At 74.1% G+C, this 55390-nt stretch carries 52 protein-coding genes and 2 pseudogenes (1 of these 54 cut by a window edge); 19 read left to right on the forward strand and 35 right to left on the reverse strand.

From position 1 onward, the window contains the following. From ACZ6EM_RS22545 to ACZ6EM_RS22580, 8 genes and pseudogenes are all read right to left on the reverse strand, one after another. A pseudogene (locus ACZ6EM_RS22545) lies at positions 1-341 on the reverse strand (hypothetical protein); the annotation flags it as partial. A gap of 344 nt (positions 342-685) precedes the next feature. Beyond that, positions 686-1015, reverse strand: coding sequence for a TcmI family type II polyketide cyclase (locus ACZ6EM_RS22550; protein ID WP_401046649.1), 330 nt, complete (start codon positions 1013-1015; stop codon positions 686-688). Then, entirely contained in the window at positions 1012-1467 is a 456-nt protein-coding gene (locus ACZ6EM_RS22555) for an SRPBCC family protein (RefSeq protein WP_401046647.1), read from the reverse strand. Before ACZ6EM_RS22555 ends, ACZ6EM_RS22550 begins: the two co-directional genes overlap by 4 nt. Before the next feature lies 1 nt (position 1468). Beyond that, entirely contained in the window at positions 1469-1729 is a 261-nt protein-coding gene (locus tag ACZ6EM_RS22560; RefSeq protein ID WP_401046645.1) for an acyl carrier protein, read from the reverse strand. Between the two features lie 28 nt (positions 1730-1757). Further along, positions 1758-2996 carry a beta-ketoacyl synthase N-terminal-like domain-containing protein gene (locus ACZ6EM_RS22565; protein WP_465773091.1) on the reverse strand — a complete coding sequence of 413 codons (1239 nt, stop codon included), beginning with the start codon at positions 2994-2996 and terminating at the stop codon, positions 1758-1760. A 5-nt stretch (positions 2997-3001) separates the two neighbouring features. After that, a complete protein-coding gene (locus ACZ6EM_RS22570) occupies positions 3002-4258 on the reverse strand; it encodes a beta-ketoacyl-[acyl-carrier-protein] synthase family protein (RefSeq protein WP_401046641.1) in 1257 nt (418 codons plus the stop codon). Continuing rightward, on the reverse strand, positions 4255-4680 hold the full coding sequence (locus ACZ6EM_RS22575; RefSeq protein WP_401046639.1) for a cupin domain-containing protein: 426 nt from the start codon (positions 4678-4680) through the stop codon (positions 4255-4257). The genes ACZ6EM_RS22570 and ACZ6EM_RS22575 overlap by 4 nt, the downstream gene beginning before the upstream one ends. A 27-nt stretch (positions 4681-4707) precedes the next feature. Then, positions 4708-5883, reverse strand: a complete 1176-nt coding sequence (locus ACZ6EM_RS22580) for a SchA/CurD-like domain-containing protein (protein WP_401046637.1) — start codon at positions 5881-5883, stop codon at positions 4708-4710. Positions 5884-6186: 303 nt separating this feature from the next. Here ACZ6EM_RS22580 and ACZ6EM_RS22585 point away from each other — a divergent pair, with 303 nt between their 5' ends. After that, the gene (locus ACZ6EM_RS22585) at positions 6187-7812 is read left to right on the forward strand and encodes an FAD-dependent oxidoreductase (RefSeq protein WP_465773092.1); all 1626 of its coding nucleotides are present in this window, start codon (positions 6187-6189) and stop codon (positions 7810-7812) included. A 60-nt stretch (positions 7813-7872) separates the two neighbouring features. Here ACZ6EM_RS22585 and ACZ6EM_RS22590 read toward each other — a convergent pair whose 3' ends face one another. Both ACZ6EM_RS22590 and ACZ6EM_RS22595 read right to left on the reverse strand, forming a co-directional pair. Beyond that, complete coding sequence (locus tag ACZ6EM_RS22590) at positions 7873-9534, reverse strand: APC family permease (protein WP_401046632.1); 1662 nt, start codon at positions 9532-9534, stop codon at positions 7873-7875. Between the two features lie 268 nt (positions 9535-9802). After that, positions 9803-10723, reverse strand: a complete 921-nt coding sequence (locus ACZ6EM_RS22595) for a serine/threonine dehydratase (RefSeq protein WP_465773093.1) — start codon at positions 10721-10723, stop codon at positions 9803-9805. A 277-nt stretch (positions 10724-11000) separates the two neighbouring features. On the opposite strand from ACZ6EM_RS22595, the gene ACZ6EM_RS22600 reads away from it, so the two are divergent. Both ACZ6EM_RS22600 and ACZ6EM_RS22605 read left to right on the forward strand, forming a co-directional pair. Further along, the gene (locus ACZ6EM_RS22600; protein WP_465773094.1) at positions 11001-11882 is read left to right on the forward strand and encodes a DMT family transporter; all 882 of its coding nucleotides are present in this window, start codon (positions 11001-11003) and stop codon (positions 11880-11882) included. 71 nt (positions 11883-11953) lie between these two features. Beyond that, complete coding sequence (locus tag ACZ6EM_RS22605; protein WP_387688066.1) at positions 11954-12214, forward strand: hypothetical protein; 261 nt, start codon at positions 11954-11956, stop codon at positions 12212-12214. 82 nt (positions 12215-12296) lie between these two features. Here the strand turns inward: ACZ6EM_RS22605 and ACZ6EM_RS22610 are convergent, their stop codons facing one another. Then, on the reverse strand, positions 12297-12623 hold the full coding sequence (locus ACZ6EM_RS22610; protein ID WP_359898446.1) for a hypothetical protein: 327 nt from the start codon (positions 12621-12623) through the stop codon (positions 12297-12299). Beyond that, complete coding sequence (locus tag ACZ6EM_RS22615) at positions 12620-12949, reverse strand: SAV_915 family protein (protein WP_465773095.1); 330 nt, start codon at positions 12947-12949, stop codon at positions 12620-12622. The genes ACZ6EM_RS22610 and ACZ6EM_RS22615 overlap by 4 nt, the downstream gene beginning before the upstream one ends. A gap of 437 nt (positions 12950-13386) precedes the next feature. Between ACZ6EM_RS22615 and ACZ6EM_RS22620 the strand changes: the two genes are divergently transcribed. Beyond that, positions 13387-15609, forward strand: coding sequence for an NADP-dependent isocitrate dehydrogenase (locus ACZ6EM_RS22620; protein WP_359898448.1), 2223 nt, complete (start codon positions 13387-13389; stop codon positions 15607-15609). 155 nt (positions 15610-15764) lie between these two features. Here ACZ6EM_RS22620 and ACZ6EM_RS22625 read toward each other — a convergent pair whose 3' ends face one another. After that, positions 15765-16352, reverse strand: a complete 588-nt coding sequence (locus ACZ6EM_RS22625) for a YdcF family protein (protein WP_380540686.1) — start codon at positions 16350-16352, stop codon at positions 15765-15767. Between the two features lie 171 nt (positions 16353-16523). Further along, on the reverse strand, positions 16524-17531 hold the full coding sequence (locus tag ACZ6EM_RS22630; protein ID WP_401052255.1) for a cytochrome c oxidase assembly protein: 1008 nt from the start codon (positions 17529-17531) through the stop codon (positions 16524-16526). A 202-nt stretch (positions 17532-17733) separates the two neighbouring features. On the opposite strand from ACZ6EM_RS22630, the gene ACZ6EM_RS22635 reads away from it, so the two are divergent. Continuing rightward, positions 17734-18699, forward strand: a complete 966-nt coding sequence (locus tag ACZ6EM_RS22635) for an NAD-dependent epimerase/dehydratase family protein (protein WP_401056681.1) — start codon at positions 17734-17736, stop codon at positions 18697-18699. 166 nt (positions 18700-18865) lie between these two features. Here the strand turns inward: ACZ6EM_RS22635 and ACZ6EM_RS22640 are convergent, their stop codons facing one another. The 7 genes from ACZ6EM_RS22640 to ACZ6EM_RS22670 form a co-directional block, all read right to left on the reverse strand. Continuing rightward, positions 18866-19915 (reverse strand): CU044_5270 family protein, encoded by a 1050-nt coding sequence (locus ACZ6EM_RS22640; protein ID WP_465773096.1) that lies wholly within the window; start codon positions 19913-19915, stop codon positions 18866-18868. Then, positions 19912-20547, reverse strand: coding sequence for an RNA polymerase sigma factor (locus ACZ6EM_RS22645; RefSeq protein ID WP_452180305.1), 636 nt, complete (start codon positions 20545-20547; stop codon positions 19912-19914). The genes ACZ6EM_RS22640 and ACZ6EM_RS22645 overlap by 4 nt, the downstream gene beginning before the upstream one ends. Before the next feature lie 112 nt (positions 20548-20659). Then, entirely contained in the window at positions 20660-21655 is a 996-nt protein-coding gene (locus ACZ6EM_RS22650) for a 2-hydroxyacid dehydrogenase (RefSeq protein ID WP_452180304.1), read from the reverse strand. A gap of 119 nt (positions 21656-21774) precedes the next feature. Continuing rightward, complete coding sequence (locus tag ACZ6EM_RS22655; protein ID WP_359898455.1) at positions 21775-22800, reverse strand: 6-phosphofructokinase; 1026 nt, start codon at positions 22798-22800, stop codon at positions 21775-21777. 352 nt (positions 22801-23152) lie between these two features. After that, a complete protein-coding gene (locus tag ACZ6EM_RS22660; RefSeq protein WP_359898456.1) occupies positions 23153-23881 on the reverse strand; it encodes a type 1 glutamine amidotransferase in 729 nt (242 codons plus the stop codon). A gap of 46 nt (positions 23882-23927) precedes the next feature. Next, the gene (locus tag ACZ6EM_RS22665) at positions 23928-25190 is read right to left on the reverse strand and encodes a MurT ligase domain-containing protein (protein ID WP_359898457.1); all 1263 of its coding nucleotides are present in this window, start codon (positions 25188-25190) and stop codon (positions 23928-23930) included. Between the two features lie 286 nt (positions 25191-25476). Further along, entirely contained in the window at positions 25477-26172 is a 696-nt protein-coding gene (locus tag ACZ6EM_RS22670; RefSeq protein WP_452180303.1) for a GNAT family N-acetyltransferase, read from the reverse strand. Positions 26173-26434: 262 nt separating this feature from the next. Here ACZ6EM_RS22670 and ACZ6EM_RS22675 point away from each other — a divergent pair, with 262 nt between their 5' ends. The 3 genes from ACZ6EM_RS22675 (at position 26435) to ACZ6EM_RS22685 (ending at position 31274) form a co-directional block, all read left to right on the forward strand. Further along, a complete protein-coding gene (locus tag ACZ6EM_RS22675) occupies positions 26435-30361 on the forward strand; it encodes a non-ribosomal peptide synthetase family protein (RefSeq protein WP_465773097.1) in 3927 nt (1308 codons plus the stop codon). Between the two features lie 194 nt (positions 30362-30555). Continuing rightward, on the forward strand, positions 30556-30771 hold the full coding sequence (locus ACZ6EM_RS22680) for a hypothetical protein (RefSeq protein ID WP_401045508.1): 216 nt from the start codon (positions 30556-30558) through the stop codon (positions 30769-30771). A gap of 212 nt (positions 30772-30983) precedes the next feature. Beyond that, complete coding sequence (locus tag ACZ6EM_RS22685; protein ID WP_401045506.1) at positions 30984-31274, forward strand: muconolactone Delta-isomerase family protein; 291 nt, start codon at positions 30984-30986, stop codon at positions 31272-31274. Positions 31275-31283: 9 nt separating this feature from the next. Here the strand turns inward: ACZ6EM_RS22685 and ACZ6EM_RS22690 are convergent, their stop codons facing one another. The 4 genes from ACZ6EM_RS22690 to asnB all read right to left on the reverse strand — a co-directional run bounded on the left by ACZ6EM_RS22690 (position 31284) and on the right by asnB (position 36877). Further along, on the reverse strand, positions 31284-31751 hold the full coding sequence (locus tag ACZ6EM_RS22690; RefSeq protein ID WP_452180301.1) for a hypothetical protein: 468 nt from the start codon (positions 31749-31751) through the stop codon (positions 31284-31286). A gap of 129 nt (positions 31752-31880) precedes the next feature. Next, on the reverse strand, positions 31881-33350 hold the full coding sequence (locus tag ACZ6EM_RS22695) for a pyridoxal phosphate-dependent decarboxylase family protein (RefSeq protein WP_465773098.1): 1470 nt from the start codon (positions 33348-33350) through the stop codon (positions 31881-31883). Between the two features lie 159 nt (positions 33351-33509). Continuing rightward, positions 33510-34628, reverse strand: a complete 1119-nt coding sequence (locus tag ACZ6EM_RS22700; RefSeq protein WP_452180300.1) for a hypothetical protein — start codon at positions 34626-34628, stop codon at positions 33510-33512. 398 nt (positions 34629-35026) lie between these two features. Further along, positions 35027-36877, reverse strand: coding sequence for an asparagine synthase (glutamine-hydrolyzing) (gene asnB, locus ACZ6EM_RS22705; RefSeq protein ID WP_387728025.1), 1851 nt, complete (start codon positions 36875-36877; stop codon positions 35027-35029). Between the two features lie 216 nt (positions 36878-37093). Here asnB and ACZ6EM_RS22710 point away from each other — a divergent pair, with 216 nt between their 5' ends. Beyond that, complete coding sequence (locus tag ACZ6EM_RS22710; RefSeq protein WP_359898466.1) at positions 37094-37369, forward strand: hypothetical protein; 276 nt, start codon at positions 37094-37096, stop codon at positions 37367-37369. 45 nt (positions 37370-37414) lie between these two features. Next, positions 37415-39241, forward strand: a complete 1827-nt coding sequence (gene glmS / locus ACZ6EM_RS22715; protein ID WP_359898467.1) for a glutamine--fructose-6-phosphate transaminase (isomerizing) — start codon at positions 37415-37417, stop codon at positions 39239-39241. Between the two features lie 104 nt (positions 39242-39345). On the opposite strand, the gene ACZ6EM_RS22720 is transcribed toward glmS, so the two are convergent. The 3 genes from ACZ6EM_RS22720 to ACZ6EM_RS22730 all read right to left on the reverse strand — a co-directional run bounded on the left by ACZ6EM_RS22720 (position 39346) and on the right by ACZ6EM_RS22730 (position 41268). After that, positions 39346-40257, reverse strand: coding sequence for a glutaminase (locus tag ACZ6EM_RS22720; protein WP_380540712.1), 912 nt, complete (start codon positions 40255-40257; stop codon positions 39346-39348). Between the two features lie 178 nt (positions 40258-40435). After that, positions 40436-41134 carry a DUF3152 domain-containing protein gene (locus ACZ6EM_RS22725; protein WP_465773099.1) on the reverse strand — a complete coding sequence of 233 codons (699 nt, stop codon included), beginning with the start codon at positions 41132-41134 and terminating at the stop codon, positions 40436-40438. Then, positions 41131-41268 (reverse strand): hypothetical protein, encoded by a 138-nt coding sequence (locus tag ACZ6EM_RS22730; protein ID WP_401050538.1) that lies wholly within the window; start codon positions 41266-41268, stop codon positions 41131-41133. The genes ACZ6EM_RS22725 and ACZ6EM_RS22730 overlap by 4 nt, the downstream gene beginning before the upstream one ends. Before the next feature lie 353 nt (positions 41269-41621). Between ACZ6EM_RS22730 and ACZ6EM_RS22735 the strand changes: the two genes are divergently transcribed. Next, positions 41622-41837, forward strand: a complete 216-nt coding sequence (locus ACZ6EM_RS22735; protein WP_359898470.1) for a heavy-metal-associated domain-containing protein — start codon at positions 41622-41624, stop codon at positions 41835-41837. Positions 41838-41905: 68 nt separating this feature from the next. Here the strand turns inward: ACZ6EM_RS22735 and ACZ6EM_RS22740 are convergent, their stop codons facing one another. After that, positions 41906-42442, reverse strand: coding sequence for a DinB family protein (locus ACZ6EM_RS22740; protein ID WP_401050534.1), 537 nt, complete (start codon positions 42440-42442; stop codon positions 41906-41908). A gap of 98 nt (positions 42443-42540) precedes the next feature. On the opposite strand from ACZ6EM_RS22740, the gene ACZ6EM_RS22745 reads away from it, so the two are divergent. Continuing rightward, entirely contained in the window at positions 42541-43512 is a 972-nt protein-coding gene (locus ACZ6EM_RS22745; RefSeq protein ID WP_401050532.1) for a helix-turn-helix transcriptional regulator, read from the forward strand. A gap of 71 nt (positions 43513-43583) precedes the next feature. On the opposite strand, the gene ACZ6EM_RS22750 is transcribed toward ACZ6EM_RS22745, so the two are convergent. Further along, complete coding sequence (locus ACZ6EM_RS22750; RefSeq protein WP_465773100.1) at positions 43584-44918, reverse strand: aminotransferase-like domain-containing protein; 1335 nt, start codon at positions 44916-44918, stop codon at positions 43584-43586. Between the two features lie 156 nt (positions 44919-45074). Here ACZ6EM_RS22750 and ACZ6EM_RS22755 point away from each other — a divergent pair, with 156 nt between their 5' ends. From ACZ6EM_RS22755 to ACZ6EM_RS22765, 3 genes are all read left to right on the forward strand, one after another. Beyond that, entirely contained in the window at positions 45075-45857 is a 783-nt protein-coding gene (locus tag ACZ6EM_RS22755) for a crotonase/enoyl-CoA hydratase family protein (RefSeq protein ID WP_465773101.1), read from the forward strand. A gap of 75 nt (positions 45858-45932) precedes the next feature. Continuing rightward, positions 45933-46682, forward strand: coding sequence for a GNAT family N-acetyltransferase (locus ACZ6EM_RS22760; protein WP_465773102.1), 750 nt, complete (start codon positions 45933-45935; stop codon positions 46680-46682). Between the two features lie 107 nt (positions 46683-46789). Next, a complete protein-coding gene (locus ACZ6EM_RS22765; RefSeq protein WP_465773103.1) occupies positions 46790-47173 on the forward strand; it encodes a hypothetical protein in 384 nt (127 codons plus the stop codon). An 18-nt stretch (positions 47174-47191) separates the two neighbouring features. On the opposite strand, the gene ACZ6EM_RS22770 is transcribed toward ACZ6EM_RS22765, so the two are convergent. Then, complete coding sequence (locus ACZ6EM_RS22770) at positions 47192-48112, reverse strand: LysR family transcriptional regulator (RefSeq protein WP_452179202.1); 921 nt, start codon at positions 48110-48112, stop codon at positions 47192-47194. Between the two features lie 278 nt (positions 48113-48390). Here ACZ6EM_RS22770 and ACZ6EM_RS22775 point away from each other — a divergent pair, with 278 nt between their 5' ends. Then, positions 48391-48975 (forward strand): SRPBCC family protein, encoded by a 585-nt coding sequence (locus ACZ6EM_RS22775; RefSeq protein WP_380540621.1) that lies wholly within the window; start codon positions 48391-48393, stop codon positions 48973-48975. Between the two features lie 205 nt (positions 48976-49180). Here the strand turns inward: ACZ6EM_RS22775 and ACZ6EM_RS22780 are convergent, their stop codons facing one another. Together ACZ6EM_RS22780 and ACZ6EM_RS22785 are read right to left on the reverse strand one after the other, a co-directional pair. Further along, positions 49181-51652 carry an ABC transporter permease gene (locus ACZ6EM_RS22780; protein WP_465773104.1) on the reverse strand — a complete coding sequence of 824 codons (2472 nt, stop codon included), beginning with the start codon at positions 51650-51652 and terminating at the stop codon, positions 49181-49183. Then, the gene (locus tag ACZ6EM_RS22785) at positions 51646-52392 is read right to left on the reverse strand and encodes an ABC transporter ATP-binding protein (RefSeq protein ID WP_401049341.1); all 747 of its coding nucleotides are present in this window, start codon (positions 52390-52392) and stop codon (positions 51646-51648) included. The genes ACZ6EM_RS22780 and ACZ6EM_RS22785 overlap by 7 nt, the downstream gene beginning before the upstream one ends. Positions 52393-52502: 110 nt before the next feature. Between ACZ6EM_RS22785 and ACZ6EM_RS22790 the strand changes: the two genes are divergently transcribed. Continuing rightward, positions 52503-53795, forward strand: coding sequence for a sensor histidine kinase (locus ACZ6EM_RS22790; RefSeq protein ID WP_465773105.1), 1293 nt, complete (start codon positions 52503-52505; stop codon positions 53793-53795). Next, a complete protein-coding gene (locus ACZ6EM_RS22795; RefSeq protein WP_359898483.1) occupies positions 53777-54430 on the forward strand; it encodes a response regulator transcription factor in 654 nt (217 codons plus the stop codon). Before ACZ6EM_RS22790 ends, ACZ6EM_RS22795 begins: the two co-directional genes overlap by 19 nt. A 224-nt stretch (positions 54431-54654) precedes the next feature. Here the strand turns inward: ACZ6EM_RS22795 and ACZ6EM_RS22800 are convergent. Further along, positions 54655-54915: pseudogene (locus ACZ6EM_RS22800) on the reverse strand (HPP family protein); the annotation flags it as partial. A 30-nt stretch (positions 54916-54945) separates the two neighbouring features. Between ACZ6EM_RS22800 and ACZ6EM_RS22805 the strand changes: the two are divergent. After that, entirely contained in the window at positions 54946-55071 is a 126-nt protein-coding gene (locus tag ACZ6EM_RS22805) for a hypothetical protein (protein ID WP_465773106.1), read from the forward strand. Here ACZ6EM_RS22805 and ACZ6EM_RS22810 read toward each other — a convergent pair. After that, on the reverse strand, positions 55038-55390 hold the final stretch of the coding sequence (locus ACZ6EM_RS22810) for an immunity 49 family protein (RefSeq protein ID WP_465773107.1). Its footprint extends 553 nt past the window's final position; the window shows 353 of its 906 coding nt (coding positions 554-906); the start codon falls outside the window, past its right edge — the gene reads right to left on this strand; the stop codon is at positions 55038-55040. The genes ACZ6EM_RS22805 and ACZ6EM_RS22810 overlap by 34 nt on opposite strands.

Genomic DNA, 55390 nt, shown 5'->3' on the forward strand with positions numbered 1-55390 from the left:
CCCCTGCCTTCGTCGTTGCCCTTGTGCTCGCCGTTGCCCCTGCCTTCGTCGTTGCCCTTGTGCTCGTCGTTGCCCCGGCCTTCGCCGGAGCCCCTGCCTTCGTCGTTGCCCTTGTGCTCGCCGTTGCCCCTGCCTTCGTCGTTGCCCTTGTGCTCGTCGTTGCCCCGGCCTTCGCCGGAGCCCCTGTGGTCCTCGGAGATCTTCTCGGGGTTGTCCTGCTTCTCCTGCCAGGTCAGGTTCTTGGCCTGGTTGGCGGCGCCGTCGGCGAAGGCCATGGGGGTACCGACAGTGAGTACGGCGGCGACGGCCGCCCCGGCGAGCAGTGTGCGTGCAGAACGCATGAGGATGATCCTTCCGGTGCGCACGACCGCGACTGCCGGCACGGTGCCGGGCAAGGGGAGTCGCAGGGGTGCGCCTGATCCACAGTCATCCACGGTGGGGCCGATTGCCATCGGAGCGTGACATTGTAGGTACGGAGAGTGAGCTTTTCGGGTGGAGTCCGCGGGTGTGTTCACTCGTACGGCCGGGTGATCCGGGTGAATCCGAGTCGGGCGAACCCGGGGCGGGGGCTCCGAGCGGAGCGGGGTCCGAGACGGCCGGGTCCGCGGCGGGGCGGTCCCGCCGGGCATGCGTGGGCCCGCCCCCGGCACACGGCCGGGGGCGGGCCCATCGGGGCGGCGCCGGGTCAGCGGTCCCAGCGGTAGAACTCCCGCGCCATCGCGTCCTTCGGCTCCCGCCAGGTGGCCGGGTCGTAGGCCTGCACGTAGGCGGTCAGGCGGTCGCTGACGGTCCGGAAGTCCGGGTGCCCGACGACCTTGGCGACGGCCGGGCCCGGCGGGCGGTCGGCCTCGATGAGGTGCAGGTAGACGTCGCCGAACTGGAAGAGGCTGCGGCCGGTGACGCCGATCAGGTGCGGCAGCTCGCCCCGGTCGGACTCGGCGAACACCTCGGCGATGTCCGGCGCGGCCTCGGGCTTCATCCGGGCGACGATCAGCGCCCGGTGGACGCCGGTCACAGCTCCGCCGCCCGCTTCTCGACCTTCTCCCGGATCAGCTGCATCTGGATCTTCGAGTTGCGGTCGATGTGGCCGGTCATGCCCTCGTCGTCGACCGGGGCGGTGGGCTTCATCGCGAAGTCCTGGATCCAGCGCATCCTGGTGCCCGACGGCACCTCGGCGTACTCCCAGCGGATCTCCATGAACTCGAACGGGCCGGGTTCGACCCGGCGGGCGCGCACCGAGAGCGTGTCCCGGTCGGTCTCCCGCTCGGAGACCCAGCTCCACACCTGGCCGTTCTCGTCGGGGTGCATGGTGAGCCGGAACCGGACGAGGTTGTTCTGCCGGTCCAGGACCTCCACCGAGGCGTACTCGCTGAACAGCTGCGGCCAGTTCTCCAGGTCGTTGGTCATCTCCCAGACCAGGTCGAGCGGAGCGGCGATGACGATCTCGTTGTCGGTGTGTCCGGGCATCTCAGGCACCAGCCTTCGTGGCGAGGGAGGAGTTGACCAGTTCCAGGAACTCGGCCGGGGTCTTGGCCGACTCGGCGCCCGAGGTGACCTTGAGGCCGTGCCGGTTCTCCAGCTCGCCGACCACGCCGAGCAGGCCGAGCGAGTCGACGCCGAAGGTGTCGAACTCCGCGCCCGGCCGCGCCAGGTCGCCCGGGTCGACGGCGACGCCCGCCCGGGCCTGGAGCAGCTCGGCGAGTTCCGGATAACTGAGGGTGTTGCTCACGGGTGTTCCCTTCGAAGGTGTGGGTGGTTCAGGGCCGCACGCGCCGGACCACCAGCGCGGAGTTGGAGCCCATCAGCCCGCGGCTGAGCACCAGAGCGGTGTTCAGTTCGGCCGGGCGGGCGCGGCCGGTCACCAGGGCGAGGTCGTGGCAGACCTCGGTGACGTTGGGGGTGGGCGGCAGCACGCCGTCCTCCATGGCCAGCACGGCGGCGGTCACGTCGAGCACCGGGGCGCCGCAGTAGGCCCGCCCCGTACCGGTCTTGGGCGCGGTGACCGGGACCCGCTCGGCGGCCGGCCCGAGCGCGTCGGCCAGCGCCAGGGCCTCCGCCCGGTCGGCGGCCGGCACGCCCAGGGCGTCCGCGAAGACCACGTCGATCTCCTCGGGCGCGATCCGGGCCTCGTCCAGCGCGATCCGGATGGCGGCCGCCAGCCCCTCCCGGGACTCCGCCCAGCGGGAGGCGCCGGTGAAGGTGGCGCCGTGCCCGGCCAGCACTGCCCGGACCCGGGCGCCGCGCAGGCGGGCCGCCTGTTCGTCCTCCAGCAGCAGCATCGCGCCGCCCTCGGCGGGGGCGAAGCCGCAGGCCTGCGCGGTGAACGGCAGGTACGCCAGCTCGGTCCGCTCGGCCAGGCTGAGTTCGGGGTAGCCGAGCTGGCAGACCATCGAGTACGGCGCCAGCGGGGCCTCGGCGGCGCCGGCCACCACCGCGTCGGTGCCGCGCTGGATCGTGCGGACGGCGTGCGCGAGGGCGTCCAGCCCGCCGGCCTCGTCGCTGGCGACCACTCCGCAGGGGCCCTTGTAGCCGCCGCGGATCGAGATCTGGCCGGTGCTGGCCGCGTAGAACCAGGCGATGGACTGGTAGGGGCCGACGAACTTCGGCCCCTGGCCCCAGAGTTGCTGGAGTTCGCGCTGGCCGAACTCGCCGCCGCCGGAGCCGGCCGCGGTCACCACGCCGATCGCGAAGGGCTGTTCCGGGTCGGGCCGGAACCCGGCGTCCGCCACCGCTAGGTCGGCGGCGGCCATCGCGTAGTGCGTGAAACGGTCGGTCTGCACCAGGAAGCGGTTGTCGATCGCCGACTGCGGATCGAACCCGTTCACCTGGCCCGCGATCCGGAGCGGAAGCCCGGTGCAGCCCTCGCGGGATATCCGGTCGAGGACGCTCACGCCCTGCCTGGTGGCCTTCCAGAAGGCGTCGGCCCCGACCCCGTTCGGTGCCACCACGCCGAGGCCGGTGACCACCGCCCGGCGGCCCTGCTGACGTGACGTCATGGAACTCACCCCGTTCTGTTGAGCACGACGGCGGACTGGAATCCGCCGAATCCGCTGCCGACCGAGAGGATGTGGCTCAGCGGCAGCTCGCGCGCGGTGCGCGGCACGTAGTCGAGGTCGCACTCCGGGTCCGGAGTCTCGTAGTTGGCGGTCGGCGGCACGACGCCGTGGGCGAGCGCCAGGGTGCAGGCGACGACCTCGATGGCGCCGATCGCGCCGAGCGAGTGCCCGACCATCGACTTGATCGAGCTCATCGGCGTCCTGAAGGCGTGCGCGCCCAGCGAGCGCTTGACCGCGGCCGTCTCGTGCCGGTCGTTCTGCTTGGTGCCCGAGCCGTGCGCGTTGACGTAGTCCACCTCGGTGCGGTCCACCCGGGCGTGGACGAGCGCGTGGTCGATCGCCCGGGACATCTCCAGCCCCTCCTTGGTGAGGCCGGTCATGTGGTAGGCGTTGCCGAAGGTGGCGAAGCCGCCGATCTCGCCGTAGATCCGGGCGCCGCGGCGGCGGGCGTGCTCCAGCTCCTCCAGCACCAGGACGGCGCCGCCCTCGCCGAGCACGAAGCCGTCCCGGCCGGCGTCGAAGGGGCGGGAGGCGTGCTCCGGGTCGTCGTTGCGCTCGCTGGTGGCCTTGATGGCGTCGAAGCACGCGACCGTGATCGGCGAGATCGGGGAGTCGGAGGCGCCGGCGACGCAGATGTCGGCGCGTCCCTCCTCGACCGCCTGGAAGCCGTAGCCGATCGCGTCCAGGCCGGAGGTGCAGCCGGTGGAGACGGTCTGCACCGGGCCGTGCGCGCCGGTCCGCTCGGCCACCGCGGAGGCCAGGGTGCTGGGCGCGAAGGCCCGGTGCAGCTGTGGCTCGGCCTGCCGGGGGTCCACGTCCCAGCGGGCTCCGGCCGCGCTCACCAGGGCGTAGTCGTGCTCCAGGCGGGTGGTGCCGCCGACGGCGGTGCCGAGCGAGACGGCGATCCGCCACGGATCCTCGGCGGCCAGGTCCAGGCCGGCGTCGGCTAGCGCCTCGTCGGCCGCGACCATCGCGAACTGCACGTAGCGGTCGGCCCGTTGGACGTCCTCGGGGCTCAGTCCGTGGGCCGCCGGGTCGAAGTCGACCTCGGCGGCGATCCGGGAGCGGAACCCGGTGGGGTCGAAGAGCGTGATGCCCCGGGTCGCGGTGCGGCCGGCCGTCAGCAGGTCCCAGAACGCCGGGACGCCGACCCCGCCGGGAGCGACCACACCGATCCCGGTGACGGCGACGCGCCGGGTCACGAGACCACCTTGGCGTGTTCCGGCGGTCCGGACGCCGCGGTCCCCTCGGTGCTCACGTGGCCGAGGTCGGGACGGGGGGCGAGCGGGCCGAGGTGGAAGACCATCCGGGCCTCGGTGTCGCCGACGTTGCGGAAGCGGTGGCGCATGTTGATCGGGATCATCAGGCCGTGGTCCGGCTTGAGCGGGTGGGCCTCGCCGTCCAGGTCCACCTCCAGGTCGCCGCAGACGACGAACACGAACTCCTCGGAGTACGGGTGGTAGTGCTCGCGGATCCGCTCGCCGGGCTTGACGATCGCCAGGCCCATGAAGCCGCTGGTCGCGCCGCAGCTGGTCGGGGTGAGCATGGTGCGCAGCTCGGCGCCGTGGCGGCGGTTCTCCGGTGCGTCGTGGACGCTGACGATCCGTGGGGACTGGGTGGTCATGGAGTTCTCCCGTGAAGTGACGGAGCGTCAGTTGTTGATCGGGTCGGCGGAACTGCGGTCGGTGACCGGGTTCATGGCGCGGGCGGCGAGGAAGGCGCCGAGCCCGGTGGCGGTGCGCAGGTCGCCCTGCGGTCCGAGGTCCAGAAGCCCGGCGAGCACGGCGGCCTGCCGGTCGTCGGCCACCCCGAGGGCGGCGGCCGGGTCGGCCTCGGCCGGCACCCGCAGGTCGACCAGGCGCACCACCACGTCCTCGCGGTGGAAGACGGTGGCGGCCGCGACCGGCCCGGTCGGGTCGGCGGTGGCCAGGTTGTCGTGCTCGGCCAGCAGCTCGGCCACGTCCTGTCCGCGGCCCGGACGGACCGGGTAGAGCACGGCGTGCCGGTGCAGCCGGGCGGAGGCGGGGGAGCTGGCGATCGCCTGGTGCCGGGCGGGCAGCGCGGCCCTGGCGAAGAACGCCCGGGCGGCCTGCGGGTCGCCCAGCTGCCGGGCCTCCTCCAGGTGCGGGTTCAGCGCCTCCTCGACGGCCCGCACCTCGGGCTGCATCGCCACGTGGCGCAGCGCGTCGCCGAGGTTGCCGATCACCTCGACGGCGCGGACCACCCGGTTGCCGAGCATGAACAGCGAGGTGCGGCGCAGCCGGGTGTGCTCGTCGACCTCGGCCCGGGGGGAGGCGTAGCCGGAGAGGATGCGGGCCACCTCGGGCTCGCTGCCGGGCTTGACGGTGAAGGTCAGCGCGTGGCGGACCACGCCGTCCGGGCCCGGAGGGGCCTTGGGCGGGCCGACGTGCCCGGCCGGGGTGGTGCGCGGCAGTCCGGGCGGCACCTCCATGGGTGCCCGGGTGCCGGTGGAGCCGGCGGCGGAGGTCTCGCGCAGCACGGTGTAGCGCAGCGAGCGGAAGTTGTCGCTGACGCAGCCGTGCATCGGCTTGACCATCTCCCGGTGGGCCGGGCTGTCCACCCACTCCAGGAAGGTCTCCTGGTCCTTCCACTCGCTGGTGATCAGCCACTGGCGCGGGTCGTTGATCGACTGGCACAGCTGGTCGCTGACGTGGCCGGGGACCGAGGCCACCTGGTGGCGCAGCTGCTCGTACACGTCGAGGAAGCGCTGCTGGGCGCCGTCCTGGATCTCCAGCATCAGCACCACTCGCAGCCGGGTGTCGGCCTCGTCCTGCTGCTTCGGCTGGGGTTCGGACAGAGTTGTCATGATCCACTTTCTGCTCTGGGCCGCACGCTGCGGGCCGTGTCGGCCGTGCCTGGCGGGTGCTCCCCGGCCTGGGAGGGCGGTGCGACGGCGGTTCGGCCGGGCGAGTCGGCGCCAGGCCTGAGGTCGATCGTGGGCGGCGCACCGGGCGCGGCGCGAGATTTGCGGGCCATCCGGGCGAAGGGGCGGCACGGGCCGCCTCCGGCGGGGGATGGAAGAGCGGGGCCCCGGCTGAGCGGGCCCGCCGAGGGCGGCGCCGAGCCCAGTGGCCGGGCCGCGGAATCCCCTGACAGGGCGGAGCAATCGATGAATCCGAAGGTTGACGACCGGGTGCCGGTCCTGATCGTGGGCGGCTCGCTGGTCGGGCTGTCGGCCTCACTCTTCCTCGGCAGGCTCGGGGTCCGGCATCTGCTGGTCGAGAAGCACGCCGACACCTCGCACCACCCGCGGGGGCGCGGCAACAACGTGCGGACCATGGAGCTGTTCCGGGTGGCCGGGATCGAGCCGGCGATCCGCGAGGCGGCCTCGATCCTGGCCCCCAACCACGGCATCCTCCAGGCGCCCTCGCTGACCGGGGCCGAGCAGGAGTGGCTGTTCCGGGAGATCGACCCGGGCGGCCGGCTGGCCCGGTTCAGCCCCAGCTCCTGGTGCCTGTGCAGCCAGAACGACCTGGAGCCGGTGCTGCGGCGGGCGGCCCGCGAGCTGGGCGGCGCCCTGCGGTTCGGCACCGAGCTGATCTCCTTCGAGCAGGACGCGGACGGCGTCACCTCGGTGCTGCGCAGCCGGGAGAGCGGCGAGGAGCGGGTGGTGCGCTCGGACTTCCTGATCGCCGCGGACGGCCCGCGCAGCCCGGTCCGGGAGAGCCTGGGCATCGGCCGGTCCGGCAAGGGCGAGCTGTTCCACAACGTCAGCATCACCTTCCGGGCCAAGCGGCTGGCCGAGGTGGTCGGCGACCGGCACTTCATCGCCTGCTACCTGACCAACCCGGAGGCGGACGGCGCGCTGCTGCCGGTGGACAACCAGGAGGAGTGGGTCTTCCACGCGCCCTGGCACCCGGAGGACGGCGAGCCGCTGGAGGCCTTCACCGACGAGCGCTGCGAGCGGCACATCCGCACCGCCGTCGGCCTGCCGGAGCTGGACGTCGAGGTCACCGGCCGGGCTCCCTGGCACGCCGCCGAGCGGGTGGCCGAGCGGTACGGCGCCGGGCGGGTCTTCCTCGCCGGGGACTCCGCCCACGAGATGTCCCCGACCGGGGCGTTCGGTTCCAACACCGGCATCCAGGACGCCCACAACCTGGCCTGGAAGGTCGCCGCCGTGCTGTGCGGCTGGGCCGGGCCGCGGCTGCTGGAGACGTACGGGCAGGAGCGCCTCCCGGTGGCCCGGGTGACCGGCGAGCGGGCCTCGGCCCGGTCCGCCGAGCACAGCCACCCGGGTTACGCGGTGGCGCCGGGCGTGGGCCGGCAGGCCGGGGTGCTGGCGGTGGCGCTCGGCTACCGCTACCCGGTGGGCGCGGTGATCGGCGCGGACCGGACCGGGCCGGTGGTCCCCGAGCAGTTCGATTCGGCGGGCGAACCGGGCAGCCGGGCCCCGCACCAGTGGCTGCGGCGCGCGGGCGTGAAGCTCTCCACGCTGGACCTGTACGAGCAGGCGATGGTGCTGCTCACCGGCCCCGAGGGCGGGGCCTGGCAGGCGGGCGGCAGGCGGGCGGCCGACCGGCTGGCCGTCCCGCTGGACGGCTTCCGGATCGGCGACGGCGCCGAGGACGATCTGGCGCCGGAGCCGGGCGCGGACTTCGCCGCGCTGCACGGCATCGGCCCGCAGGGGGCGGTGCTGGTCCGCCCGGACGGCTTCGTCGCCTGGCGCTCGCCCGGCCCGGCGCAGGACGCGGAGGCCGAGCTCGTCACGGCGCTGCGGACGGTGCTGAGCCTCTGAGGACGTGGAAGGGCCCGCCGGTCGCACGGCCGGCGGGCCCTTCCTGTCGGTCGTCGGCGGTCAGTGGCCGCCCTCGTCGACCACCTCGACGTCGGCGATCTCCTGCTCGATCGCGTCGGTCGGCAGCGCCACCCGGATCGCCCAGTAGTAGATGACCAGCGAGAACACCGACACCAGGGCCATGTCGGCCCACATCGGGATGTTGCCGGTGCCGTCCCCGAAGCTGCCCTGCCAGGAGATCAGGCCGAGGCCCACCAGGTAGGGCGGCAGCCACTGGGCGGACTTCCAGCTCAGCCGGGGCGCGTTCGGCAGACCCTTCTTGATCGCGTACGCGGCGTAGCTGCCGAGCAGGACGTAGCCGAGCACGATCGCGATGCCCAGGCGCGAGAGGGTGTGCCAGCCGGACCAGTAGATGATCAGGCTGGAAACCACGAACGCGGCCGGGGAGATCAGCTCGCCCGCCGGCAGCCGGTAGGGGCGCTCGTGCGCGGGCAGGCGGCGGCGCATCGCACCGAAGGCCAGCGGGGCGCCGGCGTACATCAGCACGCTGGCGGAGGTGATGAAGCCGACCAGCTCCTGCCAGCTCGGGAACGGCAGGAAGCAGATCACTCCGGTGACGAAGGCGATGACCAGGCCGAACCACGGCACGCCGTTCCTGTCGAGCTCCTCGAACCTCTGCGGGGCGTAGCCGTTGCGGCTCAGGCCGTAGGAGATGCGCGAGGTCGAGGTGGTGTAGATCAGGCCGCTGCCGCCGGGGGAGATCACGGCGTCCATGTAGAGCACCCACGCCAGCCAGCCGAGGCCGACCACGGTGGCGAGGCCCGCGAAGGGGCCGTCGATGCCGGGGAAGTCGAGCTTGTCCCAGCCGTTGGCGAAGGCGCTGACGGGCAGCGCGCCGATGAAGACGACCTGGAGCAGGGTGTAGATCAGGCTGCCGATGGCGACCGAGCCGAGCACGGCGCGGGGGATGTCGCGCTTGGGGTTGCGGCTCTCACCTGCGAGCTGGATGGCCTGCTCGAAGCCGAGCAGGGCGAAGATGATGCCGCTGGTGCTGATCGCCGCCAGCACGCCCTGGGCGCCGAACGGCGCGAAGCCGTGCGAGGTGAAGTTGGAGCCGTGGAAGTTGGTCGCGGCCAGCACGAAGATGGTGAGCAGCGGGACGAAGATCTTCAGCCAGGTGGCGATGTTGTTGGTGCGGGCCAGGACGCGCACCCCGAGGAAGTTCACCGCGACGAACACCGCCATGAGCACGGTGGAGACGGCGAAGCCGCTGGCCGTGAGGGTGTTGTTGTCGTTGAGCAGGCCGCCCGCCCAGGACCAGTGCCGGGCGTAGCCGATCATCGCCTCGACCTCGATCGGCGCGACGGTGGCCGCCTGCAGCCAGGAGAACCAGCCGAAGGACATGCCGGCCAGGCCGCCGAAGGCGTAGTGCGGGTACCGCGCGGTGCCGCCCGAGACCGGGAACATGCTGCCGAGCTCGGCGTGCACGAGCGCGAGCAGCACGATCGCGACCGTGCCGATGCCCCAGGACAGGACGGCGGCCGGACCGGCCGCCATCACGCCCTCCTTCGCGCCGAACAGCCAGCCGGAGCCGATGATCGAGCCGACCGAGGCCCACATGAGGCCGATGAGCCCGACGTGGCGGCGCAGTGAGCGGTGGGGAGTCCCGGAGGAGGAGTCGGTGCCCTGGTCGGGCGGCGAGATCTGGTTGAGGGAAGCCATGAACGATCTCTCTGTGGGTGGGGGCTCCGGGGTGGGCGGAGCGATGAGAGTTGCCACACACTAGGACTTTTCAGGGCCCCCTGCACAGATTTCATTACTGAATGTTTACATTCTTTTCTGGACGTCCCTGCAGGTAGGGGGCGTCGTTGTCCCCGATCTCTTACGTATTCGATCGACCCACTCGGAATTCGATCGGCGCCGAGTGGGGCGGCATGATAGACGGTCCTTTCGATGATGGGAATAGTGGTCTCCGTATAGCGGTGCGGTGCTAATCCACCAGATCGGACGGGTCGGTGTTGGCGCCGCAGAGCAGGACGGCGACCCGCTCGCCCTCGGCCAGGCCGGCGGCGGCGAGCGCCGTGGCGGCCGCGTACTCGACGGCGATCCGGCGGTCCTCCCAGAGCTGCCGACGGGCGCGCACGATGGCCTCGTCGTCGACCAGCACCGAGCGGACGCCCGCGTGCGCGGCCGCGTCCACGGCGAGGACGGTGGCGCGGCGGGCCCCGAGCGCGTCCTGGGCGACGGAGTCCACCGGGACGTCCACCGGGTGGCCCGCCTCCAGCGCGGCGCTCAGCGCGCGGCTGCCCGACGGCTCCACGGCGAGCACCCGGACGCCGTGCTCACGGGCCGCCACCGCCACCCCGGCGAACAGCCCGCCGCCACCGACCGACAGCACCACGGTGTCCAGCCCCGGCACCCCGGCGCGCATCTCCGCCAGCACCGTCCCGGCGCCGGCGGCGATCAGCGGGTGGTCGTACGCGTGCGAGGACAGCGCCCCGCTGCCGGCCGCGAACTCCTCGCAGGCGGTCAGCGCCTCCGCGTACTCCCGGCCCGCCAACCGCACCTCGGCGCCGTACGAGCGCAGCCGCGCCAGCTTCACCGGGGAGGCCGTCTCGGGCAGGAACACCGTTGCCCGGACGCCGAGTTCACGGGCCGCCCAGGCGCAGGCCAGCCCGGCGTTGCCGCCCGAGGCGATGGTCACCCCGCTGTCCGGAAGGGTGCCCGCCTCGGCGTGCGCGAGCAGGAAGTTCTGCGCGCCGCGGGCCTTGAAGCTGCCGGTGTGCTGGAGGAACTCCAGGGCCAGCCAGGTCCGCCCGCCGTCGTCCCCCGGCGCCACCGCCACCGGGCGCACCCGCCCGGCGATCCGCTTCCCGGCGGCCTCGACCTCGTCGTACGTCAGCTGGTCCATCGTGTACTGCTCCTTCGTCGAGTGGGGCGTTCCACCGGGAGCCCCCGGCCCGGTCGACCGTACGTCCCGTTCGTGGGCGAGGAAAAGATCGCGAACACCGCGGCCGGGCGGCGTAGGGTGGCCCCGTGCGTCTTGTGATCCTCCCCCCGCCGGCCCGCTAGCGGGCGGCCCACTCCACCCACTCCGGCCCGACGGGACCTGCCCGCGGCCGGGGCGATGACTGCCGCCCGCGTACCCGGCGGACCCGAACCGGCACCTCATCGTGGAGCACCGACGCATGACCCCCTCGTACACCGCCGTGCCCTTCCGGCACGGCCTCCTGTCCATTTCCGCCGCCGCCGTCGCCTGGGGCGTGGGCGGCGCCGTGTCCGCGCTGCTGATGCGCACCGGCGGGCTCGGCCCGGTGGGCGTCTCCTGCTGGCGCTTCGGCGTCGCCGCGCTCTGCCTGGCCCTGCTGCCGAGCCGCGGGCCCCGCGCCGACCGGGGCGCCGCCCGGTGGCACTCCGCGGCGCTGACCGGGCTCGGCCTCGCGGTCAGCCAGTGCGCCTACTTCGGCTCGGTGCACTGGGCGGGCCTCGGGCTGGGCACGCTGATCACCATCGGCGCCGGGCCGGTGTTCACCAGCCTCGGCGCCCACCTGCTGCTCGGCGAGCGGCTGACCCGTCGAGCGGCGGCCGCGGTGGCGTTGGCCCTGGCCGGCCTCGCCCTCCTGGTGGCCGCCCCGGCGGCGGGCCCGCGCCCGGCCCTCGGCGTCGCGCTGGCCGTCCTCGCGGGCGCCGGCCAGAGCGGCCTCACCCTCTGGGCCCGCAGCGGCGGCTCGGCCCGGGCCGGCACCGGCGCCTTCACCACCGGCCTGCTCTGCCTGCTCCCGCTCGCGGCCGTCCAGGGCCTCCACGGCCTCCTGCCGACCGGTGGCGACCCGGTGGTGACCGTGCCCGCGCTGCTCTTCCTCGGCACGGTGCCCACCCTGTTCGCCTACCGCTGGTACTTCACCGGCCTGACCACCGTGCCCAGCACCACGGCCGCGGTGCTGGTCCTGCTGGAGCCCGCGACCGCGGCGGTGATCGGCGTGCTGTTCCTCGGCGAGCCGCTGACGGCGGGCCTGCTGGCGGGCTCCGCGCTGCTGCTCGCGGCCATCGCCGTGCTGGCGCGGGAGTAGCCGGGCGGGCGGCCACCCGGGCGGGCGCCCTGTGGTCGCCGGGGGCCCGGCGGCGTGCTGTCGTGGTCCGCATGAACAGCTCACTCCCGGCCCGGGTGGCCGCCGCGACCGCCTCCGTCCTCCTGCTCACCACCGCCGCCGGGGCCGTGGTCGCCGCCGCCGGTCCGGCGGCGGCGACCGGGCGCCGGGACGTCACCGCGGACCAGTGCCGGAGCGCGGGCGGGCACGTCGAGGGCAGCGGCTACTGCGTCGACGCGGCCGGCGAGGACGGCTGGGGCCAGCCCATCGACGGCCAGGCGATCAACCCGGATCCGCGGCCCGGGGAGGAGTGAGCGCACTCCGGCGCCCCGTTCCCCCGGGCGGGGGAGCGGCGCGCCGGGTCGGCGGCCCGGACCGGCGCCGCTCACGGCACCGCTACGGCACCGGGCGCAGGGTGACCGGGGCCGGGGTGAGGGCGCGCAGGACGAGGTCGATGTGCACCTTGGCGGCGCCCGCGCGGTGCAGGGCGGCGGCGATCGTCCGTAACTCCTCGGGGCCGGTACAGGCGAGGCGCAGTTCGAGGTCGGCCTCGCCGACCAGGGCCAGGCCGCTCTGGACGGCCGGGAACTCCGCCGCGAGGCGGTCGAAGTCGAGCGGGACGGGGCCGTGGCTGATCCGGACGATCGCGTGCAGGGAGCGGGCCGGCTGGGCCCGTACCGCCGGATCCGGACCGTCCGGGACGAGTCGGAGCGGGGCGGTCACCGGCGCTGGAGCCGGGCGGCCGGGGCCGGGGCGGTCGGGGTCGGGGTCGGGGTGAGCGGCGAGGCGGGCGGGGCGGTGACGGAGGGGGCGACCAGCCGCGGGTCCAGCACCAGGGTGTCGATCCCGAGCGGGGCGGTGAGGTCACGGAGGGCGGGCTCGCCGAGTTCGGCGTGGGCCTGGTCGGGCCCGAGGAGGGCGACGAGGGCCTCGGGGCTGGAGAATCCGACCGCGCAGCGGCGGCCGTCGCGCAGGCGGAACAGGCGGAGTGCGGTGGTGCTTCCGGTGCCGGAGGCGGTGACCGGAACGTGCCAGACGACGCGGGCCATGCGGATGCTCCCGAGTGGGGTGGTGGTGCCTGCCGGAACTACTGCCTCGACGCTAGGGCGGCCCGGCCCGGGGATCGCCGGTCCTGACGCGCCGTTGACCGAATGGGGTCGTGCGTTGACGCACTCCTGACGTCCGACTCACCCGAGTGGACCAAACCACTTGTCGAGCGCTCCGCTTGCCGTGCGTGCCGACCCGGACCACCGTGGAGTTCGGCCCCCGGCGCGTCCTTCGCGCGCCCTGCGTCGAGTCCCCGCTCACGACCGCCCGTCGAGCCCCCGCTCACGGCCGCCGGAGCGTCCCGCCGCGAGCGCCGCGGCGCCCGCCGACCGGACCCGCGCGGGACCGGAACGCGACCGGAAACAGGGGGAGGTGGAGCCGGAGGCCCGTGACGAGATATCTTGACGTCAAGACGTTGGAGACGTGAAGCGGAGTACCGATGACTGACTCGACCATCATCTATACGCACACCGACGAGGCTCCGGCCCTGGCGACCTACTCGTTCCTGCCGGTTGTCCAGGCCTACGCCTCGACCGCGGGTGTGCGCGTGGAGACCCGCGACATCTCCCTGGCCGGGCGGATCATCGCGAGCTTCCCGGAGCGTCTGACCGAGGCGCAGCGGATCGGCGACGCGCTGGCCGAGCTGGGTGAGCTGGCCAAGACCCCGAGCGCCAACATCATCAAGCTGCCGAACATCTCGGCCTCGGTGCCGCAGCTCAAGGCCGCCGTCGCCGAGCTGCAGGCCCAGGGCTACGCCCTGCCGGACTACCCGGACGACCCGCAGACCGACGAGGACAAGGACGTCCGCGCCCGCTACGACAAGGTCAAGGGCAGCGCCGTCAACCCGGTCCTGCGCGAGGGCAACTCGGACCGCCGCGCCCCGCAGTCGGTCAAGAACTACGCCAAGACCCACCCGCACCGCATGGGTGCCTGGACGGCCGACTCGAAGACCAACGTCGCCACCATGGGTGAGAACGACTTCCGGTCCACCGAGAAGTCCGCCGTGATCGCCGCCGACGGTGCGCTGCGCATCGAGCTGCTCGGCGAGGACGGCGCCACCACCGTGCTGCGCGAGAAGGTGCCGGTGCTGGCCGGCGAGGTCGTCGACGCCTCGGTGATGCGGGCCGCCGCCCTGAACGAGTTCCTGGCCGCGCAGGTCGCCCGCGCCAAGGCCGAGGGCGTGCTGTTCTCGGTGCACCTCAAGGCCACCATGATGAAGGTCTCCGACCCGATCATCTTCGGCCACGTGGTCCGCGCCTTCTTCCCGAAGACCTTCGCCAAGTACGGCGAGGTGCTGGTCGCCGCCGGTCTGAACCCGAACAACGGCCTCGGCGGCATCCTGGCCGGCCTCGACAACGTGCCGCACCTGGGCGCCGAGATCAAGGCCTCCTTCGAGGCCGAGCTGGCCGAGGGCCCGGCCCTGGCCATGGTCGACTCCGACAAGGGCATCACCAACCTGCACGTGCCGAGCGACGTCATCGTCGACGCCTCGATGCCGGCCATGATCCGCACCTCCGGCCACATGTGGGGCCCGGACGGCAAGGAGGCCGACACCCTCGCCGTGCTGCCGGACAGCAGCTACTCCGGCGTGTACCAGGCCGTCCTCGACGACTGCCGCGCCCACGGCGCCCTGGACCCGGCGACCATCGGCTCGGTGCCGAACGTCGGCCTGATGGCCCAGAAGGCCGAGGAGTACGGCTCGCACGACAAGACCTTCGAGATCGCCGCCGCGGGCACCGTCCGCCTCGTCGACGCCGAGGGCAACGTGGTGCTGGAGCAGGCCGTCCAGCCGGGCGACATCTTCCGCGCCTGCCAGACCAAGGACCTGCCGATCCAGGACTGGGTCAAGCTGGCCGTCACCCGCGCCCGCGCCACCGGCGTCCCGGCGGTGTTCTGGCTGGACGAGAACCGCGCCCACGACGCGGTGCTGATCGAGAAGGTCAAGCAGTACCTGCCGGAGCACGACACCACCGGCCTGCAGATCGAGATCAAGTCCCCGGTCGAGGCCACCACGTTCTCGCTGGAGCGCATCCGCCGCGGCGAGGACACCATCTCGGTGACCGGCAACGTGCTGCGCGACTACCTGACCGACCTGTTCCCGATCCTGGAGCTGGGCACCAGCGCCAAGATGCTGTCGGTCGTCCCGCTGATGGCGGGCGGCGGCCTCTTCGAGACCGGCGCCGGCGGCTCCGCCCCGAAGCACGTCCAGCAGCTGGTCAAGGAGAACTACCTGCGCTGGGACAGCCTGGGCGAGTTCTTCGCGCTGGCCGCCAGCTTCGAGCACCTGGCCACCACCACCGACAACGCCCGCGCCCAGGTGCTGGCCGACACCCTGGACCGCGCCACTGGCACCTTCCTCAACGAGGACAAGTCGCCGAGCCGCCGCCTCGGTGGCATCGACAACCGCGGCAGCCACTTCTACCTGGCCATGTACTGGGCCCAGGAGCTGGCCGGGCAGACCGCCGACGCCGAGCTGGCCGAGGCCTTCGCCGGCCTGGCCGCGACGCTGACCGAGCAGGAGTCGGCCATCGTGGACGAGCTGATCGCCGTCCAGGGCTCGCCGGTCGACCTCGGCGGCTACTACCAGCCGGACGCGGCCAAGGCCGCGGCCGTGATGCGCCCGTCCAAGACCTTCAACGAGGCGCTCGCCAACCTCGGCTGAACCCGGCCGAGCTGAGCTGACGAGAGGCCCCGGGTCCGCATCGGACCCGGGGCCTCTCGGCGTTCACGCCCGGATCGCCGGATCGCCGGATCGCCGGATCGCCGGATCGCCGGACCGTCAGACCGTCGGTTCGGCGTTCACGCCCGGACTGCGGTTCAGGCCCGGCCGAGCAGGGCGAGGGCGGTGCCGACGGCCTCGCGCAGCAGGAGGTACGGGCCGTGGGCCAGCGGGCCGTCCGCGCCGAGCACGGCGGCGGTGGCGCCCGCCCGGCGGGCGGCCAGCGCGGAGCGGACGGTGTGGAAGCCGTTGGTGACCACCGTGCAGCGGTAGCCGGGGCGCTCGGCGGCCATCAGCGCGGCGCTGAACCGCAGGTTCTCGGCGGTGTTCACGGCCCGCTCCTCGCGTCGGATCCGTTCCGCCGGGACGCCCCGGGCGGTCAGGTAGCGGGCCATCGCGGCGGCCTCGGTGCACTCCTCGTGCGGGCCCTTCCCGCCGGTCACCAGGACCAGCGGGGCGTACCCGGCGGCCTCCTCGGCGGCGAAACGTTCCAGCGCGGCGTCCAGCCGGGCCGCCAGCGGGGGACCGGGCTCGCAGCCGTCCAGCGCGGCGCCCAGGACCACCAGGTAGTCGGAGCCGGCCGGCGCGGGCCGACGGCGCTGGTACAGCGCCACGCCGAGGAAGCCGAGCGGCCAGAGCAGGACGGACCCGCAGAGCAGGACGGCGACGAACAGCAGGACGTGCATATCCGTTCGAACGCCCGCGACGGAACGACCGTTCCGGGGCCCGGCGGAACCCCTGTCCCGCGGCCGTTCCGGCCTCCCGTGGGCCGCTGCTCCGCGGGCGGCCGGAAACGGCGGAACCCCCGTTCCGGAGGTGGAACGGGGGTTCCCGGGAACAGGGGTTCCGCGGCGGGCTCAGCCGACGTCGGCCGCCGGGGCGGCGCCGGTGACCGGGGCGGCCGGGGCCGTGCCCGGGCGCCGGTCACGCTTGTGCAAGGAGGCCAGGTAGGCGTTGTACGCCTCCAGCTCGGCGTCGCCGGTGCGCTCCTCGGAGCGGTCGCGGCGGCGGGCCTGCCGCTGCTCGGAGCCCATCCACTGGTAGACCAGCGCGATCAGCACGATCGCGGTCGGGATCTCGCCGAACGCCCAGGTGATGCCGCCGGCCAGCTTCTGGTCCTCCAGCAGGTTCGTCCCCGGTGGCGCGCCCTCCACGGTGAAGGTGGTGACCAGCGGGTGGGCGGCCATCATCACCGCCACGCCGAAGAAGGCGTGGAACGGCATCCCCATGAACAGCTCGATGATCCGCATCACGTGGCCGGGGCGGTGCGGGCCCGGGTCCACGCCCATGATCGGCCAGAAGAACGCCAGACCGGTGAGCAGGAAGTGCACCATCATGAAGATGTGCCCGAGGCGGTACTGCATCAGGAAGTCGAACAACGGGGTGAAGTAGACCCCGTACAGGCTCGCGATGAACATCGGGATGGTGAACGCCGGGTGCGAGACGATCCGGACGTACCGGCTGTGCAGCAGCGCCACCAGCAGCTCGCGCGGCCCGCGCGGACGGCCCTTGCCGGTCGGGCGCAGCGCCCGCAGCGCCAGCGTGATCGGGGCGCCGAGCAGCAGCAGGATCGGCGTCAGCATGGAGAGCACCATGTGCTGGATCATGTGCGCGCTGAACAGCACCATGCCGTAGTCGTTCAGCCCGGTGCAGGTGACCAGCAGCAGGCTGGCGACACCCGCCACCCAGCCCACCATCCGGCCGATCGGCCAGCGGTCGCCGCGCCGGTACAGCCGCACCACGCCCGCCGCGTACAGCCCCAGGAGGACCAGGCCGCCGAGCAGGAACACCCAGTCCGGCGACCAGGTCCAGACGTTGGACAAGGTGAACGGGCCTAGTCGGGTCATCCCGCCGTGGTGGTGCATGCCTGACATTCCGTCGCCCATCGGCGGGTCCCGCTTTCCGTCCTCGTGGTCCCCGGTGGGGGTCCGGTTCGCCCGTTTTGCTTGGTCTACAGCCTAGGTGGGCCTTACCTCGGGCCATCCCCCCACCCCCTCCGTACGGGTGCCTCCCCACGGGGGCGCCCGCTGGCTAGACTGACCGGCCGGTCGGCAGGGAGGCTCGGAGATGGCGACGGAACACGGATCCGCGGCGCGCCCCGCGGTCGCACTGACCGGGGCGACCGGCTTCATCGGCTCCGGCGTGCTGGCGGCCCTCGCGGCGCGCGGCGTCCCGGTGCGGGCACTGGCCCGCACACCGCCCCAGGACGCCGCTGCCGGCACCGCCTGGGTACCGGGCGACCTCGCCGACCCGGCCGCGCTCACGGAGCTCTGCACGGGCGCCGGGGCCCTGGTGCACCTCGCCTCCCGGGTCGACGGCGGCGCCGAGGAGTGCGAGGCGGTGAACGACCGGGGCACCGCCGCCCTGATGGCGGCCGCCACCCGCGCCGGGGTGCGGCGGATCGTCCACCTCTCCACGGCGGCGGTCTACGGCGAGGGCCCGCACGCGGACGTCGAGGTGGACGAGGTGCCGCCCGCCCCGGTGTCCGAGGCCAGCCGCACCCGGCTGCTCGGCGAGGGCCACGCGCTGGCGGCCGGCGGGTACGTGCTGCGCCCCGGGCTGGTGACCGGCACCGGCGACCGCTGGGTGGTGCCCGCGCTGGCCGAGCTGGTCCGCCGGGTGCCGGTCCGCTGGGAGGGCGGCAGCGCCCGGCTCTCCCTGGTGGACCGCACCGACCTGGCCCGGCTGATCACCGCGCTCGCCCTGGACGAGCACGCCGCCCCGCCGGGCGTCCACCACGCCTCGCACCCCGGGCCGGTCCGTGGCGGCGACCTGCTCGCCGCCCTGGCCGCCCTCGGCCTGCTGCCCGCCCCGGACGGCCCGGCCGTCCCGTGGGAGGAGTGCCGCCGACTGCTGGCCGCCGCCCCCGGCCGGGTCTCCGAGCGGCAGTTCGGCCTGATCGCCCGCGACCACTGGTACCGCAGCGAACGGATCTGGCGGCTCGCCGCCTGCCCGCCCGGCCCCGGCCCGCTGGCCCGCCTCCCGGAGGCCGCCGCCTGGTACCGCGAGGCGCTCGGCCTGAGCGGGTCCTGACCGGCCGTCGGCCCGACCCCCCGGGGGGGGTCGGGCCGACGAGGGCGTAGCGTGCGCCGTGTGAACGAACCGATCTTCCGGGGGAAGGACAGGTTCAGTCCGGACCGGGCCGATCTCGCCTGTCGGCCGGCACGCCCGGAAGGCCACCCCGCCCGGTGCGGAACCGTCAGGCCGTGGCCTGCCCGGCGCCGGGACGCTGGTTCTTCGCGTCGACGACGGCCCGGGTGAGGATGGTCGTGCGCTCCACGACGGTGCCGGGCTTGATGCCGTTGACCTCCCGGACCTGCACGCCACGGCTGCCGAGGTACTGGTGGCTGTCCCGGTCGAAGATCCACTCCGATCGCTCGCCGGTCTGGGGGTCGAGTCGCGCCAACGCGATGCCGTCGCGGCCGGAGGCGTCCTGCGCGTGCTCGACCACGACGACGCCCGGGATCTTGCCGGCGGCCTCGTAGAGCGAGGCGGCGAGGCCGGAGGGGACGAGCTGCTCGCGGATGATGGAGCCGATCTCGTTGAACGCCTGCTGGTCGTGGTCCCGGGTGCCGCTCACCGTCGAGTAGACGGACTTCAGGAACGCGTCGGGGTCGGCGGGTTGGGCCGCCAGCCACGTGTAGGACAGCTGCTTGCGGGGCTCGTCGTTGTCCAGCGTGATGCCGCCCTTGTCCTGGTAGCCCGGCTCGTCCAGCCAGCCCTTGGTGCCGTCGGGGGACTTCCACACCTCGCGGTCGTGCAGCGGCTGGACCCAGGTGACGGACTCCCCGGTGTCCGCGTTGTGACGGGTGGCCATGAAGGAGACCTGGCTCTTGATGTAGATGTACTGGCCCGGTCCGGGCTGGGGCGTGGTGCGCGCCGTCGCGGCGGCGGCGATCGCGTGGACCGTCGAGGCGAGCTGGACGGTGCTCCCCTCCTCGATCTGCACGACGGGTGCCTTGACCGGTTGCGGGGAGGCGACGGTGCCGGCCGAGTTGCTCAGGGAGACGACCAGGGCCAGGGCCGCGGCCGCGGCGACAGGGGCCGCGAAGAGGACGGTGCGGCGCAGCGGGCGCCGCCCCGGGGACGCCGCGGGGGCGTGGTCGGGCCGGTGGATCTCGCTCATCAGGTGCTCCTCGAGCAGGTCCTGGCGGTTGGCCGCCAGTTGGGGATCGGCCGGCGCCGGCAGCAGACGGGCCAGTTCCGCGTGGTCGAGCGGTTCGGTGCGCCGCCGCGAGTTGCGGATCATCGGTGCGTCTCCTGGTGCGGCCGGGCCGCAGTGCTGCGGCTGTCCTGTACTTGTCCGGGGATCGGGAGCGGTTCCGTGTTCTTCTTCGTGGCGCGCAGTTCCTCGGCCGCGAGTTTGCGCAGTCGGGTGCGGGCGCGGGAGAGGCGCGAGCGTACGGTGCCGACGGGTATGCCGAGGGTGGCTGCCGCTTCCGCGTAGCCGAGCCCGGACCAGACGCAGAGGGCGAAGACCTCGCGTTCGGAGCGCCGCAGGCGCCCCAAGGCCTTGTGGGCGGCCGCGAGTTGCTCGGAGTCGGCCATGCGGCCGACGAGTTCGTCGGCGAAGTCGGGGACCGGATCGGCCGCGGGCATGCGGGCCATGGCCGCGCCGTGGCGGCGGGCGGCGCGCGTCGTGTTGCGCAGCACGTTGACGGCGATGCCCATGAGCCAGGGGCGTGGACTGTCGCCCTCGTCGCGGAGCTTCCCGCGCAGGCGCCAGGCTTCGAGGAAGGTCAGCGAGACCACGTCCTCGGCGAGTGCCCAGTTTCCGGTCACGCGCACGGCGTGGCGGTACACCAACGAGGCGTGGTCCCGGAAGAGGTCGCGGAACGCTTCGGGGTTCCCGGCCCGGAGCCGGGAGTGCGGATGGTTCACGTCATGCCTTGTCCGAGCGGCGACACCGGTTCCCGTGACACGGGTCACCACCCGCGGCCGACACGAGCGTACGACTGCGGACCGAGGAGCTCGCGTTCCGGATTCCTGTGGGCTACTTCCTGGGGACGAGGGTGTTCTCGTTGGTGCGGCCGGCGGCGTGGTCGTCGATGTTGCGGGCGGTGGCGTCGATGATCTGGCCGACGGCGGTGCGGGTGAAGTAGGCCTGGTGGCTGGTGACGAGGACCTGGGGGAAGGTGACGAGGCGGGCGAGGGTGTCGTCGGTGATGCCCTCGATGGAGCGGTCGGTGAAGAAGACGCCGGTCTCCTCCTCGTAGACGTCGAGGCCGACGCCGGAGAGGCGTCCGGCGCGCAGGGTCTCGACCAGGGCGGCGCTGTCGACCAGGCCGCCGCGGCTGGAGTTGACGAGGATGGCGTCGTCCTTCATCCGGGCGAGGGCGGCGCCGTCGATCAGGTGGTGGGTGGCCGGGAGCAGGGGTACGTGGAGGCTCACCAGGTCGGCGCGGGTGAGGAGTTCGGGCAGTTCGGTGTAGTGCATGCCGAGGTCGAGACAGGCGGGGTTGGGGGCGATGTCCCAGCCGAGGAGTTCGGTGCCGAAGCCGGCGGCGATGCGGGCGAAGCACTCGCCGATCTTGCCAGTGCCGATGACGCCGACGGTCATGCCGTGGATGTCCCGGCCGAGCAGGCCGTCGAGGCGGAAGTCGAACTCGCGGGAGCGGTTGGCGGCCCGGGTGAGGCGGCGGTTGACGGCGAGCGCGAGGGCCCAGGCGTGTTCGGCGACGGAGTACGGGCTGTAGTGGGAGACCCGGGCGACGGTGAGGCCGAGTTCGGCGGCGGCGTCGAGGTCGATGTTGTTGAAGCCGGTGGAGCGCTGGGCGATCAGCTTCGTGCCGCCGGCGGCGAGGACGGCGAGGGTACCGGCGTCCAGGACGTCGTTGACGCTGCTGCTGACGGCGGGGTGGCCGACGGCGAGTGGGGCGGTGTCGCGGTTGAGGAACACGTCCAGGCAGCGCAGCCCGTGCCGGCCGGCGAAGGCCTGCTCCAGCAGCGGCCGCTCGTCGGCCTGTACTCCGTACGCGAGGATCTCCATGCCGGACACGCTAACGGCCGGGGCCCGCGGACGCCCGCCGGATGCGGCGGCCCGTCCCCGGGACGCGCCGAGGCCCCCGGACGGCGCGGTCCGGGGGCCTCGGGAGGGGCGGAGGGCGGTCAGATGACCGTCTCCGCCTCCAGGTAGCGGTCCTGCGGCACGGTCTTCAGTTCGGCGACCGCCTCGGCCAGCGGCACCAGGTTGATGTTGGTGCCCTGCAGCGCGGTGATGTGCCCGAAGGCGCCCTTGTGGACGGCCTCGACGGCGTGCCAGCCGAAGCGGGTGGCGAGCACCCGGTCGTAGGCGGTCGGGGTGCCGCCGCGCTGGGTGTGGCCGAGGATCACCGGGCGGGCCTCCTTGCCGAGGCGGTGCTCCAGCTCGCGGGAGAGCTGGGTGGCGATGCCGGTGAACCGCTCGTGGCCGTAGATGTCCTTGGTGCCCTCCTCCCAGTGCATGGTGCCGGGCTCGGGCTTGGCGCCTTCGGCGCAGACCACGATGGCGAACTTCTTCTGGCGGTCGAAGCGCTCGCGGACGACATCGGTGAGCTTGTCGATGTGGAACGGGCGTTCCGGGACGACGATGGCGTGGGCGCCGGCCGCCATGCCCGCGTTCAGCGCGATCCAGCCGGTGTGCCGGCCCATGACCTCGACGACCATGACCCGCTGGTGGGACTCGGCGGTGGTCTTCAGCCGGTCCAGCGCCTCGGTGGCCACCGAGACGGCGGTGTCGAAGCCGAAGGTCACGTCGGTGGCGGCGATGTCGTTGTCGATGGTCTTCGGCACCCCGACGATCGGCAGGCCCGCGTCGCTCATCAGCTTGGCGGCCTTGAGGGTGCCCTCGCCGCCGATCGGGATGACCGCGTCGAGGCCGAGGTCGGAGCAGTACCGCTTGGCCCGCTCGACGCCGTCCCGCAGGTGGCTCGGCTGGACCCGGGAGGAACCGAGGATGGTGCCGCCCTGGGCCAGGATGCCGCTCACCGAATCCAGGGTCAGGGGGCGGTGGTGGCCCTCCAGGAATCCGCGCCACCCGTCCTCGAACCCGATGATCTCGTCGCCGTGGTCGACCACCCCCCGGTGGACCACGGAGCGGATCACCGCGTTCAGGCCGGGGCAGTCACCGCCGCTGGTCAGCACTCCAATACGCATTAGCTTTGCAACTCCCGAGCAGAACCGAGGAACGGCCGGACTACAGGCTGGGACGACGAGCCGTCACCGTAACGGGGCGCTCCCACGCCGCGATGGCGGGGAGGTGGCCGTGGGGTGAAGGACCGGCCGATCCGGACAGAACGCCCGAAAACGGCCGTGAAGTCGAGCATACGGCCCCTGGTCCGGCCGGGCAGGAGCCGACGCGGGAGCGGCGCCGTCGGCGCCCCCGCGCGGAATTGCAGCCTGCTGCCGAGGAGGGTGTGCAGTAGGCAGCCCCATTGTGGTACTTCCGGGGCCACCCGCGGACCGGGTGACCGCATGGCGGGCACCCGGCCGGGGCGTACCGGACGTACTACTGGGGGCGCGTCGCGGCCGCGATGCGCTCGGCGCGCAGCGCGTCGTACCAGGTGGTGTCGGCCGGCGGCAGGGCGTTGACGTCCAGCGCCAGCTTGAGCAGCATGTCGGCCACGGCGGGGTTGCGGGCCAGCACCGGGCCGTGCAGGTAGGTGCCGAACACGGTGTCCCGCCAGGCGCCCTCGGTGCCGTCCCCGGTGCCGTTGCCCCGGCCGACGGAGACGGTGGCGAAGGGCTGCACGCCCTGGCCGAGGTGGGTGACGCCCTGGTGGTTCTCGAAGCCGGTCAGCTGCGGCAGGCCGAGTCGGGGGTCGACGTCGGCGAGCACGTCGCCGACGCAGCGCTCGCCCTCGCCGCGGGCGGTCCAGACGTCGAGCAGGCCCAGGCCCGGCTCGCGCTCGCCGAGGTCGTTGATGAACTCGTGGCCCATGATCTGGAAGCCGGCGCAGACGCCGAAGATGATCGCGCCGTTCTCGGCGGCCCGCACCAGGCCGCTGTCGGCGCGCAGCCGCTCGGCGGCCAGGCGCTGCGGGCGGTCCTCGCCGCCGCCGATCAGGTAGATGTCACCGCTGGTGGGGATCGCCTGGTCGGAGCGGACGTCGATCCGGGTCACGTTGAGGTGGCGCTGGCGGGCCCGGCGCTCCACGACCAGGGCGTTGCCCCGGTCGCCGTAGGTGCTGAGCAGGTCCGGGTAGACCCAGACCACGCGCAGGCTGCTCTCACTCATCCTCGAAGGCCTTCCGTCACGTCAAGACTGGTGTGCGGGCGCGGCATCAGCCGGCCACGACCTTCCGCAGCTGCTGGAAGGCGGTGTAGTTGGCGATGGCCTCGATCCGGCCGGGCGGGGCCATCCGGACGGCCTGCTCCAGGGTGTCGACCACGTGGAACTGGAGTCCGGCGACCTCCAGGCGGACGGCCAGGTCCAGCTTGCGCTGGCCCATCACGAAGACCGGGTGCCCGGCGAGGCGCTCGTAGTCGACGTCCCACAGCCAGGAGGTGTCGGTGCCGTCGGCGTCGAGGGCGTTGACGGAGAGGATCACCGGGGCGGGCGGGCCGTCGATCAGCGAGAAGGTCTCCAGCCAGCCGGCCGGGTTCTTGGCCAGCAGCAGGCGGATGTCCCGGCCCTGGTACTGGACCACGTCGTAGCGGCCGGCCACGGCGGCCACCGAGCGCATCCGCTCCAGGGCGACCTGCGGGGCGACGCCGAAGACGGCGGCGACGGCGGCCGAGCTGGTGGCGTTGGCCAGGTTGGCCCGGCCGGGCAGCTGGAGCTGGATCGGCCAGGCGCCGCGCTGCGGGTCGATCACGTGGGTGCCCTGGAGCGCCCAGTGCGGGTTGGGCCGGCGGAAGCCGCAGTCCTGGCAGAACCAGTCGTCGCCGGGGCGCTGCATCACACCGCCGCAGGCGGGGCACGACCAGGCGTCCTCCTTCCAGGCCTGTCCGGCGGCCACCCAGACCACCTTCTTGCAGGAGGAGGCGGCCCAGGTCACCAGCGGGTCGTCGGCGTTGGCGATGACCACGGCCTCGGTGTTCTGGAGGCCCTCACGCCACTTCTCGGCCATCATCCGGGTCTCGGCGGCGCGGTCGAGCTGGTCGCGGGAGAGGTTGAGCAGGGCGATCGCCTTGGGGCGGGTGTCGCGGGCGACCATCGCCAGGTACTTCTCGTCGACCTCGATCACGCCGAAGCGGGCGTCCGTGCCGCCGGCGAGGGCGGAGGTGATGCCGGCGGGCATGTTGGCGCCCAGGGCGTTGGAGACCACCGGGCCGGCGGCGCGCAGCGCCTCGGCGATCAGGCGGGTCGTGGTGGTCTTGCCGTTGGTCGCGCTGACCAGGACGACGTCGAGGTGGTCGGCGAGGGTGGCGAGCAGGTCGGGGTCGAGCCTGAGGGCGACCTTGCCGCCGATCACCGAGCCGCTCCCGCGTCCGGCCTTGCGCGACACGGCGGCGGCGACCCGCCCGGCGGTCACCGCGATCTTCGCGCGGGCCGGCAGCGAGGCGTCGCGTGCGCCTGTGGGCTCCGATTCGGTGCCTGCCATGCTCAGTGGTTCCTCCTTGCTGCGGCACCGCTCGCGGCCGGATAACGGGCCGTCGGGCGGCGGGGACGGGGGTCAGCCTACCGACTCCGTCGCCCGGCCGGACGATCCGGACCCCGTGCCGCCTGCTGCGACGCGTTCGCGGGTGCGGCTGAGGGCCCGTCGAGGAGGGCGGTGTACGGAGCGACCCCGGGGCTTCGGCCCCGGCCGAGCCCCTACTCCTTGACGACGTTCCACGGGCACCGCCGGGTTCCCGAGGTGCCCGGGTAAGGATCTGGTGAAGAAATGATCAGCGGCCCGGACGGCGGGCACAGTCGGCCGGATCACCGGCGGCCAACGTGGCGGTGATCACCAGGGTGCCGTCCTCGGCCAGGAAGTCCAGCGGCGCGTCCAGCCGGCGCATCGCGGCGATCAGCCCGGTGTTGGTGCCGTGGGTCACCGCGTACACCGTCCGTACGTCGGCCGACCGGGCCGCCGCCGACAGCCGCCGCAGCAGCGCCAGACCCAGCCCGTGGCGCTGCCAGGCGTCCTCGACCAGGACGGCCAGCTCGGCCTCGCCGTCGTCCCACATCAGGTGCCCGAGCGCGACGAGCCGCCCGTCCGGGGCGGCCACCGCGAAGCTGCGGCCGTGCCGGGGGTCCAGCAGGTGGTCCAGGTAGCGGCCGGCGTCGCGGACCGGGCCGTGGTAGCGCTGCCGCAGCGAGGCGGGGGAGCAGCGGCCGTGCATCGCCAGCGCCGCCGCCCGGTCGGCCGGCCCGGCCGGGCGCAGCAGCAGCCCGGTCCCGTCCGGCAGGGACAGCCGGGACGGGGCCTCCGGTGTCCGGACGGCGCGGGTCGCGGGCGGGTGCGGCCGGACGGTCCGGTACGGCCCGCCGGTGAGCGCGGGCAGCCGGGTGGCCTGGCCCTCGGGCGCCGCGCACCTGCGGTCGGACCTGCGGAAGGGCCGGTGCCAGAGCCGTTCGGGGCGTGTGCGTGATGCCTTCATGCCGCCGACGCTACCGACGGTGCGCTTCCGTTCGGTTACGTGATCGTGAACGCGTGAATGCCCCGGGGCGTGGTCGGCGGGGTGGGACCGGGCGGGCCCCGGCCCGGGACCGCGGGCCGTCCGGCCGGGACGGTGTCGGCGCAGGTCACGGCCGGTGCCTCAGGCGGGTGGGACGGCGGGCGGTCGACGGTGGGTTGCGTCCCGGTGCTCCTGGTGAGCAGGAGGCCGGGCCCCGTACGTCCACGTACCGAAGGCCGTTCCCATGCGTGACACCCCGTCCGTCCCCACCACCACCGACACCACCACCACCGCCGCCCCCGTCGTCCCCGTCGTCCCGCACGCCCGCCGCGCTCCGGCCGGCACCGCACTCACCGGCCTGCTCGACCGGCAGGCGCGCCTGCGGCCCGACGCGCCGGCCGTGCTCGGTGCCGGCGGCGGCCTCACCTTCCAGGAACTCGTCGGGACCGCCCGCCGGCTGGCCGAGCGGCTGCGCAGCCTGGGCGCCGGCCCGGACGGCTGCGTCGGCCTGTACGTCGAGCCGTCCGTCGAGCTGGTCGCCGGAGCCTGGGGCGTGCTGTACGCCGGGGCCGGCTACCTGCCGCTGTCGCCCGAGTACCCCGAGGACCGGCTCCGCTACATGATCGAGGACAGCGGCACCAGGATCGTGCTCACCCAGGCACACCTGCGCGAGCGGCTGGCCGCGCTGGCCCCGGCCGGGACGGCGGTCCTCGCCGTCGAGGACGCTCCGCCGCCGCGGGACGCGGAGGGGCGGGAGGCCGTCGAACCGGAGTCGCTGGCCTATGTGATCTACACCTCGGGCAGCACCGGCCGGCCCAAGGGCGTGATGATCGAGCACCGCTCGGTGGTCTCCCAGCTGCACTGGATGCACTCCGCGGGCCACCTCGACCCCGAGGTCACCGTGCTGCAGAAGACCCCGATGAGCTTCGACGCCGCGCAGTGGGAGATCCTCGCCCCGGCGGTCGGCGCCCGGGTGGTGGCCGGCACCCCCGGCCTCCACCGCGACCCGGAGGCGCTGGTCGCCGCCGTCCGGCGGCACGGGGTGACGGCGCTCCAGTGCGTGCCGACCCTGCTCCGGGCGCTGCTGGACACCGAGGGCTTCGCCGGTTGCACCGGCCTGACCAGGCTGTTCTCCGGCGGCGAGGCGCTCTCCCGGCGGCTCGCCCGCGACCTGGGCCGGGCCCTGCCGCAGGCCGCCCTGGTCAATCTGTACGGCCCGACCGAATGCACCATCAACGCCACCTCGCACCTGGTGGACCCGGCCGATCCGGCCGACGGCGCCGGATCGGTGCCGATCGGGCGCCCGGTGGCCGACACCGAGTGCTACGTCCTCGACGAGGAGCTGGCGCCGGTGGCCGCCGACGGTGTGGGCGAGCTGTACATCGGCGGCGTCCAGCTGGCCCGCGGCTACCTGAACCGGCCGGAGCTGACCGCGGAGCGGTTCGTCCGCTCCCCGTTCGCCCCCGGCGAGCGGCTGTACCGCACCGGCGACCTCGTGCAGTGGAACCCGGACGGCACCCTCCAGTTCGCCGGCCGGGTGGACAACCAGGTCAAGCTGCGCGGGTACCGGGTCGAGCTGGACGAGATCGCCCGCGCGATCGAGGAGCACACGTGGGTGCGCCGTGCGGCCGCCGTCGTCACCGAGGACGGCCGCACCGGGCACCCGAACCTGGTCGCCTGCGTCGAGCTCAACCCGCGCGAGGCCGCCCTGATGGACCAGGGCGTCCACGGCGGCCACCACCAGTCCAAGGCCAGCAAGCTCCAGGTCAAGGCCCAGCTGTCCGACCCGGGCCTGCGCGACCGGGACGGGCTGGCGGGCCGCGAGCGGGTCGAGCTGCCCGGCCGGAGGGAGACCGCGGCCCAGCGCCGGGAGGTCTTCGCCCGCAAGACCTACCGCTTCTACGACGGCGGCGCGGTCACCCGGGACGACCTCACCGCGCTGCTCGCCCCGCGCCCGGCCGGCACCTTCGGCCGTGACCCGGAGCTGCTGAGCCTGCCCGAACTCGGCCGCGTCCTGCGGTGGTTCGGCCAGTTCCACAGTGAGGAGCGGCTGCTGCCCAAGTACGCCTACGCCTCGCCCGGCGCGCTGTACGCGACCCAGCTGTACCTGGAGACCGGCGGCCTGGACGGGCTCGCGGCCGGGCTGTACTACTACCACCCGGTCGAGCACGTCCTGGTCCGGATCGGGCCGGCCGGGACCCGGGCCGAGGCGTACCTGACGCTGCACTTCTCCGGGAAGCACGGCGCCGTCGAACCCGTCTACCGCAACAACATCCGGGAGGTGCTGGAGTTCGAGACCGGCCACATGCTGGGCGTCCTGGAGGAGGTGCTGCCCGAGTACGGGCTGGACGTGCGTCCGCTCGGCCTCGACCCGGCCGTCAAGGACCGGCTGGACGTCGCCGGGGAGGACCACTACCTGGGCGGCTTCGCGGTCGTCCGGGCCGGCGGCCCGGCCCGGGCCGAGCGCACCGAGCTGTACGTCCAGGCCCACCAGGACCGGGTGGACGGCCTGCCGGGCGGCCTCTACCGGTACGCCGAGGGCGAGTTGACGCACGTCTCGGACGAGGTGGTGGAATCCCGGCACGTGATCGCGATCAACCAGGCCGTCTACGCCCGGGCCGCGTTCGGCATCACGGCCGTCGGCCGCGCCGAGGAGGAGTGGCTGGAGTACATCGCGCTCGGCGCGGTGCTGCACCGCCTCCAGCGCAACGGCCTGTCCCTGGGCTTCATGTCCTCCGGCTACAGCTCCAAGTCCGGCCACCCGCTGCCCGCTTCGCGGCGCATCGACGAGATCCTGGCCGGCCTCGGCATCACCCCCGGCCCGTCGTACTTCTTCCTCGGCGGCAGGGTGAGCGAGGAGCAGATCAGCAGCGAGGGCATGCACGAGGACACCGTCCACATGAAGGGCCCGGCCGAGATCATCAAGGACGAACTGGCCACCCTGCTGCCCGACTACATGCTGCCCAACCGGGTGCTGGTGACGGACGCCCTGCCGCTCACCGCGAACGGCAAGGTGGACCTCAAGGCGCTGGCCGCCTCGGAGGCCGTCCGCACGGCCGACGTGCGCGGCGAGTACGTCGCCCCGGCCACCGGGTACGAGCGGTGGCTGGCCGAGGCCTGGGGGCGGGCGCTGAGGTACGAGGACGCCTCGGTGACGGACGAGTTCTTCGCCGTCGGCGGGAACTCGCTGATCGCCGTCGCCCTGGTCCACCGGATCAACCGGGAGTTCGGCATCGCCCTGCCGCTCCAGGTGCTCTTCGAGTGCCCCCGGCTGGGCGAGCTGGCCGCGCGCGTCGAGCAGGCCTGCGGTGAGGACGGCGCGGGCAGGGCAGGAGCCGCCGGTTCGCGGCTGATCCGGTTGCACCCGGGACGGGCCGACCGGGCGGTGTTCTGCTGGCCCGGACTGGGCGGCTACCCGATGAACCTGCGGCTGCTCGGCCGGGAGGCGAGCGGGGACCGGGCCTTCTACGGCATCCAGGCGCACGGCATCAACCCGGGCGAGACGCCGTACCCGACCATCCGGGAGATGGCCGCCGCCGACGTCGCCGAGCTGCGCCGGGTGCGGCCGCGGGGGCCGTACACGCTGTGGGGCTTCTCCTTCGGCGCCCGGGTCGCCTTCGAGGCGGCCTGGCAGCTGGAGCGGGCCGGGCAGCGGGTGGAGCGGCTGCTGCTGATCTGCCCGGGCAACCCGAAGGTGCGCCGGGCCGACGGCGAGCGGTGGGGCCGCGAGGCCTCGTACGCCAACCAGGGGTACCTGACCATCCTGTTCGGGGTGTTCACCGGCCGGATCAGCGGCCCCGAGCTGGAGCGCTGCCTGGCCGACACGGTGGACGAACCCACCTTCGTGGCCTCCGTGCACCGGATGCTGCCGGAGCTGGACGAGGAGCTCATCCGGCGGATCACCGGGATCGTCGGTGAGACGTACGAGTTCGAGTACAGCTTCCGCGAACTCGCCGAGCGGCGGCTGGACGCGCCGGTGACCGTCTTCAAGGCCACGGGCGACGACTACTCCTTCATCGAGGGCAGCACCGGCTACTCGGCCGCCCCGCCCACCGTGGTCGACCTGGCCGGCGACCACTACGGGGTGCTGCGGGAGCACGGGGTCGGCGAGCTGGCCGCCGCGATCCGGGAGGTGGAACGGACGGTCCCCGGGGAGCTCCCGGACCGCTGATCGGATGATGTGGACACGCTCACGGACGGCCCAGGATCCGTGAGCGGGGAAGCCCCTTCGGATAGGGATGGCTCGGCTTTCCGCCGATCCCGACTCCCTACCGAAGGGGCTTTCCGATGTCCGTCCAGTCGTCCGTCCAGTCGTCCGTTCCGCGGTCCGTTCCGCGATCCGGTCCCCGGTCCGGTCCCCGGTCCGTGAAGAACTCCGCACTGGCCACGGCCTGTTGCGCCCTGCTGCTCGCCCTGCCGCTCGCCCTCGCCCAGCCGGCTGCGGCCGCCGCCGAGCACAACGGTCCCAAGACGCCCGAGGAGGCCGCCGCCTGCCACCAGGTGCTCGCCACCCTGCTCGGCGGCTTCGGGCCGATGCTCGGCAACGCCGTGTGCGTCGTGCAGCCCGCCGACCAGGGCTGACGCCTCCCGGGAATCCGCCGGCGGCGGCCGCCCTCCTCGGGCCGCCGCCGGCACCACCGGTGCTTCGGGTGGGCGTGTGCTGCCCGTGTCATCCGGTGGCCGTCGTGACCGGCGCGACCACCCGACCGGCCCAGCGGGGGCGGGCCGGCCATGGCGGGCGGGCGGGTGCCGGGCCGAGGATGAGCGGGTGGGGGCGAGAAGGGAGCAGGACCGTGAAGGAGTTCCTGGTCGAGATCACCACCGCCGTACCCGAGGGCACCGCCGAGGAGGAGGTCGACCGGCGGCGCGCCGCCGAGGCCGTCCGGGCCCGTGAGCTGGCCGGCACCGGCCACCTGGCCAGGCTGTGGCGCCCGGTCGGTGAACGGCGCAGCCTCGGCGTCTGGCGGGCGGCCGACGAGGCGCAACTGCGCGCGGAGGTGCTCGGCAGCCTTCCGATGTGGCCGTGGATGACCGCCGTGGTGACCCCGCTCGAACCCCACCCCAACGACCCTGGCCCGGCCTGAGGCGACGGCTCAGGCGATGCGGGTCGGCGCGTCCTGGAGGGTGTGGCCGGTGGTGGTCAGCAGCGCCGTCAGAACGGCCGGGGTCACCGAGTGCTCGGTGCGGAGGAAGAGCTCCTGGGGGTGGAGGGAGAGCAGGGTGATCCGGTGGTCGGCGAGGGTGGTGGGGGTGTGGGCGAGAACGGTGGTGCGGACGCGCCAGAGGGTGGTCGGGGGCGGGGCGTGCGGGGACACCCAGGCGTGCAGGAGGGTGACGGCGAGCAGGGCGAGCGCGGAGCCGACGAGGACGGCCGGGCCCTCGGGGCCGTGGACGACGACCTTCGCGATCAGGTCGGCGGCAGTGACGGACAGGAAGACGGCGGCGAGTTCGACGGTGTCACGGCGCCAGTGGCGGGTGCGGCGGGCGCGGGGACCGGCGGGGGCGCGGAAGGCGTCGGGGGAACCGGGGGCACGGCGGGGAGAGGGCTTCGAATGCTCCATGCCGCCACCGTGCCCGACCGGTGTTTCCCGGTCGGGCATCCGTCGTGACCAGCCGGTTACGGTCCGCGCCGGGCTGTTACGGGAGGAACGCGCGGGGCCGCCCCGGGAGGCCGGACGGCGTCCGGCGGCCTACCCGAGCAGCTCGCGGGCCGCGGCCCTGACCTCGGCGAGCAGGAGGTGGAGGTCGGCCTCCGTCGTGGCGGCGTTGAGGAGGCAGGCGCGGAGCATCTCGGCGCTGCCGAGGCGGGCGCCGGTGACGAAGACCCGGCCGCGCCGCTGGACGGCGGCGGGGAGGTCGCGGTTGAGGGCGTCGCGCGCGGCCTCGTCCAGGCCGGGGGCGCGGTGGCGGAACGCCACGATCGAGGTCTGCACCTCGGCGATCAGCTCCAACTCCTCGTCGTCCTGGACGAGTTCGCCGAGCCGGCGGGCCAGCGCGGTGCACCGGGCGATGTCCCGGGCGAGGCCGGCGCGGCCCTTGTGGGCGATGGTGGCCCAGACCTTGAGGGCCCGGAAGGGACGGGTCTGCTCGGTGCCGTACTCGGAGAACCAGCCGAGCGCGCCGGCCGCCTCGTCGCGCAGGTAGGACGGGACGAGGCTGAAGGTGCCGCGCAGCTCCTCGGTGTCGCGGACCAGCGCGCAGCCGCAGTCGACCGGGACGCCGAGCCACTTGTGCGGGTCGAGGGCGAGCGAGTCGGCCCGTTCCAGGCCGGCGTAGCGGTGGGCGATGGCCGGGTCGAGCCGGCCGAAGGCGCCGTACGCGCCGTCGACGTGCAGCCAGAGGCCCTGCTCCTCGCAGAGGTCGGCGATCGGGCCGAACGCGTCCACCGCGCCGGTGCCGACGGTGCCCGCCGAGGCGACCACCAGGAAGGGCAGCAGGCCGGCCGCGCGGTCGCGCTCGACGGCTGCCCGCAGGTCGGCGGTGTCCAGCCGGCCGTCGGGGCCGGTGGCCACGGTGCGCAGGTGCCTGCTGCCGAGGCCGAGGAGTTCGGCGGCCTTGCGGACGCAGGAGTGGGTCTCGCCGGTGACGTAGCCGACCAGCGGCGGCAGGCCCGCCAGGCCCTCCTCGCGGACGTCCCGGCCGGCCCGCCGGGCGGCCCGGTCGCGGGCGGCGGCGAGGCAGACGATGGTCGCCATCGAGGTGCCGGAGGTGAGCAGGCCGCCGCCGGCGGGGTGCGGGAAGCCGACCAGCTCGGCCGTCCAGCGGACCACGGCGCGCTCCAGGTGGACGTCGGCGTGGTCGCCGCCGGCCGAGCTGGGGTTCATCGCGGAGGCGGCGAGGGTGGCGAGCACTCCGGCGGGGGCGGGGGCGGAGTTGACCCAGCCGAAGAAGCGCGGGTTGCCGTTGCCCATCGGGTACGGCAGGACGTCCCGCCCGATGGCGCCGATCAGCTCGTCGAGCGGGCGGCCCTCGGTGGGCAGCGGGGCGTCGCGCAGGGCCCGGCGGGCGGTCTCGTCCATGGGCTGCCAGACCGGGCGGCCGGGCAGTTCGGCGAGGTAGTCGGAGACCAGGTCGGCGGTGGCGTGGGCGGCGCGGCGGAAGTCGGTGCCGGGGAGGTCGGTGCCGGGGAAGTCGGTGCCGGGGAAGTCCTCGGTGGTCATGGCGTGCTCCAGGGAGGCCGGGGGACGGGCTGGGCGAGGCGCGGCGTCCTTGGCGCACCCTGATCAGGCGATGATCGGGCGATCTTACGCATGAGGGCCCGCGCCGTGCGGCGCGGACCCTCATGCCGGGACCGGGGTGTCGGTCGGGAGACCGGGGTGTCAGTCCAGCGAGCCGGACAGGCCGCTCGCGGAACGGCAGTAGCCCTGCATCTCCTTGTTGGTGATCTTGGCGCAGAGCCGTCCGGCCGCGCCCCCGTCGGTGTAGTTGACCGTGTAGTAGCTGACCAGGCCCTCGGCGCAGGCCTTGCGCTGCCAGCCGTCGGCGGCGGTGGCGCACTGCTCGGCCGCCCAGTCCTCGCGGTCCAGGTTGTACTTCATGGTGCGCGAGCCGACACCGCGGCTGCAGTCCACCGCCCCGCCGCTCGCCTTGCCGTTGAGGCACCACTTGAGGGCCTCGGCGTAGACCTCGGGGTGGTTCGGGTAGTCGTGCGAGGACAGGTAGAAGGTCGGGGCGTAGAAGAAGCAGGCGGACTGGAACAGCGACGGCTGGTCCTTGCACGGGTAGAGCGGGTCCTGGGCGAGCTTGTCGGCGGGCAGGTTGGCCTTGGCCTGCTCGTCCTCCTCGTCCGGGCCGAAGAGCTGCATGAACAGGCCCTCGGAGCAGCGGATCCGGTTCTGGTCGGAGGGGAACTTGTTGCACAGGTCGCGGGCCTTGGCGACGTCCTGCTTGACCACGAACATGGTGCCGTGGCCGACGCCGTGGATGCAGGGGCCGCTGTTCTTGGGCGCGCAGAGCTTGAGCAGGTCGGTCTCGGGCTGGGCGGAGGCGTTGAGCATCTCCTCGACCGCGCCGTGCAGGTAGCCGGCCGCGCAGGTCTCGTGCGGGAAGGAGATGACCTTCTGGAAGTCGGCGTTGAAACGCTTGACCGCCGCGTGGCCGAGCTCGTGCGCGATCGGGTGGCAGAAGCGCACGGTGTACGGCTTCTCCTTGGTGATCCTGTCGAGGTCGGCCAGGGCGACGCCGGGGTCGGTGGCGTCCATCTCGGCCATCAGCTTGTTGCGCAGCGTGGAGCGGGTCCACACCGCGGGGTCGCCGGTCGGGGTGGCGCTCGCGGGCCCGGCCGCGGCCGGCCGGGCGCCGGTGGCGGGGGCCCCGGGGGCGACGGCGGCGGGGGCCGCGCCGGACGCCGCGGGCGACCAGTCGGTGACGGCCACCGATCCCAGGCCCAGGACGCCCAGGAGCAGGGCGGTGAGAATCGCGAAGACTCGCGGCTGCATGACGGGATCCCCCGGCGGATCGAGGTGAACGTTTCGCTCCCATCCTGACGGCAGATGAGCGGTTAATCCGCGAATTCGCCCGCCATTCGGGAGGTGTCGGCGACGCTATCGCACGGTCGGACCGCCGGGACCGGCGGGATGCTCCCCCTCACAATCACCCGGACGGAGTATGGGGGCGCGGGCGCGGGCCACTGCGCCGTCCGAGTGGTGGTACCCGCGCCCCGGTGCCCCGCGCGCCGCGTTCGGGGGCTCCGGCGTCCTCCTCGCGCCGCCGTTTCCGGGGCTCCAGTGTTCTCCTCGCGCCGCCGTTTCCGGGGCTCCAGTGTTCTCCTCGCGCCGCCGTTTCCGGGGCTCCGGCGCTCACGGCCCCGGTGGTCGGGGCGCCGCGCTGCGCCCGTTCACAGCTCCAGCGTCACCTGGTAGTCCGTCAGCCAGGCGTCGAAGTCCAGTGCGAGGTCGACGGCCAGCCGCACGGACTGCGGGTCGGTGTCCGGGGCGAGCGCGTCGGCGAGGCGCCGCCGGTCGAGCAGGTCCAGGGCCGGGGAGGTGCGCTCGGCGGCGAGCCGGGCGAGTTCGGCGCGCAGTTTCGCCGGGTAGTGCGGGTCCGTGGTGACCGGGTACGGGCTCTTCGGCCGTTCGGCGACCGCGGTCGGCAGCACGTCCCGGACGGCGGCGCGCAGCAGGCTCTTCTCCCGTCCGTCGAAGGACTTCATCGCCCACGGGGCGTTGAAGACGTACTGGACCAGCCGGTGGTCGCAGAACGGCACCCGCACCTCCAGCCCGTTGGCCATGCTCATCCGGTCCTTGCGGTCGAGCAGGATGCAGACGAAGCGGGTCAGGTTGAGGTACGAGATCTCGCGCATCCGGCGTTCCACCGGATCCGCCGCCGGCAGGTGCGGGACCTCGGCGATCGCGTCGCGGTAGCGGGCCCTGCGGTAGCCGTCCAGGTCGAGCTTGCGGAGCAGTTCGGCGTCCAGGAGGTGTTCGCGCGGGGTGGCTCCGCCGCCGGCGATGCCGGTGAGGCCGAGGGCCCAGGGGAAGTCCTCGACGGCGACGGTCTTCGGGTCGTGGAACCAGCGGTAGCCGCCGAAGAGCTCGTCCGCGGACTCGCCGGACAGCGCGACCGTGGAGTGGCGGCGCACGCCCCGGAAGAGCAGCAGCAGCGAGGTGTCCATGTCGCCGACGCCGTTGGGCAGGTCACGGGCGCGCAGCACGACGGAGCGCCGGGACGGGTCGGTCAGGTCGGCGGCGTTCAGCTCGACGACGCTGTGGTCGGCGCCGACGTGCGCGGCGAGCAGCCGGGCGAACGGGCCGTCCTGGGTCTGCCGGACGTCGTTGGCGTGGAAGGTCTCGCTCTGCCCGGCGAAGCCGACGGAGAAGGAGCGCACCGGGCCGGCCCCGGCGGCGCCCAGTGTCCGGGCGGCGAGGGCGGTGACGGCGCTGGAGTCCAGGCCGCCGGAGAGCAGCGAGCAGAGCGGGACGTCCGCCTCCAGCTGGCGGTGCACGATGTCGTCCAGCAGGGCCCGGACGGTGGCGACGGTGGCCTCCAGGCTGTCACGGTGCTCGCGTGCCTCCAGCGCCCAGTAGCGGCGGACCGACAGGCCCTCCCGGCGCACCCGGACGACGTGCCCGGGCCGGACCTCGTGGATGTCCCGGTACGGGGTGAGGCCGGGGGTGCGGGTGTAGCCGAGCAGTTCGCGCAGCCCGTCCAGGTCCACCACCGGGCGGACGGCGGGGTGGGCGAGCAGGGCCTTGACCTCGGAGCCGAAGATCACGCCGTCCGGGGTGCGGTGGTAGTACAGGGGTTTGACGCCCATCCGGTCGCGGACCAGCAGCAGCTCCTCGCGCCGGACGTCCCAGACCGCGAAGGCGAACATGCCGTTGAGCCGCTCGGCCAGGTGCTCGCCCCACTCCAGGTAGGCGCGCAGCACGACCTCGGTGTCGCTGCGGGTGCGGAAGCGGTGCCCGGCCGCCTCCAGTTCGGCGCGCAGTTCGCGGTGGTTGTAGACCTCGCCGCTGTAGGTGAGCACGGCCAGCGTCCGGCCGTCGTGCTCGGCCGTCATCGGCTGGACGCCGCCCTCGATGTCGATCACCGCGAGCCGGCGGTGGCCGAGCGCGGCGTGCGGCTCCAGGTGGACGCCGCCGGCGTCCGGGCCGCGGCGGACCTGGGTGGCCGTCATCGCGTCGAGGACACCCCGTTCGGCGGTGAGGTCGCGCTCGAACGCGACCCATCCGGTGATCCCGCACATCAGCAAGCCTCCGGTCTTCCGCTTCGTGTTCAGGGGGTCACGCTACGTGCGGAGTTGGTGCCGCTTCAAGGGGCCTTCGGGAACGGGGGTGATCGGGTGGCCGTTCGGCGGTCGAATGTGAAGAAGGAGTGAATCCAGTCTGAAAGTCGTAATGTCTGCCCGATTTCGGGCAGAAACTTTGGCTTCGGCGGGCCCGCCGACCTAGGCTCCTCACTCGTGCCGAGCTCACCCCACCCCCACGAAGACCTCCTCGCCCACCTCACCCGGACCAGCCCGCTCGGGCCCCGGGAGGCGGCGCGGGTCGTGGCGGAGGTGCTGGCGTACTTCTCCGAGAGCACCGAGGACTACGTGCGCCGCCGCCACACCGAGCTCCAGGCGCGCGGACTGACCAACGAGCGGATCTTCGCCCGGCTCGCCGAGGAGCTGCCGCAGCGCCGGGTCTCGGCGCCGGAGCTCTCGGCCCGCCAGCTGCGGCGGATCGTCTACGGCTGAGCCGTCGTTCCCGACCTTCTGAAGACCTCGAAGAGGAGACCACGCATGTGCGGAATCGTGGCCTACATCGGCCCCAAGGATGCGACCCCCTTCCTGCTGGAGGGGCTGGCGCGGCTGGAGTACCGCGGCTACGACTCGGCCGGCGTCGCCGTCACCGGGCGCAGCGGCGGGATCAAGCTCCGCAAGGTGAAGGGGCGGGTCGCCGACCTGGCCGCCGCCGTGCCGGCCCGGTTCAAGGGCACCACCGGCATCGGCCACACCCGCTGGGCCACCCACGGCGTCCCCAGTGACGCCAACGCGCACCCGCACCTGGACAACGCCGAGCGGATCGCCGTCGTCCACAACGGCATCATCGAGAACGCCGACGAGCTGCGCGCCAAGCTCACCGCCGACGGCGCGGTGTTCCGCTCCGAGACCGACACCGAGGTGCTCGCCCACCTGATCGCCGCGAACGTCGCCGAGGGCGTCGAGCTGGAGGACGCGGTGCGGGCCGCGCTCGCCCGGGTGGTCGGCACCTACGGCATCGCGGTGCTCGACGGCGAGCGGCCGGACCGGATCGTGGTCGCCCGCAACGGCAGCCCGATCGTGCTGGGCATCGGCGAGAAGGAGATGTTCGCGGCCTCGGACGTCTCCGCGCTGGTCCGCTACACCCGCCAGGTCGTCCACCTGGAGGACGGCGAGCTGGCCACCGTCCGGGCCGACGGCTTCCGCACCTTCACCGCGGACGCCCGCACCACGCACCGCCAGCCGTCCACCGTGGACTGGGAGGTCGACTCCTACGACACCGGCGGCTTCGAGCACTTCCTGCTCAAGGAGATCCACGAGCAGCCCGGCTCGGTCGAGCGCACCCTGAGCGGCCGGCTCGACGAGCGCTTCGCCACCGCGCACCTCGGCGGCCTCAACCTGGACGCCCGGGAGCTGCGCGAGATCCGCCGGGTGAAGATCCTCGGCTGCGGATCGGCCTACTACGCGGGCGAGATGGGCGCGCAGCTGATCGAGGAGCTGGCCCGGATCCCCGCGCACAGCGAGCCGGCCTCGGAGTTCCGCTACCGGAACCCGGTGATCGAGGCGGACACCCTGTACGTGGCGGTCAGCCAGTCCGGCGAGACCTACGACACGCTGGCGGCCGTCCAGGAGGTCAAGCGCAAGGGCGGGCGGGTGCTCGGCGTCGTCAACACCGTGGGCAGTGCTATCGCCCGAGAGTGTGACGGCGGTATCTACCTGCACGCCGGTCCGGAGGTCTCGGTCGCCTCCACCAAGGCGTTCACCTCCACCGTGGTCGCCTTCGCGCTGCTCGCCCTGCACTTCGGGCGCATCCACGACCTGTCGCCCGCCGACGGGCGCCGGATCGTTTCGGCGCTCCAGGCGCTGCCGGACCAGATCCGCGAGGTGCTGGAGCAGAGCGAGGCCATCGCCCGGCTCGCCGCCGAGTACGCCGACTCCACCGGCATGATGTTCATCGGCCGGGTGCGCGGCTTCCCGGTGGCCCGCGAGGGCGCGCAGAAGCTCAAGGAGATCTCCTACGTCCACGCCGAGGCCTACCCGGCGAGCGAGCTCAAGCACGGCCCGCTGGCGCTGATCAGCCCCGAACTGCCCACCGTGGCACTGGTTCCGGACGACGAGCTGCTGGACAAGAACCTGACCACGCTCGGCGAGATCAAGGCCCGCTCCGGGCGGATCATCGCCGTCGCCCACCGGCGGCCGGAGGAGAAGCTCGCGGACCACTGCATCCTGGTGCCCAAGAGCGAGCCCGAACTGGACCCGCTGCTGCTCAACATCCCGCTCCAGCTGTTGGCCTACCACGCCGCCGTCGCCCTCGGCCGCGACGTGGACAAGCCGCGCAACCTGGCGAAGAGCGTGACGGTGGAGTAGGGCCCCTCGCGGCGGGCGCCCCGGGAGCGGGGCGCTCGCATCGGACCCGCGGGTCCCGGTCGCTGTGCGGACGGCCGGGGCCCGCGTTCTCTCCGTGCGTGCTTTCAGAACACCGAGCACCCGGAGAGGGTGGTCAGGGTGTCCAGGGCGGCGACCGCGGCGACCGAGTTGCCGGCCTGGTCCAGGCGCGGGCCCCAGGCGCAGACGGCGGCGCGGCCGGGGAGTATGGCGAGGATGCCGCCGCCGACGCCGCTCTTGCCCGGCAGGCCCACGCGGAAGGCGAACTCGCCGGCCGCGTCGTAGGTGCCGCAGGTGAGCAGGACGGCGTTGATCCGCTTGGTCTCGCTGCGGGACATCAGCCGGGTGCCGTCGGCACGCACGCCGTAGCGGGCGAGGAAGGAACCGGCCAGCACCAGGTCGCGGCAGCTGGTGGCCACGGCGCAGTGGGCGTAGTAGTGCTCCAGCACGGTCTCGACCGGGTTCTGCAGGTTGCCGTGGCTGGCGATGAAGTGGGCCAGCGCGGCGTTGCGGTGGCCGTGTTCGGCCTCCGAGGCGGCGACCACCGGGTCGGTGTCGAGCAGCGGGTTGCCGGACTCGCGGCGCAGGAACTCCCGTACCGCGCCCGAGGCGTCGCCGGTCATGGTCTGGAGGCGGTCGGTGACCACCAGGGCGCCCGCGTTGATGAACGGGTTGCGCGGGATGCCGTGCTCGGTCTCCAGCTGCACCAGGGAGTTGAACGGGTTGCCGGACGGCTCGCGGCCGACGCCCTGCCAGAGCGCGTCGCCGCCGTACGCCACCGCGAGGGCGAGCGAGAACAGCTTCGAGACGCTCTGGACGGAGAACGGCCGCTCCCACTCCCCGACGCCGTGCAGCTCCCCGTCGACGGTGGCGACGGCCATGCCGAAGGCCTCCGGGTCGGCGGTGGCGAGCGCCGGGATGTAGTCCGCCACCCGGCCCCGGCCCGCGGTCGCCCGGGCGGCCGCCTCGGCGGCCTCCAGCAGCACCGGCCAGTCCAGGATCTCCCCGCCGGGCACACCGTTCAACGCTTCTCCTCCACCGGCACCGACCGCGGACAGCACCGGGACCGGCAGCGGACACGGGCGGGACCGGTCGCGCGGTGCGGGGGCGTCCGGTCCGACCAGGATTATCCGTGTTCCGGACGCGGCCCCGGTACGGGGGTCGGGCGCGGGCGGGTCACGGCGCGTCGGTGGGGGCCTGGACGGGCGGGCCGGTGAGCAGGGTGCCGGAGTCCGAGTACGGCAGGCCGTTGGGGACGCAGCCGTGCAGCCCCTTGATCTGCTGCATCATCACCGGCGCCGGGGCGCCCGGGCCGGGGCAGTCGACGTGGCCGTTGCCGAGGATGTGGCCGACCTCGTGGTTGACGGCGAGCGCGTGGTACAGCTCGGGCCGGCCCTGGTAGAACTCGGACAGCTCGGTCCAGCGCTTGAGGTTGATGACCACCTGGTGGGTGACGCCGCAGTTCACCCAGCCGCCGGTGTCCAGCCCGTACTGGCCGCAGATCCGGTCGGTGGACCTCGGGGTGGCCAGGTAGACGGTGAAGTCCACCGGGTCCGCGGGCACCCGCTGGAACGAGACCGTGCCGCCGGCCGCCCAACCGTGCCGGACATCGCCCAGGACGGCGTCCACCTCGGCCGCGAACTGCGCCGGGCTCTCCGCGATCCCGTCCTCCACCCGCACCTTGTAGCGGTACAGGCGCTCGCCGGTGCCGAAGCGGGCCGAGCCGCCGGACGCGGTCGTGAACGCCAGCCGGTCCCCGTCCCCGTCGCTCCACGGCTGCCACCAGAGCAGCCCGGCGGTCAGCGCCGCGGCCAGCGCGAGGGCGAGGGCGCCGTGCCGGGGCTTGCGGCGGCGGAGCCGCGCGAGCGCCCTCAACGGCCCGCTCCCGCCGCGTCCGGGTGCGCGCGGCCGGCCTCGGCGAGGCGGGCGGACTCGCCGCGCAGGGCGTCGTGGGTCATCGGGAGGGCGGTGGTGTCCGGTCGGTCGTGGATCGGGGCCAGAGTGGACATGGCGGAGGTGCTCCAGGACGGGATCGGCGGGCGACGGCCCGGCCGATCGTCGGCCGGGCCGTCGCCCGGTCGTGCGAAAGGGTGGTACCTGGAGGAACGGGACGGGGCGCGGCAGCGGTTCAGGACGTGGCGCGCGCCACGGCACGGGCCCAGTCGGACGGGACGCCCGGGCGGTTCCCGGAACCGCTCGATGGTGTCACCCGGGCGGCGTGTCCCTGGGCGGCGCCGTCGGAATCGGGTGTCGTAGGGCGGGCGGGTCGACCCGTCCGGGTCGGTTCGTCGGAGTCGACGCGTCGGGTTCGATCCGCCCGGGTCGAGCCCGTCCCGTCCGGAACGCCATCGGAGGCGCCGTCATGTCCACCACCGCCGTATTCGCCGTCGACGGCATGAGCTGCGGCCACTGCGAGAAGACGGTCAGCGCCGGGCTCGCCGTCCTGCCCGGCGTCACCGACGTCAGTGCCGACGCGCCGAGCGGCCGGGTCACCGTGGCCTCCGCGCAGCCGCTGGACGAGGCCCTGGTCCGCGGCGTGGTCGACGGGGCCGGGTTCACCTTCGTCGGGCGGGCCTGAGGACGGCGGCGGGGGCCCATCGGGTTCGGATGTCGCCGAGGGCCCCGCCGCCGTGCCGCGGGCCGGGCTCAGCCCATGCTCTTCGCGCCGTCCAGCGACTCCCGGATGATGTCGGCGTGACCGGCGTGCTGGGCGGTCTCGTTGGCGACGTGCAGCAGCACCCGGCGGGCCGACCACCGGGCGTCCCCCTCGAACCAGGGGGCCTTCGGCAGCGGCTGGGTGGCGTCCAGGTCGGGGAGGACCGCCACCAGCTCGTCGGTGCGGCCGGCCACCTCGGCGTAGTCCGCGAGGACGCCGGCCAGCGTCTCGCCGGGCAGCATCCGGAACTCGTCCGCGCGGCGGGCGACGTCCTCCTCCGTCCAGCTGGTGAAGTCGGGCATCGCGGACGGGCCCTGCACGATGAACTCCGCCCAGATCCGCTCGACGTTGGTCACGTGCTTGATCAGGCCGCCCAGACAGAGCTCGCTCGCACAGGTCCGCAGGCCGGCCTGCTCGTCGGTGAGGTCGCGGGTGGTGAAGCGCAGGAAGTGCCGCTGCTTCTCCAGGGCCTCCAGGAGGTCGGCGCGCTCGCCGGTCAGGTTCTGGGCGGCGGAGGTCGTGGTCATCGTCAAGGCCTTTCGTTCGGGTCCTGCTCCCTCGGACAAGAACAACGTTACGGACCATTGCGGCCACTTCCTGTCCTGAATCCCGGGAGAATCGACGCATGGCGAACACCAGCACCCGGACGCTTCGACTGCTCTCCCTGCTCCAGACCCACCGGTACTGGCCGGGCGACGAACTGGCCGACCGGCTCGGCGTCTCCGTCCGCACCCTGCGCCGCGACATCGACCGGCTGCGCGAACTCGGCTACCCCGTCGAGGCGCAGCGCGGCGTCGACGGCGGCTACCAGCTGGCGGCGGGTGCGGCGCTGCCGCCGCTGGTGATCGACGACGAGGAGGCGGTGGCCCTCGCGGTCGGGCTGCAGGCGGCGGCCGAGAGCCCGGTGGAGGGGGTCGCCGAGGCCTCGGTGCGGGTGCTGGCGAAGGTCGTCCAGGTGATGCCCGCCCGGCTGCGACGGCGGGTGGAGGCGCTGCGCGCGGTGACCGTCCCGGTGGACTGGGGGACGCGGACGGGCGCGGGCGTCGACCCGGACATCCTGACGGTGGTGGCGCTCGCCTGCCGGGACGACGAGCGGGTGCGGTTCTCGTACACGGCCGCCGACGGGCGCGGCACGCAACGGCACGTCGAACCGCACCGGCTGGTCTGCCTGAACCGCCGCTGGTACCTGGTCGCGTACGACCTCGACCGGGCCGACTGGCGCACCTTCCGCCTCGACCGGCTCACCGGCCCCTCCGGCAGCGGCGCCCGCTTCGCCCCGCGCACCCTCCCGGCCGCCGACGCGGCCGAGTTCGTCCGCGCGGGCCTCAACGGCATACCCAGGCCGCACCTGGTGGAGGCCCTGATCGAGTCGCCGGCGGAGCACGTCCGGGCCAGGGTCGGCCGCTGGGCCACCGTGGAACCCGTCACCCCGGACCGCTGCCGGCTGCGGATGACCGCCGACTCGCTCGACTGGCCCGCCATGGCCCTGGGCTCGCTCGGCGCCGAGTTCCGGGTGCTCGCCCCGGACGCGCTGCGGAGCCTGCTCGCCGACTGGAGCGCCCGCTTCGCCCGCGGGTCGGTCGAGGGCGAGGAGTAGGGAGATGCGGGAGCGGGACGTCGGGCTCGTCGGCTCCTGGTGCGGCGTGGTGGATGGGCGGGGGGAGTCGGTCAGGGGGCGATGGTGTCGAGGGTGGTGCGGAGGCGGCTGAGGGCGGCGGGGAGGACGGGGAGCGGGGGTGTGGCGAGGGCCAGGCGCAGGGCGTTGGGGTGGTGGGGGGTGGTGGCGAAGGCGTCGGCGGTGGAGACCAGGATGCCCTCGGCGGCCAGGGCGGCGGCCGCGTGGTCGGGGCGCTGATGGGGTTCGAGGGTGAGCCAGAGGATGTAGGAGGTGGGGTGGGCGGTGGTGGTCAGGCCGGCCAGGGCGGTGCGGGCGACGGCCTGGCGGGCGGCGGCGTCCGCGCGGCGTTCCCGCTCCAGGCTGGCGACCGTACCGTCGGCGAGCCAGCCGGTGGCGAGGGCGGTGATCAGGCCGGGGGCACCCCAGGCCGCCGTGCGCAGGGCGGTGGTGGCAGCCCGGAGCAGGTGGCCGGGCAGGACGGCGAAGCCGAACCGCAGGCCCGGTGCCACGCTCTTGGAGAGGCCGGCCAGGTAGCAGGTGCGCTCGGGGGCGAGGGCGTGCAGGGGTGGCGGCGGCGCGGCCTCCAGGAAGGCGTAGGTGCCGTCCTCGATCAGGGTGAAGCCGTGGTCGGCGGCGAGCCGGACGAGGCGCTCGCGCTGTTCCGGGCCGAGCACCCAGCCGAGCGGGTTGTGGACGGTCGGCTGGGTGTACACCGCCCGCACCGGCCGGGCGCGGCAGAGCCGGTCGAGCGCGTCGAGGTCCGGGCCCGCGGCGGTGACCGGGACGGGCGCCAGGTCCAGCCCGTGGGCGGTGGCGAGCAGCTTGATGCCCGGGTAGCCGAGGGCGTCCACGGCGAGGACGTCGCCGGGGCGGGTGAGCGTCCGCAGGACGCAGTCCAGGGCCTGCTGCGCCCCGCTGGTGAGCAGGACGTTCCCGGGCGCGGCGTCGATCCCGCGGTCCAGCAGGTGGGTGGCCACCGCGGCCCGGTCGTGCCGGTGGCCGCCCGGCGGGTGCTGGCGCAGCAGGGCTTCGGCGTCGCCGGAGGAGGCGAGCGCGCGCAGGGCCTGCCGCAGCCGGTCGCCCTGCCCGGGGGTGAGCGGCTGGTTGAAGGAGAGGTCGGCCACCCGGGGCACCGGGAGGGCCCGGGAGGGTTCGAGGCCGTCGTAGCCGGCGCGCAGCCGGACGAAGGTGCCGCGGCCCTGCTCGCCCACCACCAGTCCGGCGGCGGCCAGTTCGGCGTAGACCCGGGTGGCGGTGGCGAGGGCGATCCGCCGTTCGCGGGCGAGGGCGCGGTGGGTCGGCAACCGTGCGCCGGCCGGGAGCGCGCCGGAGCGGATGGCGGTCGCGTACTCGTCGACGATGGCCTTGTAGGAGGGCGGTCGCACGGGTCACCTGCCGTTCCCGGGAGTGGAGGCACGGGCGTGCCCGGGTGCGCACGGGCGTGGGCCCGAGTGTATCCAGGACAATAAGTGGATTGTCCTGGTCGGGTGTTCCTAGCCTCGTCACATCCAGCAGCGAGGCCAGGAACGGAGCACGCGCCCATGACCATCCGCAGCGAGCGGGACCGGCACGTCGTCACCCTCACCATCGACCGGGAGAAGAAGCTCAACGCCCTCGACTACCCGACGATCGACGCGCTGCTCGCCGAACTCGACCGGATCGACGCCGACGACACCGTCCGCGCCGTGATCCTCACCGGCGCCGGCGAGCGGGCGTTCAGCGCGGGGGCCGACATCCCGTCCCTGGCGGCCAGCGTCGCGGGCGGGCCCGAGCGGGCGCTGCGCGAGTTCGTCCGGCGCGGGCACACCCTCACCCGGCGGATCGAGGAGTTTCCCAAGCCGGTCATCGTGGCCGTCAACGGCCTGGCCCACGGCGGTGGTTGCGAGATCACCGAGGCGGCCCCGCTGGCCGTCGCGGCCGCGCACGCGAGCTTCGCCAAGCCCGAGATCTCGCTCGGCTTCCCGCCGCCCTTCGGCGGATCGCAGCGGCTGCCGCGGCACGTCGGCCGCAAGCGCGGCCTGGAGCTGATCCTCACCGGCGACCCGATCCCGGCCGCCCGCGCCGCCGAGATCGGCCTGGTCAACTCGGTCGTCCCGGCCGAAGAACTGATGGAAACGGCACGGCACTTGGCCGAGCGGATCGTCCGGCACGCGCCGACCGCCGTGGCCGCCTGCCTGCGGGCCGTGACCCGGGGCATCAACCTGCCGATCGACGAGGGGCTCGCGGTGGAGGCGGCGGCCTTCGCGGCGACCGTGCCGACCGACGGCGTCCGGGACGGCATCCGGCGCTTCCTGGACCGCTCGTCCTCCGGTGCGGCCTCCTGAGGCGGGTGCGGGAAATCCGTTGTCCGGTGGCGGTCGAGGGCCGATCATGACGGAATGTCGGATATCCGCGCCCGCGTGACCGCCTTCCGTGCCGCCTTCGCCCGCCGCCAGGCGCAGGAGGTCCTCGAACTGCCGGAGTTTCCCGGGGTGTTCGCCGTCCGGAGCGCCGAGTACGACCGCTCCGAGGAACACAATCAACTGATCGTCGAGGGGCCGGGAACCGACCCGGCGGCGCTGCCCGGGCTGGCCGCCCGGTGGCTGGGGCCGCGCGACCGGTACCGCGTCACCGTGCTGGACCAGGAGTCGGGCGGGCGAGCAGCCCCGGTGCTGGCGGCAGCGGGGTGGGAGCGGCAGGGCGAGGTGATCCTGACCCGCTCGACGGACGGCTGCACGCATCCCGAACCGGCCGCGAACCCCGTGGAGTTGGACGAAGTACGGGACGCGGTACTGCGTCAGCAGCGGGAGTGGATCGAGGACGAGGAGCTCGCCCGGCAGCTCACCGACCGCCGCGCCGCCCGGCTGCGCGGCGCCGGGCGGGTGCACTTCCTGGCCGTGCGGACACCGACCGGCGAGGTCGCGGCCTGGAGCGACCTCTACCTCGAACCGTCCGCCCGGCTCGCCCAGTTGGAGGACCTGGTGACCGGCTCGCGGCATCGCGGCGCGGGGCACGGCGACACCCTGCTGGCGACCGGCCTGGCGCTGGCGGCCGAAGCCGGCATCCCCCGGCTGTTCCTGCTCGCGGACGCGGTGGGCTGGCCGCGCGCGTGGTACGGCCGCCGGGGTTTCGCGGAGATCGGGCGCGGCCACTCCTTCTACGGCCGCTGAGCCGCTGCGGCCACTGGGCTTCTACGGTCGCTGAGCTTCTACGGCCACGGAGTTTCGTGCGGCACTCGCACGGCGCCCCGCACGGCGGCACCGGGCATCATGGAGCCATGGACCGGTACGAGGACCTCCCCGGCGAGGTCAAGGTGATCGACACACCTACGCTCCTGAGACTGCAGGAACGGGCGGAAGGGCTCGGCCTCGCCCAGCGGTTGGGTCGGGCGTGGGTGCGGGCCCATGCCGATCCGCAGGGACGGCACTGGCTGCGGCCGGCGCTGTGGCACGGGCTGACCCACCGCCCGGAGCTGCCGAGGCAGTTGCGCTGCGAGGCGGCGCTCGCCGTGCGGGGCGGGGACCGCGTGCGCAGCCTGCTGGACGTCCTGCCGGAAGACTTCGCCCCGCTGCGGACGGCGACCTTCCGGGACAGGGTGTGGATGCCGGTCGGAGGCGTCCTGTCGGCAGGGGGCCGGACCGCCCGGCAGGACGAGGGGTAGCGGCGGCCGGTCGCCGGGTCAGTCCCTCCCCGCTACGACGGCCGGCGGGGTTTCGCGACCGCAGTGGGCGGCGACGGTGTCCGCGAAGGCGCGGGCGAGCGGGCCGAGGTTCTCCCAGTCCCGGACGGCCCAGCCGGCGGTGAGGGCGGGCAGGTCGCGCAGCGGGAGCAGCCGCAGGCCGGGGTGGCCGGGGCCCTGCCACTGCGGGAGCGCGGGGACGACGGCGTGGCCGAGGCCGAGTTCGGCGAGCAGGATCGCGGTGTCCCAGTCCGCGACGCTGGTGTCGAAGACCGGCCGGACGCCCGACTTGCCGAGCCAGGCCTCGACCTGGGAGCGGGAGACGGAGTTCTGCGGCAGCCCGATCAGCCGGGCGTCCTGGAGGTCGGCGGGCGAGATCCGGGCCCGGCCGGCGAGCGGGTCGCCCGCCGCGACCGCGAGCACCCAGGGCAGGTCGACCACCGGCCGCTGGTCGATGCCCCGGGCCGGGGCGCCGAGGGTGATCCAGGCGAGGTCGACCCGGCCGGCGTTGAGCGACTCCAGGCAGCTGCGACTGGAGACCTCCGTCTGGAACTCCAGGCTGACCTGGGGAAAGCGCCGCCGGAAGTCCACCACGGCCGCGGACATGAAGTGCCGGATGCTGGTGGCCCCGGTGGTGATCCGTACGGATCCGCCCTCGCCGCGCGCGAGTTCGGCGATCCGGTGCAGCGCGTGGTCGATGCTTCCGAGCCCGGTGGCGACCGCCGCGCGCAGCAGGCTCCCCGCCCTGGTGGGGACGACCCCGCGCGGGTGGCGCTCGATCAGGGCGAGGCCGACCTCCCGTTCGAGCCGCTTCACGTGCTGGCTGACGGCGGACTGGGTGCGGTTCAGGTCGCGGGCGACGGCGCTGAGCGAGCCGGCCCGGCAGACCGCGGCGAAGACGCGGAGGTCGTCGATGGTCACGGGGACCCAAGGTATCGCTTGGGGGTACCCCAGTAAATCGGCGGATTGACTTGGATGTTCCGGGGGATCGATCATCGGTCCAGGGCCCAGGGCGGCAACCCGCCCGCTGTCCTCGCCGGCGTTCCGGACGCCGTGGCGGGGGCACGGGCGGGTGTCGACCCGCATCCGTGCAAGGCGATGTGCGCGCCGGTGTGCACATCGATGTTCAGGTTGCCGTTCATGTCGATGCGCACGTAGACGTGCGGGAGCGGTGACGTACGACGGGAGGGGGAACGGGCATGCGGTACGCCGATGGTCCGGGTACGCGGTGCGAGGTGTTCGTCGGGGCGCCGGTGGAGCGGGTGTGGGAGCTGGTGACGGACATCGGCCTGCCCGCCCGGCTCAGTCCGGAACTCCACCGCGTCGCCTGGCTGGACGGAGCGGACGGCCCCGCGCCGGGCGCCCGCTTCGAGGGGCACAACACCCGCGCGGGCATGCCCGACTGGCGGACGGTCTCCGAGGTGACGGAGCTGACCGGGCCGGCCGGCGGAACGGGACCGGCCGGGCCCGACGGCCGCCGGGTCTTCGCCTGGGGGGTGATGGACGCGGACGGCCGCTACGGCGAGCCGGTGTCCGACCTCGGCGGGGCACTGGCCCGGTGGCGCTTCGAGCTGACCCCCGAGGGCGACGGCACCCGGCTGCGCCAGTCGGTGGTGATCGGCCCGGGCCGCAGTGGCGCCAGCCTGGTCATCGACGCCAAGCCGGAACTGGAGGAGAAGATCGTCGACTTCCGGCTGAACGAGCTGCGCACCGGCATGACGGCCACCCTCGAAGGCATCAAGGCGCTGGCCGAGCAGGGGGACCGGGCCCGGCCCGAGCGTTGATCCCGAACCCGCGGGGCGGGACGGGCCGACCGGACCGGCCGCCGGTCCTGTTCCGCTGACGGCTGTCGTGGCTGGTCCCGGTGATGGTCCTCCTGGATCCGACCTACGACCGGTGGGACGCCGAGCAGGACGATCCGGTCCTGCTGCCGGTCGAACCGCTGGGCGGAACGGACGACCGGGAGCAGCCGATCCGCGTGGTGGGTCGTCAGTCGGCCGGTCGGGCACCGGGCCGGCGCAGTGCCGCCCGGGCCGGCAGCACGCCGGCGAGCAGGGCCAGGAGCAGGCAGAGGCCGGTGGTGAGGGCCATGGTCGACCAGGGCAGGGCGAGGTCGACCCGGGTGCCGAGCCGGGCGGAGAGGCCGGAGCGGACGCCCGCCAGGGTGACCACCGCGATCAGCAGGCCGAGCGCGGCACCGATCCCGACCGCCAGGGTCGACTCGGCGGCCACGATCCGCAGCACCTGACGGCGGGTCGCGCCGGACAGCCGCAGCACCGTGAAGTCCCCGGCCCGCTGGGCGGTGGCCATCAGCAGGGTGTTGGCGACGGCCAGGCTGCTGCAGCCGAGCGACGTGCCGATCAGGACGACCAGGAAGATCCGGACCAGGGCGTCGTCCTCGGAGGTGGTGCGGGAGGCGTACTCGGCGCTGCTCAGCGCCCGGGCGCCGAGCGGGGCGAGGACGGCCGACGAGGTGGCGCCGGCGGTGTGGACGACCGAGGTGAGCGCCGAGGGGTCGTGCGCCCGGACGGTGCGGGTGGTCAGCAGCACGCTCGCGGTGGCGGAGCCGTCGGTGATCTCGGCGACGACCGTGACGTCCACGGTACTGCCGTCCTCGAAGGTGACCGGGACGCGGTGGCCGGTGGTCCAGCCCAGCCAGGCGGCCGTGCCGGCCTTGACCACCATGGTGTTCTCGCCGGTCAGGCCGTCCAGGGAGCCGGAGGTGACGGTCATCCGGGCGCGGGCCCCGCGGAACGCGGCCTCGCTCATCCCCACCGCGCCGACGTGGTCGGTGCCGCCGGCGTAGAGCCGGGTGGGCAGCAGCGAGGCACCGCCCGGTACGGCGGCCACGGCGGCGTCGGAGAGCCCGGGTGTGCCCTGCGGGGTGACCACCGAGGTGGCCTGCTGCCGGACGGTCTCCTCCAGCGCGTAGCCGCCGGCCCGCAGCTGGAACAGTCCGGCGATCAGCACCGCGAAACCCACCGTCACCAGCACCGGAGCGGCGGTCGAGGCGGTGCGCCGGACGGCGGTCACCGCACTCTCCCGGGCCACCGCGGCGGTGGCGCCGCGCAGCCCGGCCAGCGGCCGGCAGACCGCGCGGACGATCGGCGGGAGGACGGCGGGTGCGAACAGCATGAGCCCGACGATCAGCGCCATGGCCGCGTACAGGGCGTTGTTGATCATGCTGTCGGACTCGCTTCCGGCCGCGACCACCACCAGCCCGAGCCCGAGGGCGGTGGAGATCCCGCCGGCGATCCACCGGCCGCGGGTCATCGGCCGGTGCTCGACGGCGGCCTCGCGCAGCGCCTCCAGCGGGGCCGTCCGGGCCGCCCGGCGGGAGGCCGACCAGACCCCGAGCAGCGCGACCACCAGGCCCAGCGCGAAGGAGCCGAGCAGCGGCAGCGCCCGGAACCGTACGGTGAATCCCGCCGGCTCCAGGCCGCCCTCGACCATCAGCGCGCCCAGCGCGGGCGCCAGCAGCGCGCCGAGCAGTACGCCCGCGCCGCCGGCCGCGACGCCCACCCCGAGCGACTCGGCGTACACCGTGCGCGCGATCTGACGGGGGGTGGCGCCGATGGTGCGCAGCAGGCCGAACTCGCGCCGCCGCTGGACGATCGCGAAGGCGAAGGTGGAGGCGACCACGAAGACGGAGACGAACGCGGTCAGCCCGGCCGTCGCGGTCAGGATCTGCAGGCCGATCCAGCGGGTCTTCTCGGCGCTCCTGTCCTCCAGAGCGGTGAGCGCGGCGCCGTGCAGCACCGTCCCGTCGCCGCCCACGGCGGAGGCCGCGGCCGCGGCGACGGCCGGGACGTCGGCGCCCGGCGCGGTGACCAGGCCGATCACCCGGACCCCGGGGGCGAGCGCCTCGGCGGCGCGGTCGGACAGGTAGAGGGACGGCGGGTCGACGGTCCCGGGGGCGGCGCCGGGGACAGTCCCTGACACGAGGCCGGACACGGTGTAGCGGGCCGGGCCGGCGGCGGTGAGCAGGGTGACCGGCGAGCCGGGTGCCAGGCCCAGCGAGGCGTCCAGCACCACCTGGTGCTCGTCGGCCGGCGGGCCGCCCGCGACGAGCCGCTCGGGCCCGAACGCGGTGCCGGACCAGTTGCGGCCGCGCGGTTCCGGGCCCGGGGCGCCCACCGGCCTTCCGTCGATCACCGGCTGGGCGTAGAAGGCGCGGTCCGGCACGGCCTGGGCCACGCCCGGGACGGCGGCCAGGGCGTGCAGCAGCTCCCGGGTGCGTTCCCGCGACCAGGGCCGGCCCGGGGTGAAGGTGCCGTCGGACTGGTCGACGGCGGGGCTCTGCACCACGACCCGGGTGCCCGCGTAGCGTCGGGGCACCTCCGGTTCGGCCGAGGTGAGCACCAGGGCGGTCATGGCCAGGACCGTCACGCCCAGGCCGAGCGCGACGAAGGTGCCGAGGAGGGACGTCCAGCGGGCGCGGACGGCGGCGAGGCTCAGCATGCCGGGGCCTCCAGGGCGGCCATCCGGCCGGCGATGACCGCGGCCTCGCTGCGGCCGTGCAACTCTTCCACGATCCGTCCGTCGGCGAGCAGCAGGACGCGGTCGGCGTAGCCGGCGGCGGTCGGGTCGTGGGTCACCATGATCACGGTCTGCCGGTGGCGGTCGACGATGCCGCGCAGCAGGGTGAGGACCTCGCGCGAGGTACGGGTGTCCAGGGCGCCGGTCGGCTCGTCGGCGAACAGCACGGCGGGCCGGGTGATCAGCGCCCGGGCGATCGCGACGCGCTGCTGCTCGCCGCCGGACAATTCGCTCGGCCGGTGCCCGCCGCGGTGGCCGAGCCCCACCTCGGCGAGTGCCGTGGCGAGTTCGGCCCGGTCCGGGCGGCGTCCGGCCAGCCGCAGGGGCAGGGCCACGTTCTGTTCGGCGGTCAGCGCGGAGACCAGGTTGAAGGACTGGAAGACGAAGCCGAGGCGCTCGCGGCGCAGCAGGGTCAGCCGGGTCTCGTCCAGGCCGCCGAGTTCGGTGCCGTCGATCACCACGGTGCCGTCGGAGACCCGGTCCAGGCCGGCCGCGCAGTGCAGCAGCGTCGACTTTCCGGAGCCGGAGGGGCCCATCACCGCGGTGAAGCTGCCGCGCGGAAAGGCGACGGTCACGTCGTCCAGTGCGGTGACGGCGCGGTCGCCGGTGCCGTACTGCTTGGTCACGGCCCGCAGGAGGACCGTGTCGGTCGAGTTCGTCATGGTCCCAGGCAACCCGTCAACGGTGGGGGAGCGCAGGGGCGTTGGGGCGAGAGCAGAGGTAGTGCCAGCACCCCTGCGGCGGGCGGTGGGCGGCGGCTAGGGTCGGCAGGGTGATCGCCGTCCGCAACACCCTGGAGGCGCTGGCCCAGCGGCCGTCGGCGTTCCTCGGCTCCGTGTGGCCGTGGCGCGCGCTGGGCTTCCTGCTCGCGGGAGCCGTGGTGGGGGCGACGGTCGCCGGGCTGGCGGCGCTGGCGGTGCTGCTGTGGGGCGGCCTGGGGCCCCTGGCGGTGGCGGTCGTGCTGCCGCCGCTGGCCCTGGCGGGGCGGGCGGTGACCGGGTACGAGCGGTGGCGGCTGCGGCTGGTGCTGCCCGGGGCGGGGCCGTCCGGGCGGGTGCGGTCGGGGCGGGTGGTGCCGGGGTCGGTACCGTCAGGGTCGGTACCGTCGGGTCCGGGGCCGCGGGGCGGGGCGGAGGGGCGGCGTGGACGTGCCCGCGAACTGTTCCGGGGGCCGGCGGCCCGGCGCGACCTCGGCTACGGGCTGGTCTCCCTGCTGCTGCTCTGGTGGATCGACCTCGGACTGGTCGCGGTGGGCCTCGGCACCCCGCTGTTCCTGCTGGCCGCCCCGTTCCAGCCCACCGCGAACCCCACCGCCTCCTGGCTCGGACCGCTCGCCGGACTCGTGCTGCTCCCGGTGGCGGCCTACCCGCTGGCGGCCTGGGCGGGGGTACGGGCGGTGACCGCCCGGGCCGTGCTGGAGCCCGCCGAGAACGAGCTGACCCGAGTGGTGGCCTCGCGGGCCCGGCTGGTGGACGCGTACGAGGTGGAACGGCGACGGATCGAGCGCGACCTGCACGACGGCGCCCAGCAGCGGCTGGTCTCGCTCTCCGTCAAACTCGGCCTGGCCGGTCTCGACCTGCCCGAGGAGTCGGCCGCTGCCCGGCAGGTCCGGGAGGCCCGGGAGGAGGTGCAGACGGCGCTGCGGGAACTGCGCGAACTGATCCACGGCATCCATCCGCAGGTCCTCACCGACCGGGGGCTGGAACCGGCGGTGCGGGACCTCGCGGGCCGCTCGGCGGTGCCGGTGGACGTCGACGTCGCGCTGCCCGGGCGGCCGCCCGCCCCGGTCGAGGCCGCCGCCTACTTCGTGGTCTGCGAGGCGCTGGCGAACGTGGTCCGGCACAGCGGCGCCCGGCGCGCCTCGGTGCACGGCCGCGCGGCGGCGGACGGGCTGGTGCTGGAGATCCGGGACGACGGGGCCGGCGGCGCCGACCCGGCCGCCGGAACCGGTCTGCTGGGCATCAGCGACCGGCTCGCCGTTATCGACGGCACCCTGTGCCTGCGTTCCCCGGCCGGTGGGCCGACCGTCCTGCGAGTGGAGATCCCGTGCCGGCACTTCGGTTAGTCGTCGCGGAGGACTCGGTGCTCCTGCGGGAGGGCCTGGTCTCCCTGCTGGAGCGGTTCGGGCACACCGTGGCGGCCGCCGTCGGCGACGCCCCGGCACTGGTCGAGGCGGTCCGGGAGCACCGGCCGGACGTGGTGGTCGTCGACGTCCGGATGCCCCCGGACAACACCGACGACGGACTGCGCGCGGCCCGCCGGCTGCGCGAGGAGGATCCGCGGCTGCCCGTCCTGGTGCTCAGCCAGTACGTCTCGCAGGGGTACACCGCGGAGCTGATCTCCGCCGGCGACCGGGGCGCGGGCACCGGCTACCTGCTCAAGGACCGGATCGGCGAGGTGCGGGAGTTCGTCGCCGCCCTCACCGACGTGGCCGGGGGCGGGACGGTGGTGGACCCGGAGGTGGTCCGCCAGTTGCTGACCCGCCGGCACGACCCGCTGCAGCGCCTGAGCCCCAAGGAGCGCGAGGTGCTGGCGCTGATCGCGGAGGGCCGTTCCAACGCGGCCGTCGCCCGTCGGCTGGTGGTCACCGAGGCCACGGTGGCCAAGCGGATCGCGAGCATCTTCACCAAGCTCGACCTGCCGCAGGCGCCGGACGACCACCGCCGGGTGCTGGCGGTGCTGAGGTACCTGGGGTCGTGAGGGCCCGCCGCGGCCGTGGCTGCGGTCGGCGGCCGTCAGTTCGGCGTGGCCGTCACCAGGACACCGGGTAGCGCACCGGGTGCCTGCCGATCCGGCCGGGCAGCAGGCCGATGACGACCAGCAGCACGGTGGCCAGGACGAGCAGCGGGAGGAAGGGCACGGGGTGCGGGGCCTTGCAGGACCACGATCACGGCGGTGGCCGCGGCCGGGGAGTGCGAGAGGTGGGTGAGCATCATCGCGCCCAGCGAGAGCCCGGCGGCCACGGCCGCGCCCCAGGTGGTACTGCCGGTGACGGCCAGGGTGGCGAAGCCGATCAGGGCCGACATCAGCCGGCCGCCGATCGGGTTGCGCGGCTGCGAGATCGGCAGCGCGGGCGCTCCGTGCACCAGCGCGGCACTGGCGGCCAACGGCGGGATCAGCAGCGGTTGAATGAAAGGTAGGACGTTTTGCCTGTCGGACAGTATCCGTCCACGGCGCCGGACCACCTCGGGAACCAGAGCGAGAGTGAGCAGCCCATGACCACGCCTTCCGTCACCGTCTTCCGGGACGTCCGCCCGTACGGTGCCGACCGGGCCGTCGACCTGATCGCCGTGGACGGTCGGACCGATCAGCCCGCGCCGACCAGCGTCGCCGGGAGGTAGCCGGAGGATATGCCCAGCTCCCACCCGTGCGCCTGGACCGCGAGGGCGGCGAGGGCGATCGGGACGACCGGGAGCAGGGTGCGGGGCCGGGCCGTCGCGGGCGTGCTGTCGCGGTGGAGGGCGAGGCGGGCGGCGAGCGCCTCCTCGAAGGCGGCCCGGTCGTCGTCCAGCAGGACCCGCAGCAGCCGCTGGTCCGGGCTCAGCCCGCCGGGTGCCGCCCCGGCCGCGGCGTCCAGGCCCCGGGCGGCGGCCGCGCGCTCGTCGGCGTCCGGCTTGCGCAGAGGGACGGGACCGGGGGCGATCCACGGCGACCGATCCG

This window comes from Kitasatospora sp. NPDC041917, from assembly GCF_055589745.1.

What these genes read in the sequence shown, in the direction of transcription:
- ACZ6EM_RS22555 (WP_401046647.1), bottom strand. Translation starts at nt 1,467, where the DNA reads ATGCCCGGACACACCGACAACGAGATCGTCATCGCCGCTCCGCTCGAC.
- ACZ6EM_RS22565 (WP_465773091.1), bottom strand. Translation starts at nt 2,996, where the DNA reads ATGACGTCACGTCAGCAGGGCCGCCGGGCGGTGGTCACCGGCCTCGGC.
- ACZ6EM_RS22575 (WP_401046639.1), bottom strand. Translation starts at nt 4,680, where the DNA reads ATGACCACCCAGTCCCCACGGATCGTCAGCGTCCACGACGCACCGGAG.
- ACZ6EM_RS22580 (WP_401046637.1), bottom strand. Translation starts at nt 5,883, where the DNA reads ATGACAACTCTGTCCGAACCCCAGCCGAAGCAGCAGGACGAGGCCGAC.
- ACZ6EM_RS22585 (WP_465773092.1), top strand. Translation starts at nt 6,187, where the DNA reads ATGAATCCGAAGGTTGACGACCGGGTGCCGGTCCTGATCGTGGGCGGC.
- ACZ6EM_RS22590 (WP_401046632.1), bottom strand. Translation starts at nt 9,534, where the DNA reads ATGGCTTCCCTCAACCAGATCTCGCCGCCCGACCAGGGCACCGACTCC.
- ACZ6EM_RS22595 (WP_465773093.1), bottom strand. Translation starts at nt 10,723, where the DNA reads ATGGACCAGCTGACGTACGACGAGGTCGAGGCCGCCGGGAAGCGGATC.
- ACZ6EM_RS22600 (WP_465773094.1), top strand. Translation starts at nt 11,001, where the DNA reads ATGACCCCCTCGTACACCGCCGTGCCCTTCCGGCACGGCCTCCTGTCC.
- ACZ6EM_RS22605 (WP_387688066.1), top strand. Translation starts at nt 11,954, where the DNA reads ATGAACAGCTCACTCCCGGCCCGGGTGGCCGCCGCGACCGCCTCCGTC.
- ACZ6EM_RS22615 (WP_465773095.1), bottom strand. Translation starts at nt 12,949, where the DNA reads ATGGCCCGCGTCGTCTGGCACGTTCCGGTCACCGCCTCCGGCACCGGA.
- ACZ6EM_RS22620 (WP_359898448.1), top strand. Translation starts at nt 13,387, where the DNA reads ATGACTGACTCGACCATCATCTATACGCACACCGACGAGGCTCCGGCC.
- ACZ6EM_RS22625 (WP_380540686.1), bottom strand. Translation starts at nt 16,352, where the DNA reads ATGCACGTCCTGCTGTTCGTCGCCGTCCTGCTCTGCGGGTCCGTCCTG.
- ACZ6EM_RS22630 (WP_401052255.1), bottom strand. Translation starts at nt 17,531, where the DNA reads ATGCACCACCACGGCGGGATGACCCGACTAGGCCCGTTCACCTTGTCC.
- ACZ6EM_RS22635 (WP_401056681.1), top strand. Translation starts at nt 17,734, where the DNA reads ATGGCGACGGAACACGGATCCGCGGCGCGCCCCGCGGTCGCACTGACC.
- ACZ6EM_RS22640 (WP_465773096.1), bottom strand. Translation starts at nt 19,915, where the DNA reads ATGATCCGCAACTCGCGGCGGCGCACCGAACCGCTCGACCACGCGGAA.
- ACZ6EM_RS22650 (WP_452180304.1), bottom strand. Translation starts at nt 21,655, where the DNA reads ATGGAGATCCTCGCGTACGGAGTACAGGCCGACGAGCGGCCGCTGCTG.
- ACZ6EM_RS22655 (WP_359898455.1), bottom strand. Translation starts at nt 22,800, where the DNA reads ATGCGTATTGGAGTGCTGACCAGCGGCGGTGACTGCCCCGGCCTGAAC.
- ACZ6EM_RS22660 (WP_359898456.1), bottom strand. Translation starts at nt 23,881, where the DNA reads ATGAGTGAGAGCAGCCTGCGCGTGGTCTGGGTCTACCCGGACCTGCTC.
- ACZ6EM_RS22665 (WP_359898457.1), bottom strand. Translation starts at nt 25,190, where the DNA reads ATGGCAGGCACCGAATCGGAGCCCACAGGCGCACGCGACGCCTCGCTG.
- ACZ6EM_RS22670 (WP_452180303.1), bottom strand. Translation starts at nt 26,172, where the DNA reads ATGAAGGCATCACGCACACGCCCCGAACGGCTCTGGCACCGGCCCTTC.
- ACZ6EM_RS22675 (WP_465773097.1), top strand. Translation starts at nt 26,435, where the DNA reads ATGCGTGACACCCCGTCCGTCCCCACCACCACCGACACCACCACCACC.
- ACZ6EM_RS22690 (WP_452180301.1), bottom strand. Translation starts at nt 31,751, where the DNA reads ATGGAGCATTCGAAGCCCTCTCCCCGCCGTGCCCCCGGTTCCCCCGAC.
- ACZ6EM_RS22695 (WP_465773098.1), bottom strand. Translation starts at nt 33,350, where the DNA reads ATGACCACCGAGGACTTCCCCGGCACCGACTTCCCCGGCACCGACCTC.
- ACZ6EM_RS22700 (WP_452180300.1), bottom strand. Translation starts at nt 34,628, where the DNA reads ATGCAGCCGCGAGTCTTCGCGATTCTCACCGCCCTGCTCCTGGGCGTC.
- asnB (WP_387728025.1), bottom strand. Translation starts at nt 36,877, where the DNA reads ATGTGCGGGATCACCGGATGGGTCGCGTTCGAGCGCGACCTCACCGCC.
- glmS (WP_359898467.1), top strand. Translation starts at nt 37,415, where the DNA reads ATGTGCGGAATCGTGGCCTACATCGGCCCCAAGGATGCGACCCCCTTC.
- ACZ6EM_RS22730 (WP_401050538.1), bottom strand. Translation starts at nt 41,268, where the DNA reads ATGTCCACTCTGGCCCCGATCCACGACCGACCGGACACCACCGCCCTC.
- ACZ6EM_RS22735 (WP_359898470.1), top strand. Translation starts at nt 41,622, where the DNA reads ATGTCCACCACCGCCGTATTCGCCGTCGACGGCATGAGCTGCGGCCAC.
- ACZ6EM_RS22740 (WP_401050534.1), bottom strand. Translation starts at nt 42,442, where the DNA reads ATGACCACGACCTCCGCCGCCCAGAACCTGACCGGCGAGCGCGCCGAC.
- ACZ6EM_RS22745 (WP_401050532.1), top strand. Translation starts at nt 42,541, where the DNA reads ATGGCGAACACCAGCACCCGGACGCTTCGACTGCTCTCCCTGCTCCAG.
- ACZ6EM_RS22755 (WP_465773101.1), top strand. Translation starts at nt 45,075, where the DNA reads ATGACCATCCGCAGCGAGCGGGACCGGCACGTCGTCACCCTCACCATC.
- ACZ6EM_RS22765 (WP_465773103.1), top strand. Translation starts at nt 46,790, where the DNA reads ATGGACCGGTACGAGGACCTCCCCGGCGAGGTCAAGGTGATCGACACA.
- ACZ6EM_RS22775 (WP_380540621.1), top strand. Translation starts at nt 48,391, where the DNA reads ATGCGGTACGCCGATGGTCCGGGTACGCGGTGCGAGGTGTTCGTCGGG.
- ACZ6EM_RS22780 (WP_465773104.1), bottom strand. Translation starts at nt 51,652, where the DNA reads ATGCTGAGCCTCGCCGCCGTCCGCGCCCGCTGGACGTCCCTCCTCGGC.
- ACZ6EM_RS22785 (WP_401049341.1), bottom strand. Translation starts at nt 52,392, where the DNA reads ATGACGAACTCGACCGACACGGTCCTCCTGCGGGCCGTGACCAAGCAG.
- ACZ6EM_RS22805 (WP_465773106.1), top strand. Translation starts at nt 54,946, where the DNA reads ATGACCACGCCTTCCGTCACCGTCTTCCGGGACGTCCGCCCGTACGGT.